Below are 57,671 nucleotides of genomic sequence, written 5' to 3' on the forward strand. Positions count from 1 at the left end.
TAGAGTACAGCATTGGCATCCATCGTGAAATAGAGCCTTTGTGCAAAGTACTGTAAATCGCGTTGACTCCCTTTTCGGCATCCTCGCCGGTCTCCCAAAACAGTCCTACATTGGGTTCGTTGGGGTTCTCAATGTCCAACTTGTCTTCACAGCCGAAACATCCCCCTCCTATAATTGCTATATAAATGAATATTTTTTTCATGATCGTGCTGGTTTAAAATTGAAATTGAAGTCCTAAAGAATAAACCCTGCTCGATGGCCAGTTGCCTGCATCAAAGCCGCGCTCAAGAATTCCATTGCCCACCACGTCTGGATCCAGTCCTGAATATTTGGTGAATGTGAGCAGGTTTTGCCCACTCAGGTAGAGTCTTGCATTTTGAATACCAGACTCCCCAAATAAATGATCTGAGAAATTATAACCCAATTCCAGGTTTCTGATCCTCAAATAAGAGCCATCTTCCAGCCACCTGGTACTGTTGGTGGCATTTTGCGAGAGCGCCACATCATCTGTAGCCACTCCAATCCTCGGGTCACTGGTGTTCGGGTTGTCCTCAGTCCAGGGCTGGATATCCCTTCTGAAGTTGGTATTCTGATACCCATCTAACACCTGTCTTACGCCATTGTAAATGGTGTTGCCGAATACCCCGATGAGTTGGATATTCAGGGTGAAGTTTTGGTAGGAGGCATTGAACTGACCTCCAGCCTGAAGTGTAGGCCATGGTGACTTTCCACTGTAGTCTCTGTCGTCTTCGGTGATTTGTCCATCACCATTTACATCCACAAAACGAATGTCACCAGGCTGGGCCGCTGGCTGTATGACCGTACCATCTGCCGTGGTGTGATCCAGCACTTCCTGAGCACTCTGGAAAATTCCGGCTGTTTTCAAGAGGTACCACTCTGAGATAGGTCTTCCTATCTTGGACCTGGTCAGACCTGTTGGGATATAGTCAATTCCCTCACCCTGATTTCCCACATCTTCCACTTTGTTTTTGATGGTGGTAAAGTTGACTGAGGCATCCCATTTGAAGGCGCCCTCACGTTTGCGATAAGCGGCACTCACTTCTAATCCCTGGTTGCGGATGGATCCGGCATTTACGAAAGGATTGCCCCCTAAGTTGCCAAGGTACTGAGGCAATGGAATCTGCAGAATGGCATCCTGCGAGAGGGAGTTGTACCACTCTGCTGTAAACAAAATTCGGTCATCCAATAGCCCTGCTTCTACCCCTACGTTTTGCGAAATTCTTGTTTCCCACTTCAGTTGTGTATTGGCAATCCGCGCTTGATAAGCGCCTACATTGGCCGCCTGATCGGGACCAAAAATGGCCCTGGGATTGCTGTTGAGGTTACCCAGGTAATCCCATGAGCCTACCTGACCAGGGATCACTCCCAGTCGACCATAAGAGCCGGTAAGTTTCAGGTTGGAAATAAAAGGTACATTGAAAAATCCTTCTTCACTGATTCTCCATCCGGCAGCAATAGAAGGAAATACACCGGTACGATAGTCCTCTGCAAACCTCGAGTTTTTATCAATTCTTCCAGTAAGTGTGAGCAGGTATCGGTCATCATATACATAGTTGATCCGGCCCATATAGCCCATAATGAAATTATCCAACGTTCTGGATCCGCTGGCTGTGGGATCTCCGGTAGCTGAGTTGATGGTGTTGAGGTACTGACCGTTGAACTGCTGTAGCTCGCTTCGCTGAGCGAAGGTTTCTTCCCTCTGGGAGGACTGCTGCGAGATACCTACCACCGCATTCAGCGAATGCTTTCCAATCTCTTTGTTGATATTAAGCGTGTGTTCAAAAAGCTTGCTGACCCAGGTAGATCGGGTGTCCGCCACAGAACTTGGATAGACCGCTGCATTGAACGACCACACCCCATCTTTTCTCAAGTACTTGGAGTAATCAAAGCTGGCTTCCAGCCCGGCATTGAACTTATAGCTGATCCAGTCAGTAATTTTCACATTGATATAAGCATTCCCAACCAGTTTGGAATACTGACTATTACGCTGGCTCAAATCCACAATGGCTACAGGGTTCCAGGCATAAGAGGGTGCATTGACTGACCCAATTCCCCAACCTGAAGGGTTACCTTCTGAGACGTAGTCCTCACCCTGAACAGGGATCACCGGCAGGAGCTGCGGCATATCATAAAATGGATTTCCGGCATCAGGGGTATTGGTAATTGAATGAGAAAGAAGAAGGTTCTCTCCAAAGGTCACCCGACCTATTTTGCTGGTACTATTTACCCTGAAGCTGTATCTTTCGAAATCTCTTCCCTTGAGCACCCCTTCGTTTTCAAAGAAACTTCCGGAAATCATATAAGTACCACTGCCAGAACCTCCTGAAAGACTCACGTTGTAGTCTTGTAAAGTCCCCATTCGGATGATTTCATCCTGCCAGTCGGTATTCACATTGGGATCAAAGTCGGTGCCCACCAGTGCTGGCGGTGTTAATCCCGAGTTTTCATATTGTGCAGTTTGCATGGCTGCAAATTCTGTGCTGTTCATCACATCCCATCTGTTGGGCAGTTGTTGCACACCCTTTTTACCAGAAAAACTCACTTTCATAGGGCCGGCCTTGCCTTGCTTGGTGGTGATGATGATCACCCCATTGGCCGCTCTGGAGCCATAGATGGCAGCAGCAGAGGCATCTTTTAAAATCTGAATGGATTCAATGTCGTTGGTGTTGATGGTAGGATTGGCATCTGCAAGCATCCCATCTATGACATAAAGGGGATTGATGTCCGCAAAACTACCCACACCCCTGATTTCAATGACTGAAGACTGACCTGGCGCTCCTCCGTTTCTAACGGTGATACCCGGTGCCAGACCCTGAATGGATTCTGCCAATGAGTTGGCGGTAACCCGTGCTGAGGATTCCGGACTAATAATGGCAGTGGACCCCGTAAGGTCTTTCTTCTGCACTGTCTGATAACCAATGACCACTACTTCCTGCAGACCCTGAAAATCAGGCTCCATGGAGACATTCACCTCAGTGGCCCCGGCAATACTCACCTCCTGGGTGACATAACCCACAAAAGAAATCACCAAGACCTGTGCAGTTTCCTCAACAGAGAGGGTGAAGTTTCCTTCCACGTCAGTAATGGTTCCCTGTGAAGAACCTTTGATAGTAATGGTGGCCCCGGGAAGTCCTTCACCATTTTCATCAGTCACCCTTCCCTTGATGGTAACTTCCCCAATGATCACTTCCACTTCATCTCTGGTAAAAGGGGCTTTCTTTTTCTGTGTGCTGATCACATTATTGACCTGGCGAAATGTGAGCCCGTATTCTTTGGATAAAAAGAGTAAAAACTCCTCTACGGTAGCTCCCTTACTGGCATAAGTCAGACGTTTCTGATTTTTATCCAACACTCGGTGGTCATAAGAGAAGGTCAAGTCTGTCAGCTGCTCCACGGTAGAAAAACTCTCGATCAATTCCGTATCATTGAATGAAAGGTTCACATGGATATCTTTGACGCTCTTGTACTGAGCATTTCCATTATTGGCAAACAGCACGGTGGCAAAAACCGCCTGTATCATAAAAATTCTAAGCATCCAGTTCATTAAATACAGGGATTGCTGTATAAATATTTTCATATATTTACATGTTTAATAATGTCCAATTGTTAAACTATTTTGTGATTACGTCACGCCAATGGGTAATCACATCTGAAGGTTTTCGGCTTCCGAAAGCCTTCTTTTTTTAGCCGTCATTCATCTCATAATGTCTTGGGTTTGATCACAACTTCTTTATTCTTTATCTGAAAAGTAAAGTCTTCTGCATATCCGATGCTCGTAAGCACTGCATGTAAGGTCTGGCCATCAAAACTCCCCGAGTAGTTCCATCCTCCACTTAGCTTTCCTTCGATTCGAAAGTTTACCCCGTACCACTTTTCCAGTTTCTCAAATACCTCACCCTGATCGCATCTGAGGAAAAAGAGCACATCATCCTTCCAGGCTATTTCACCATATTCATAAGTAGCTACAGGACCCAGGGTACCGGACAGGGCCTTTACCATCTGCCCCGGCCTGAGAAGTACCTGTTCCTGAGTACTGGTGGAGGTCACAGAAACTTTCCCCGTGACCAGTGATACTTTGGTGGGGTCACCCATCTCCGAGTAGATATTGAAAGAGGTACCGAGTGCTTCGGTGACCGTACCTCCAGCCACTACCCTGAATGGCCTCAGTGAATCCCTGGCCACTTCAAAGAAGGCCTCACCCTGCAGCTCAATGACCCTGCTGGTATCACTGAAGTATTTCTGATATTTGATGGTACTTCCTGAATTGAGCTTCACCTTGGAGCCATCGTTGAGATGAACCATCAGTTTCTGACCATTGCGGGTATTTCGCACCTCTACTTCCTGAGATAGGTTTTTCTCCACCACAGGATTCTGATTGGCGAGGTAGTACCCAATAGACCCCATCAGGAGTAGTGCAAGACAAGCAGCAGCCAGAAGTCTGTACCAATTGGATGAGGCTGGCTTCTCCAGATAAGTGCCAAACTCATCCCTTACATCAGACGCTCTTATCCTAATATCAATTCTATCTTTGAGGTTTTCAATTCGTTTATTGTCTCCTTGAAACTCGCGCCATTGGAGTTGTCCGATAATCTCCTCAGCCTTAGCAGCTTCTTCACTGAGTTTCTGACTCTCCAGCAAACGGGACTTCCAGGGACTCGACGCTTCTTTCCCTCCCTGAACCCAGGAAATGAAAGACTCGTCCAGGAGCAAGTCCTCCAGGTTATAATCATCGTATTTTTTCTTCCAGGTCTTCACGTAGGTATTTTGAGCTTTTATACCCTACAGATACAGAGCATGTTCAAATTACTCCCCGAAAAGAAGAAATTTTTGAATATTTACAACAGACCTAATGAATTGGTGATAATTTGATGATTCACACAGAATTATGTTTCATCTATTAGTTATTTTTCAATAAACAAGCAAAATCATTAGCACTACCAATTTCAGCATTCCTCTGAGGTTGTGCATGGCCTTGGAAAGGGCGTTGTAGAGCTGTTTTTTGTCCAACTCAAGGATATCGCCAATTTCATCAAAGCTCAGTCCATTGAAATATTTCAGATAGACGATCTCCTTTTGGAGAGGTGAGAGCTTATTCAGGCACTCCACTACAGCGGATGTTGGCTGATACTGGCCGGCAGAAAAAAATGGATTGGGATCTTCCAGTTCCTCAAAAGCACCCTCTGATTCGGTCAGACTCCTACGCTTCTTCTGGTTTTGTAGTTCTCTGACTATTCTGTGCTTAAGGGATTTCATCAGGTAAAATCGGATGGTGCGAACTGGTCCCAGACGATCCCGCTTCACCCACAAATCCACAAAAAGGTCCTGAATACAATCATCCACGAGTGTGGAATCGGGTGTTAAGTAGCGACCATAAGACAAAAGCGCCGGCACCTGAGAATAGTAAATATAATCCAGAGCGTTTCTATCGCCAGCGCAAAGGTCTTGCCAGAGATCGTGGTCCCTTCGCACACTGTAAGCAATATAGAGTTCTCTAGACTTCATTAGACCTATTGTAATTCAAATGGTAAATAACCATCAGATTTTACACATCAAAAAATTAAGTTAAAGATATTTTCAAAATTTTCAATTTTGAAGGAAACGGGAGGATAGGAAAGAAATGAGCGCGTACATGGAAAAAAATCAACGCTCAGTCCTGTGGCTGAGCCACCTCAGTGGGTTGTCAGGCTTTTTCCTTACCCAGAAACTTCTCGAAAGAGGATCGCAACACCTCAAGGCTAAAGGGCTTGCTGATGAAGTCCCTCATTCCGGCCTCAAAGCAGTCCTGCATTTCGTGTTTGGTGACATTGGCCGTCACAGCTACAATCACAGGAGGTCTGGAGCTTGCGGATTTGAGAATTTCGCGAGTAGCCTCTATTCCGCTCATGATGGGCATCCGCACATCCATCAGTATAAAATCATAGGCTTTCAATGCAGCCATTTCCACTACCCTCTTCCCATTCTCAGCAATTTCCACATTGCTCACGCCCAATGTTCGGAGCATTTTTCTGGTAACGAGCTGGTTCACCTGCTGATCTTCAGCTACCAGTACATTCAGGTGAGAATACTTGTTGATGGTAGGTTCTTCAATTTCACGATCCTCCCACTTAGACCCTTCTATTTTAAACGGGAGAATGAAATAAAAACACGACCCTTTCTCCTTAGATTTCTCCAATCCAATCTCCCCACCAATGGTCTCCACCACCTTTTTACAAACACTCAAACCAAGACCTATGCCTTCCATTGAAGGATTGTTATCATCCCGATGAAATCTATTAAAAATATGAGCTCGCTGATCCTCAGGAATTCCAATACCCGTGTCGGCAACACTTATTTTAATCTCGGCCTGTCGCGAAGTTTTGGATAAAAGTACCGAGCGGATATTGATTTCTCCTTCATCGGTAAACTTCACTGCGTTGTTTACGAGATTGATCAGTACCTGACGTACCCGGGTTAGGTCACCTCTCAGGTACTTAGGGATTCGCTTGTCCGAATGATAATTGATAGAAACATTTCCAGTCTTTAAAGCCACTTTCGGAATAAAAAACTGTATCACATTAGACACCACCATGTGCAGATCTATTCTGTCTTCCTGTAAGACCATCCCCTCTTCTTCTATCATGGTGATGTCCAGTAGATCCGAAATAAGTCCATGCAGAATATCGCTACAATGGCTCATGTCCTTAAGTAGAAGGGCCTGTTCTGGAGAAAGTTTGGTCCTTTTCAGAAGATCGAGATTGCCAAGCACTCCATTGAGTGGTGTTCTGATCTCATGACTTATATTAGTCAAAAAGCTGGTCTTAATGCGATCAGCCGACTCGGCACGCAACTTCTCTCTACTTAGGGAGATGTTAGATGCTTTTAATCTTTCCCTGTCCTTTTCATATTCCTTTTTATAGAAGAATAGGGTAAATGACAGAATGGTCAACATCAAAGCATTGGATGCAGCCAGGTCAATCATATGCTCCGTATGATCCAGAAAGGGTTTTGCATAATCAGGGTTGAGAATCTCATAAAAAGTATATCCCATAGCAAACGTCATAGAAAGACCGATAAACAACCGGTATTGCTTTGGTTTGAGGACAAGCATTCCTGACAAAAAGACCAGGACAAACATATTATGGATGGATCCTGTCACTCCACCGGATGGGAGCCAGGCAATACCAAGCAATGAATAGACGATGATGTAATAGATCAAAGTCATCCATTTATGGAAGGACCAATTTCTACGAACAAGATAAAACCCTGTGAAAATCAGGGATCCTGCCGTGTACAACCATAAGAAATCACTTTCATACTTGGAAAAGTAGCTAAAAATGAACCAGAAGGCGAGCCAGAAATACAAGACCAGAGTGGTCAATACCAGAATGACATCAAAGAGTTTGACCTCCATGGGTGCGCTGGTGCCTAATGATGGTATAAGTTTTTTGAGTGTCAATTTCCTTAGCTCTGAGAATCAATAAATGTAGGAAATTGCACTCATCAAGGGTTAAGGTTTTAGATGAGTCGGGTATTCATATCGATATAATCCAACTTTTGGCATGCATTCTCTCTCAAAAATCGCATCCATGGATCACCTCAAAGGACGCTGCTATTTTGGGAAAAGCGATGCGTCGAGCCCCGGAATGATTCTGAGGGCATTTTTGTAATATACCTTTTTCAACACCTCATCAGATAAATCCAGCCCATACATACGCCAGAAAGCATGGTACTTTTTGTAGTACGGAAAATACTCGTCGGCAGTCTCCAGTACCCGAAAATAGGTGTAGTACTCCTCTGGGTTATAGGCATCCTTCGCAAACAAAATTCTATCTGAATATTGTTCAAAAAAAGCTTTGGCGGCTCGTGGCTGTCTCCCCAACTCAGCAATCACAGCCCCTATACCCACATTCACATTGGCATATTGATCCAGATGGTCTCCCAAAGCCTGTAGATCATTGGCCATCCATCCCATGTGTGCATTGATAAATGTTGTCCCTGGGTGTTTGGCGAAAATATGATGCTGCTCGGCTATGATTTGCTCCCAGGGAGCCGGGTCAGTAGCGCTCCTCTTTCTGCCTGGCCGCAGTTTCAACTCCAGCCAGCGCTCGTTATTCTCGTCATGATCGTCCCAAAAAGGTTTAGGGTCTGCCGCATGAATGATCACTGGAATCCCCAACTCACCACATTTGGCCCAAACAGGGTCAATTCTGGGGTCATCTATGGCCACCCGGTTTCCATCCACATCGTTGATTCCCATCCCGAGGCTCTTGTAAATTTTCAGCCCCTTGGCACCGTTTTTCACATCTTCTTCCAACTGGCGAACGGTCTCTTCAGACCATCCCGGATTACCTATTTCTTTGAAGGAAACATTGGTGAAAACCACAATTCTACCCGGAGCTTCGCCCGCTATACGACTGGTCATACCGGCCAGATACTCCTGACTACCAATATCGCCCGCTTCCCTGTCATATCCCCTGCCACTCAGGTTCACCATGATCCCCATGTTCAGCGTATCCATTTCCCCAACAATCTTGGCGATCCTGTCCTTTGTGAGGTTCCACTGGTGACTGTGCACATCAATAAAAGGGAACCTGGCCCGGGTAACCGGATGCTCCGGCACCACAAGGGTGGAAATGGGATCATAGCGCTCAAAATCCATAGCTGGTTCAGAGTCAGACTCCTGACCAAATACTGTAAGACTAAAAGCAAGGGAAAAGGCCAGAGTAAATATTTTGTTCATAAGGATGAAAGTAAAGTGACAATGTAGGTAACGTACACCTTTCCAGTAAAGATTTGAATTATCCGATATTAGACCAAGTGAAACAGACATCTTTTGTCATTATTGAGACAAAAGCGAGGTACGCTCATACGTAGGTAGCCTTTGTCTTCAATAAAATGGATCAACCCGAAAATCTGTGGGGTGATTGTATTAAAGATGGATAGTGATCCGTACTCTGGCACCTCATATGACTCAATCCAACTGATCGGCTACTTACCCTTCATTTTCTTTGCTTGCCCAAAGAAAACGAAGCAAAAGAAAAGGCACCAACGCAAAAAATCATTTCGACTCATCGTTTTTTGCTTTTTTTAAAAATTTTCTGGAGTCTAAATGATTCACACTTGCCTTGGATGCCCCACCCGCCTTTGTGCCCTTACTTTTCTGGATCTACAATGGATTTTTTTCAGTTTTGCAAAATATAAACTCTGAAGTGATACCCACACAAATATTGCTTGATCCAATAAAATCAATACACCGGCACATGTTCAATACAAAAAAGCCATTCCGAAATTCGGAATGGCTTTTCACTTTCTACTATTAGTTCCTAAATCTTAGGAGTTACTGAACTTTTCTTTAATCTTTTGGCCAAAGTCCTTAAGTGAACTCTTCACATCCTCTGAGGTCTCAGCGGCAAATTCCCTGGTATCATTCCATGCCTGCTTGGTAGAGTTTTCCACCTTATCTATGGCACGGTCAAGGTCATCGGCCTTTTCATTGAGATCTGCCTTCATTTTCTCCAAAAGTGTCTTATTTTGATCTGTGGCCTCAGCGATCTTGTCATCCAGATTGTCCAACTCTTTCTCCACATCCAGCTTGATCTCTTCCAACTCGTACTTCAGATCCTTTTTCTCTTGTTCAAAAGAATCCTTTAGTTCAGTCATAGCATCCTCAGGAGTTTCCTTCTCCTTTTTACCAGAACAAGCCACGACCAGTAAGGCCATAACAACCACTCCAAAAAGTTTCAAAAATGTATTCATAATGGGCTTAGTAGGTTTCATCTTTTTCGATTTTTTAATTCAACAATGCTCACCCTTAAGAAATAATCGCACCGAAATCATAAATCACTGTCTACCAATTGGTTATAATTTTTAGGGATCTATTAATTTTCCCATTTTGAGAATATGGCTCTCCAAATGAAAATGATCGATCCTCCCTCGCCAGTGACTGATACCGAACACATACCATTTCTATTTTGTCCGAACACGTACAGTCTGCGAGTGGCAGCTCCACAAAGAAACAGCGCAAGTAGCTTATTTACAGATGTTTACATTTTTTGGCACAACCATTGCCAATAGGACAATGTCATGTTAGGAAAAAATACAAATATCAAAAGGGGGCAAGCGAAAACACTACTCATTATTCTGGGAGTGATCATTGCATTGATAATGACGATGAATAGCCCGATTTTCACAGCAGACAATATCAACATGCCAGCTCCCGAACATCAGGAACAAGTGGCTGAAGTGGATGCTAATGAAGCGGAATCACAACCAACCAGTGGCTCATCTTCCAGCGCAAAATTCAATTCCGGAACCAGATTACTGCACATTTTTACCAGAAATCTCCCATATTTAAACAACAAATAAAATGGAAATGACCAAAAGACTATATCGATCCAAGAAAGACTCAATGCTTGCTGGTGTTTGTGGGGGAATCGCTGAATATTTCGACCTGGATCCTACTCTGGTGAGAATAGGATACCTCGTATTGTCTGCTTTGAGCGTGGGTTTCCCGGGGATTCTGGTGTACATAATCCTTTGGATTGTGGTACCCGAGCAGTACTAAATCATCTTAGAGTAGGTGGTAATCCATCTGTGGGGCACTTCACCGCTCTGAGCCATCTGGTAATCTGAATAGCTACAGGGGACCATTCTGCTTCGCAGAAAACCTGAAGTCTCCTCCGGATGGGGTACCTCCATCCACCATTTCTCAGAAATCTTACTTTTATAAAACCTGATGGTGGAAGGCTCCCCGCCAAGGGCTACCTCATAGATCAAATAATCATTTGACCTGAAGTTTTTATCGCCTTTGCGATTATAAAAGCCTTCAATGAAATACCAGATCATGGTGGCCAGAACAAAAGCTGTCTTTCGGTCCTCGGTATCCCTGGCTACATCGTATTCATAAAACCCAATAGAGCTTAACTTATCGTTGAGCCCGGCATACCAGCAGATCTGACAGGCCTCCTCGCCAGTGAGCCCATAAACCTTGGCATCTGTAGCTCCAGGGCAGTAATGCGCCTGTATGGCCGAGATATCAAAGCTCACCATATCCGCATCTCTCACGATGGGCTCTAGCTCTTTAATGTTCTCCTTCACCATTCCCAGTCGGACTACCTCAAAATAGAGCTTCTCAAGTAGTTCGGTTTCCTTTTCTTCCACCAGATAAGACTGATGCCCCAGCTGGTAATAGTTGAATAAGAAATTAGGGTCGTGCTTGAAAATCCGGTGAACGTGTGACTGGCTGGGGATACCTGTTTTCGGGTCCGTCAGGTCCAGCTTATTGTCAATATTGAGCAGGGTGATAATCTTGTCTTGATTTTCGTAAGCCATATACTGGCCAATATCAAGGTCGTGACTTCCGCCTATGATCAGTGGAAGAATATTTTGCTCCATGAGATGAGCACATACCTCCTGTAAGCGCTGGTAGGTATCTTCCAATTCAGGTCCATTTCTGAAATTTCCCAGGTCCACCACCCTGAAGTTACCTGACCCTTTCTTGAGCTGATAAAGACTTTTGCGAATTTCGGTGGCCGAGCGAGAAATTCCGTCCTGATTTTCTGACTCAGCGCCCCTGGACTCCTGTAACCCAATGATGGCTATGTCTTTATCATCTATCTCGGGCATCTTTTCCTGGTTGATATAAATAGAGTGTGCCAGTGCTGAAGTGGGTAACTTGGAGAGGTCTATTTCCCTGGAAATAGGATCAAAAAACAGTTTCAGGTCCATTGAATGAGGGCTATATTCAAAACAAATCTACTAAAAAATCCGAGGCTATTTGCCACGGAGGATCAGGCACAAAAAAAGGGAAAACTTTCGCTTTCCCTTTCCATTTTCTTCATCGGATTACCCTCCGAAATCATCGAATCGGATGTTCTCATCAGGGATTCCATAGTCTTCTCCCATTTTCTGAACAGCGGCATTCATCAATGGAGGTCCACAGAAATACAATTCAATTTCTTCTGGCTGATCGTGCTTGCTCAGGTACTGATCGATCACCGCCTGGTGAACGAAGCCTAAGAAACCATCACCTTCTTTATCATGAATATCTTTTTTCACTTTCCAGTTATCTTCAGGAAGTGGCTCAGAGAGCACAAGGAAAAAACTGAAGTTAGGGAAGTCTTTTTCCAACTGAAAGAAGTGATCCAGATAGAACAATTCTCTTTTGGATCGACCTCCGTACCAGTACGTCACTTTTCTGCCGGTCTTCAAGGTCTTGAAGAGGTGATATAAGTGAGACCTCATAGGAGCCATACCAGCACCACCACCTACATAAAGCATCTCTGCGTCAGATGGATTGATGAAGAACTCACCATAAGGACCTGATATAGTTACTTTGTCTCCTTTTTTCCTAGAGAAAATATAAGAGGAAGCAATCCCTGGATTTACTTTCATCCAGCCATTGGCTGCTCTGTCAAACGGAGGTGTAGCGATCCTCACATTCAGCATGATCTCTCTTCCCTCTGCAGGATATGAGGCCATAGAATAGGCACGCTCGATGGTCTCCGTGTTTTTCATTTTCAGATCCCAAAGCCCAAACTTGTCCCACTCCAGCTGGAATTTATCCGGCTGATCGTGCTCCTCAGGGTGAGCCTCAATGTCCATGTCTTTGAAGTCCACTTCGCACTCAGGTACCTCTATCTGAATATAGCCACCCGCCTGATAGTCCATGTCTTCAGGAATTTCTACAACAAATTCTTTGATAAATGACGCCACGTTGTAGTTTCTCACTACGGTCGCTTCCCATTTCTTGATACCGAAAATCTCCTCTGGTATCTCTATTCTCATATCCTGCTTCACTTTCACCTGACATGAAAGTCGGACTTTTTCCTTCTGCTCTGTGCGACTCAAATGCCCTACCTCTGTTGGCAGCACATCACCACCCCCTTCTTCCACTTTACACTTACACATGGCACAGGTACCACCCCCACCACATGCAGATGGTAAGAATATTTTCTGACCAGAAAGTGTAGAAAGCAGCGTAGATCCGGCTGAAGTGGTGATCGGATTAGCCTCATCACCATTGATGATAATATTGACCGGGCCAGATTGCACCAGCTTGGACTGAGCAAAAAGCAGGATAAACACTAACAGAAGAATTACCGCGGTAAAGGCAATAATTGACGTAATTATGACTGATGACATAGGGCTGAAGCCTTTTGATTGAACTTAAATTGAAGCAAATATAAGTGATAAACTATTCTGAATAAAGGCAGAATAAGTCTATTTAGTTCTGGTTTTGGTAACAGTATGTTTGACCAAATGTTCACCTGGTCAATAGATTATTTTTAGCAGGGAGGTCAGCTTGCTTTTGAGCTGCCGCCGATCCACAATGAAGTCCAAAAAGCCATGATCTTTTACAAATTCAGCGCTTTGGAAACCTTTCGGTAAATCCTTGCCTATGGTCTCCCGGATCACACGCGGGCCGGCAAAGCCAATCAGTGCACCAGGTTCAGCGATGTTGAAATCCCCCAGCATGGCATATGATGCCGTCACCCCGCCAGTGGTGGGGTCGGTAAGCAGTGAGATATAAGGTATTTTGGCCTCCGAAAGCAATGCCAGTCTTGCAGAAGTCTTGGCCATCTGCATGAGGGAAAATCCCGCTTCCATCATTCTGGCACCTCCAGACTTGGAAATCATCAGAAAAGGGATCTTCTTTTTTAAAGAATGATTGATCCCTCTTGCGATTTTCTCACCTACCACTGATCCCATAGACCCACCAATAAAGGCAAAATCCATACAACAAATGGTGATTTCACGACCGTTCATTTTGCCATAGGCCGTCCTTACGGCATCTTTCAGCACCGTCTTTTTTTGTGTGGCTGCGATACGCTCAGGATACTTTTTGGTATCTGTAAATTTGAGTGGGTCACCCGAGGTTAGCTCAGCGTCCAGCTCTGTGAATTGATTGTCATCAAACAAAATTTCGAAGTACTCTTTGGAGCCGATCCTTACATGATAATCATCATCAGGACATACGTAAGCATTGTTTTTAAGCTCGCGCATGTGAATGATGTTGCCACTTGGGGTTTTATACCAGAGTCCGTCAGGGGCCTCTTTCTTTTTCTCCGTAGGAGTATTGATTCCTTTGTCTTGTCTTTTAAACCAAGCCATATGCCGATTTTAAGTGAACTGCAAAACTAAGTGATGTTGGGTAATTTGAGAGGAAGTCATTCGCTTTTCTAAATCATGCCGCAGCATTGATCTATTCAGAAAAAGTCAGATTTCACTTAACTTCTTCATAATCAACATAATCCCCACCTCTGAAATCTTTTTTCTCATTCTTTCGATCGCCAGGGACATAGTCGATATCCAGGTTACTTCCAGCAGCACGCCTTCTGGCATGCTGCTGATGAGTTTGTCCTGTACTTTGGTATTGTTGACGCTGCTGCTGGGCGCCCAAAAAGAGTATTTTGAAAAGAAACCCTCCTACTCGATAGATCAAATAAGATATGAGGGCTATTATCAACAAGAATTTTAACATAGTACTCTATTAACTTATCTACTGAGGTAGAGGTTTCGTTCAGCGTAAATTTCAAGAAAGTAATCATCCATCAAATCATCGATGAAGTAGATGGCTTCACCCGTAGATTTCATCTCAGGTCCCAGTTCCTTATTTACATTAGGGAACTTATGGAAAGAGAACACAGGCTCTTTGATGGCATATCCGTGCTTATAAGGCTTGAAATCAAAGTCTTTTACCTTCTTGGCTCCCAGCATCACCTTGGTGGCGTAGTTCACATAAGGTTCCCGGTAGGCCTTGCAAATGAAAGGCACCGTACGGGAAGCCCTTGGATTGGCCTCAATGATATAGACTTTGTCATCCTTGATGGCAAACTGAATATTGATAAGTCCAACGGTCTCCAGCGCTTTGGCGATTTTAATCGTGTACTCTTCGATCTGCCTAATCACAAAATCCCCCAGGTTGTAAGGTGGTAGCACTGCATAAGAATCTCCCGAATGGATCCCTGCGGGCTCTATGTGCTGCATGATCCCGATGATGTACACATCCGTACCATCACAAATGGCATCAGCTTCAGCTTCAATGGCTCCTTCCAGAAAGTGATCCAGCAAAATCTTGCCATCGGTTTTCTCCTTCAGCAGGTTCACCACGTGCTCTTCCATCTCCTGCTCGTTGATCACGATCTTCATGCTCTGGCCTCCCAGTACATAACTTGGTCTGACCAGCAATGGAAAACCAATCTCCTTGGAGAGTTCAATGGCTTCCTCAGCATCTTCTATCGTGCCATACTGCGGGTAAGGGATGCCTTGTTCTTTCAGCAAATCCGAAAAACGTCCCCGGTCCTCAGCCAGGTCCAGTGCTTCATAGCTGGTACCAATGACCTTGATCCCGTACCTACTGAGTTTCTCGGCCAGCTTCAAAGCAGTCTGCCCTCCCAGCTGAACGATCACACCCTCAGGTTTTTCATGAAGGATAATGTCATAAATATGCTCCCAAAAGACTGGCTCAAAGTAGAGTTTATCAGCCACATCAAAATCAGTGGAAACAGTCTCCGGGTTACAGTTGATCATGATGGTCTCATACCCGCACTCCTTGGCAGCAAGCACTCCGTGCACACAGGAGTAATCAAACTCAATTCCCTGTCCAATCCTGTTCGGACCGGAACCCAGCACTACTATTTTCTTTCTGTCGCTGGAGATGGACTCGTTCTCCTGATCAAAAGATGAGTAATAATATGGGGTCTGGGCCTCAAACTCCGCAGCACAGGTGTCCACAAGTTTGTACACCCGTTTGATACCCTCGTCATTCCTTTTTTGATAAACCTCACTCTCCAAGCACTTGAGAAGGTGCGCTATCTGACGGTCGGCATAGCCTTTTTCCTTGGCTTCTTTTAATAAATGTCTTGGCAAGCTATCCAGGGTGAATGCACTGATCTTGTTTTCCAGATAGATCAGTTCCTCAATCTGGTGCAAAAACCAGGGGTCAATTTTGGTCAGCTTCTGGATGGTCTTGAAAGGTATACCCAACTTGAACGCATCATAAATATGAAAAAGACGATTCCAGCTTGGATTCTCAAGGCTGTACAGGATTTCCTGCTGGTCTTTTAACTCGCGACCGTCAGCACCCAGACCGTTCCGCTTGATCTCCAGGGACTGGCAAGCCTTCTGTAGGGCTTCCTGGAAATTCCTTCCGATACCCATGGCCTCACCTACAGACTTCATCTGAAGTCCCAGCTTTCTGTCCGATCCGGGGAATTTATCAAAATTCCAGCGTGGTATTTTCACAATCACATAATCCAGTGCCGGCTCAAAAAAGGCTGACGTGGTTTTCGTGATTTGGTTTTTAAGTTCATCCAGGTTGTACCCGATGGCCAGCTTGGCGGCAATCTTAGCAATAGGATATCCTGTAGCTTTTGAAGCCAGTGCTGAAGACCTGGAAACCCTCGGGTTGATCTCAATACCGACAATCTCATCAGTCTCAGGGTGTACAGAAAACTGAACGTTACATCCCCCTGCAAACTGGCCAATGGCATTCATCATGCGCTTGGCCAAATCCCGCATCTGCTGATAGACAGTATCTGGCAATGTCATGGCTGGTGCCACCGTGATGGAATCCCCCGTATGGACACCCATCGGATCAAAATTTTCGATGCTACAGATGATGATGATGTTGCCGATGTTGTCACGGAGTAACTCAAGCTCATACTCTTTCCAGCCCATGATACTCTGCTCCACGAGCACCTCATGGATCGGTGAGGCCTGAAGGCCTGCATTGAGGGCTTTGTCAAAATCTTCCGGCTTATCCACAAACCCGCCACCAAAACCACCAAGGGTATAGGATGGTCTGATTACCAAAGGAAATCCAATTTCCTGAGCGATCTCTTTTCCTTTCAGAAAGGAGGTGGCTGTTTCACCCTTGCAGGTATTTACGCCGATCTCTGCCATCTTCAGTCGGAATTTTTCCCGGTCTTCAGTGGTCTCGATGGCATTGATATCCACCCCAATGATTTTTACACCGTATTTTTCCCAAATCCCGGATTTATCACATTCGATGGCGAGGTTGAGTGCTGTCTGGCCCCCTTGCGTAGGGAGTACAGCATCAATATCGTGTTTTTCCAGAACCTCCTTAATGGATTTTTTGGTCAGTGGGAGGAGATACACGTTATCAGCAGTAACCGGGTCTGTCATAATGGTGGCCGGGTTGCTATTGATAAGGGTGACCTCAATACCTTCTTCTCTCAGCGATTTAGCCGCTTGAGAGCCTGAATAATCAAACTCGCAGGCCTGACCAATGATGATGGGACCGCTTCCGATGATGAGTACTGACTTAATACTGGAGTCTTTTGGCATAAGTAATGGAGGTTACATAGGTACAAATTGGGGCAAATTTAAGTCAGGGAACCTCCACGGGAAAACCGATTAAAACTAAATTTGAGAAAGTGGCCGATTAATTTTCATATTTACAAATTCCCAAAGCAAAAAAGGCCACCTCTTCATTTTCAAGTATGTATTATTGCAAATTGCATTTTTTCAGATGAATCGTATTGACCGACTAACTGCCATCCTTATTCAACTTCAGGGAAAACCACGGATCCCGATGGAAGATTTTGAGGAGCGCTTTGGGGTAAGCCGCCGGACAATCTTCAGAGACCTCAAGTCACTCATGGAAGCAGGGGTGCCGATTGGTGGAGATGCCGGAGAAGGATACTTCATTGTGGATGGTTATCACCTGCCACCGGTGGTTTTCAATAAGGAAGAAGCCGCTGCGCTCCTACTGGGCGCAAAGTTGATCGAACAAAATGCCGATAGTCAGATTGCCAAAAATTTTCAGGAGGCGATGTACAAGATCAAGGCCGTCCTCAAATGTCACGACCGGGAGTTTTTGGACACCCTGGAGCAAAGTATTTCGGTAATCGCCTCACCGACAGTTACCAATTTTGGATTTCCTGACTCACACATCGCAGAAATCCAGATGGCACTGGCCGCCCGAAAAATTATTCAAATACGCTATCACTCTAACTATAAAGACCAGACGACCGACAGAAAGGTGGCCCCTTTGGGGCTGGTGTACTATTCTTCAAGATGGCACCTGATCGGCTACTGTCACCTGAGAACAGACCTTCGCGATTTTCGAACCGACAGAATTCAAAGTCTCAACATTCTATCCGACAACTACCACCCGGAGGACCATCCGAATTATCTGGAGTTCCTGCAGAGAATGATCGGAGGGACAGATGCCAATGAAGCAACCATCCGGTTTTCCAAAAAAGTCACCCGATTCATTCAGGACCAAAAGTATCACTATGGTTTTGTCGAGGAGCATGCTGAGGGTGATGTGGTAGAAATGAAATTCATCACTCCCCATTACGAATACCTTGCTCGGTGGCTGCTCATGTTTATAGAAGAAGCCACTGTAGTATCTCCCCCTAAGCTCCAGGGGCTTGTAGCCAGCTATTCCCAAGGTTTAATCACCCATCACCAAAAATATTTCACCTCCTGAAAATCAAGTGACATAGGGTTGTCACTACGGGTCATTTCTTTGTCTCACAAACCAAAATCAAAGAAAAAATGACCAATCAAAACGTCAAAGAAGTGGTGGTTTACACCCTAAATGAGAAAGTAGACCCTGCAAATGCCTTCGCTTTTGTACGGGAAATCCTGGCGGGATACCATGGAGTTGTTTCCATGGAAACTGAGCAGATGCTAAATGACCCGCTCACCTACATGGATATCATCGTTTGGGAAAATGCAAAACAAGCACAGGAGGCCCAGCAAAACTTCGAAAAGCACCCAAGAGCTTCTGAGTTTGGACACTATTTTAAGGAAACCAAGTTTTTCGCTCATTTTCAACCCCTTCAATCCAACTGACATGGAAACATTAGAAAGCAAACTGGATCTGACCAAAGCCGATCCGCTCTACTACAAAGCCAAAGTAACTCCCGACCTGGTACACCTCGGAGATTACTACTACCTGACCATTGCTGGCCAGTCTGCACCGGAAGACCCTCAGTTTCTTCAGGCCATAGAGGCCATTTACGCCGTGGCCTATGGCATCAAATTCATAAATAAGGCTGAAGACAACGATTTTGTGGTTCCAAAAATGGAATGTAACTGGTGGATAGCAGGCGGACTAGCGCAGCAACACCTTTTCACTCAGGCACCCAGATCAGAATGGTACTGGAAAATTTCCATCAGAATGCCAGACATGGTGGCATCTGATCACTTCTTTAGGGCTGTCCACCTGGCCAAAACTAAAAAGGCACATATAAAGAGCCTTGAGGATGTCAAATTTGAATCTTTCGAAGAAGGTCTGTGCGTGCAAATACTGCACAAAGGATCCTGGGAGGATGAGCAACCTTCCATCGGTCAACTGATGGATTATGTGAAAGCCAATCAGTTGGAAATCACTTCTTATCACAAGGAGATTTACCTCACTGACCCAAAGCGGGTGACACCTGAAAAGCTTAAAACTATCCTACGCTATCAGGTGAAAAGATCCGGACTTCATTTAAATCCTATCCAAGCAAATCTGAAAAATGGGCATTAACTCACAAGGACTGAGAACCACGATCTACAAGGTAGATGATCTCGCAGAAGCCAGAAGCTGGTACGAGCGTGCCTTTGGTGTTTCTCCATACTTTGACCAGCCATTCTATGTTGGCTTTGACATTGGGGGGTATGAGCTTGGCCTCCTTCCCGAAAAGGTAGAGGGCATAAGGACCGAAAATGTACTAACCTACTGGGCTGTAGAGGATATTACGGATGCCTATGACAAGATGGTGAGCCATGGAGCCAAAGAACTGGAAACTCCCAACGATGTGGGAGAAGGAATCAAAGTGGCGCTGGTCAAGGATCCATGGCTAAATGTCATCGGCTTGATTTACAACCCTTTTTTCAAGCAAAAGTCGTCTTAGCTCATGATGTGGGTTCACCGCCATTTTTAAATGCCCGTTTTTTATTAAGTTGTCCTGTGAAACCAAACTATAAATTCATGAAAAGCGGAATGATCAGAGGTATTTTATTCATTGCGGTGGGATTATTTATGATCTACTGGGCCCAAACCCATTCACCCAGAGATCTGGGGAACGTAGTTGGGAATGCCATATCAGGGTCTTACACCATGTCCGAACCATGGTACTATGCATGTCTGGGCCTGGGCATCCTGGTAGGTGTAGTGGGAGTCCTCCGAACGTATAAATCTATGAAATAACAAAAACCCCGGCGAGACATCTCGCCGGGTTTTTTGTTTCTATTTAATGTGGAAGGTCACCTCTTTGACAGCTTCATTATTGAGGAAATCTTTGGCCTTCACCACCAGTGTATGCTTGCCTTTCTTCATACCTGAAATCAGCCCTGCGTAGGGCTTGAATGGAGCGTCATCCAAACTATAGGTCACAGAATTCACCCCGGAGGTTTTGTCCGTAGCAGACAGGAATATTCCCGATGTGATAGGATAGACAAGCTTCCCTTCCCTACTATCGGTATTCCCTGTGTTAAATTGAATGAAGATGTTAGGTGCCGTAGCATCTAGATAGAATGTGAACTTGGCAATGTTTCGGTTGTTTACATTGTCATAACCATAATAATTGAGGGTGTTGAATCCTTCTCTGGTCAGTGTGAAAGGCTCGGTGTAAAGCTCCTCTCCTACATCACTCCCCAGGCTATAGGCAATGCTTTTAAAACCTGATTCAGGGTCTGTACCAGTCAGTTTGATTTTCGAATACGGCCCTATGAAAAGCGTATCACTTCTGGTGAAAGTATAATTACCGATGCTGTGATTAATCACTGGGCCTGTAAGGTCAACATAAAATTTGTTGACATTGTGTTTGAACTCTTCAAACCCACCCTGACCAATGTAGCGGCTGTTTTTACTGTCTGCTGTAGAATTATCAAGATTATCTACGGAGTAGTACTTGATCAGGTGAACCCCGGAAACACTTGGAAGATAAAACGGCTTTTCATATTTCTTGAACTCCTCATTATCTACCGAATACATCACTTCTTTCACCCCTACTTTGTTGTCCACGGCCGTTAACTTCAGCTTGGTTCTGCCAGAAAAATAAACCTCATCCATCACAATAAACCGGTCTCCCAATACATCTGCAACCATGAGCGGAGCGGATTTATCAAGGAAGAAAGTGAAACTCTTGTGCTCCTCTACATTTTTGACCTTATCCTCAGCATAGTAGGTAATGGTGTGTTCGCCCTCTTCCAGCTGGGCAGTTGGTAATTGCAAGCCATTGTACTTTTTGAAGGGCTGATCGTCAAACTTATAGTAAACAGAAGCGACCCCTGAAATAGAGTCCAAAGCCAGAATATATAGTTTTGAACCGGTGGAGATCACCTCATCCTCAGTAATCCCATTGATGGTAAGGTCAGAGTATGGCGGTGTGGGATCCACGACAAAGCTTATGCTTTTCTTGTCTTCCACATTGCCTACCTCATCCTCGCTGTAGTACTCTACTTTATATATACCGGGATCCTGAAAGGTTAGCGGCTTTTGGTAAGGAGTATATTTTCCATCATTGATGGCATATTCCAATTTTCTGACACCAGATAGCTGATCTTTTGCTTCCAGGGATACGTTGACTCCAGCCTTGTAGTAAAGGAGATCGCCCTGAAATTTATTCACATTTTCATAAGACACGGAAGTCACCGGAGCAATGCCATCCGCGTATATTTCAAACATCACTTCACTGTCCGGAATCACCCGCTTGGTTTCAGGGTCCACGGCATTCCTCGATCTGATGTAGTTAACACCTTCGGTATCCAGATAAAATGGATCGGCGTATTGGGCCGTTGCCTTGCTCTTCAAGCGCTCCTTGTCTCCATCTGGTGCATCTGACACAAAAAGGTAAACGGGTGTGGACTTCCGCCAATACAGCGCGCCGGTCGAATCTGTGAAGTGTGTGGGACGGTTCTGGGCAAGACATACTGCTCCCGTCAGGAAAACAATTAAATAAATAAAGAATCTCATTTAAAGCTAGGTTTGGTATTCGGTTTTAGTAAATCTTAAGGAAAATTCGGTTCCATTTCCGGGTTGGCTGGAGACTTCAATGAGCCCCCCAACCTTTTCTATAAGTTCTTTACAAAGGATAAGTCCCAAACCTGAGCCCATTTCATGTTCGGTACCAAGTGTACTGTGGTTCGTAGAAATATTAAAAAGAGAGGCAATTTTCTGTTCATCCATTCCGATGCCATTATCAAAGATTTTGAGGCAATCACCTTTTTGGTCGGTTTCAAAATCTACTACCACGGTGCCTCCTTTTGGGGTAAATTTGATAGCGTTTTGGACCAGGTTTCTCACCACAATATTGACCATTTGGGTGTCGGATTTTAACCTGTCTGTAGGGGATAGGTTAGAAATCAATTCGATTTGCTTGGTTGTGGCCTGATGACGAAGCAACCTGAAGGTTTCTTCCACCAGCTTGGCTACCTCCACCTCTTCTATATGTGGTTCTTCCTTCTTGATCTGAGAGCGTGACCAGTTGAGTAAATTATCCACCAGACTTGCGCTGTTGGTGAGCTGATTCTGAACACTATTGAGTGCTTTTCTCAGATCATCTGACATCTCAAAGTCATCGATAACATAAAAGAAAAAACCCTCCAGGGAGCCAATCGGGCTTCGAAGGTCATGTGAGATGATCGAAAAAATTCGGTCTTTGGTTTCGTTGGCAATTTCCAACTCCCGTCGTTGGACTTCTATAGATTCGTTCTTGAGAAGTAGCTCCTTGTTATACTTTCTGGACCTGAAAATATTGATCAAAATCAGTATGCCAATGACCACTACGGCCAGTATGGTGATGATGAGCGAATTCCTTAGGTAAGCCTTCTGACTCTGAAGCTTTTTGTTTTCGGCCTCCCTGGCTGCTGCGGCCATGGCTGTAAGTTCTTTATCGCGTTCCAACAGTTCTATCTCTACTTCCTTTCTACTCAGATTAGAGTAAAGACTTTGGTTGATAGAGTCCTTTGCCTGAAGCTGCGCTTCTTTCTCGTATATTTCCAACTGCTGTTTTAGCAATTCTATTTCCTTCTTGGCCTTGTCTGCCTCTAGCACCTGCTTTTCGAGTCTTTCCTCCGCCAGTTCACGGTTCATCCCCTTGATCTCCGCTCGCTGTATGTCTTCATGAAAGGATTTGTAGAGTTCAAAATACTGGAGCGACTTTTCCACCTCACCCATTTTCTCATAGGTTTCGGAGAGCATCCCATAGACACTCCGCATCTGGTGCTTATCATACAGCTCGCGGGCGATATCGATGGCCTCAGAGAGGTGTTTGATGGATTCTGAATACTTGTGGAGGTTATTGAGAACGACGGATATATTCACCAGAGCAGATATGACTCCTGCCGGCTCATTGGAGGCTCTTCGTGCTGCGAGTGTTTTGGTAAATGCCGCCAAAGATTCTTCGTAGCGACCAATATCCGCATAGAGCATCCCAAGGTTATTGTTGATCATGGCAATGCCATTTTCATTGGAAACACGCTCATTGAGCACCAGCGACTTCTCATAGTAGGTAGCCGCTTCAGCATAGTGATTGTTGTTCCAGTAGACGAAAGCCACATCGTTCAGTGCCCCTGAGGCTCCCCGAAAGTCATCCTTGGCGATGAGGGCTTCGTATTTCTCCAAGCTCTTGAATACAATGCCTGAATCACTTTTCGATAGAGGGTATTCCTGAGCATGGCCCGACCAAAAAATCAGGATAAAGAAAAATGCAAGTAATACTCTCAGCATAGGGTATCGAAAATAATAAAAAGGATATTGATACTACTATCCTTTTCGATAGAGGCCATCTTTCAACCAACAACCATTGGTTTTCACTCGAAGAATGACACTCAAACACACAAAGGATTGAGTGCAACCACGAATGCCTTCACCCTAATATAACGAAAAAACCCCTTAAGACATACTTACTCAAACATGAATTGGACGGTTATCAGTAGCCGCCAGACAAGCTTCCTTCACTGCTTCCATATATGTAGGATGCGCATGGGACATTCTGGCTACGTCCTCAGCTGAAGCTCTAAACTCCATAGCGGTAACTCCGGCAGCAATCATATCAGCTGCACGTGCTCCTATAATGTGAATACCGAGTATCTCATCGGTCTCTTTATCCGCCAAGACCTTCACCAGCCCATCCAGGTCCATAGAGGCGCGTGCACGCCCCAGGGCTTTATAAGGAAATTTTCCTGTTTTGTACTTTCGCCCCTGATCTTTCAACTGTTCCTCGGTGTATCCTACACTGGCTACCTCTGGCCACGTGTATACCACACCCGGTATCAGGTTATAGTTGATGTGTGGCTTCTGACCGGCCATCTGCTCTGCCACAAAAACACCCTCTTCTTCTGCCTTGTGAGCCAGCATGGCGCCTTTCACTACATCTCCAATCGCCCATATATTGTCTACATTAGTCTTGAGGTGCTCATCCACCTCTATCTGTCCACGGTCGGTCATCTTCACTCCGGCATTCTCCAAACTCAGGCCATCGGTATATGGTCTCCTGCCTATGGACACCAGACAATAGTCACCCTTCAGCTCCAAATTCTCCCCTTTTGAGTTCTCCGCAGTGATGGTCACTTCTTTGCCTTTAGCTGCTACTGCAGTCACTTTATGACTCAGGTAGATATCAAACCCAAGCTTCTTCAATGACTTCTGCAACTCCTTGCCCATAGTGCCATCCATGGAAGGGATGAGGTTATCCAGAAACTCTACCACAGATATTTTCGCTCCAAGACGCGCATATACGGAACCCAACTCCATACCAATGACGCCACCTCCTATGATGATCATGTGCTTAGGCACTTCTTTGAGCTCCAATGCTTCCGTACTAGTAATCACTCTTTTCTTGTCCAACTTGATAAAGGGAAGTGATGAGGGCTTAGAACCTGTAGCAATTATAATTTTGTCAGAGGTGATCTCCTTCTCCTCCTTTTGTGATTTGATCAGAATGGTGTGCTTATCTTTAAAGGAGCCAACACCCTCATAAACATCGATTTTATTCTTGTTCATCAGGTATGAAATCCCCTCTACGTTTTGTTTCACCACATCAGCCTTGCGGGCAATCATCTGCTTTAGGTTAACCTTGGGCTGGCTGATGTCTATACCATGCTCTTTAAAAGTAGTTTCGGCATTATGAAAATGCTCAGAGGAGTCCAGCAATGCCTTGGATGGAATACATCCCACATTCAGGCAAGTACCACCCAGAGTAGGGTACTTTTCAATAATGGCTGTTTTGAAGCCGAGCTGTGCAGCTCTGATGGCTGCTACATAACCTCCTGGTCCTGATCCGATTACCGTTACATCGTATTGCATAGTATTTAATATTTGGGTACCCAGCAGCTAGTCATTAACTAAGCCACATGACACAATGGCTCAACGCTATCTGCATTATTTCATTTTTAGATCAATAGGACAAAAGGCTCACTTTATACTCCCAACAAAAGTCTTGTTGGATCTTCCAACAACTGCTTCACTCGCACCAGGAAGCTCACGGACTCACGTCCATCAATGATTCTGTGGTCATAAGATAAAGCTACATACATGATAGGCCTTACCACCACTGCTCCATTTTCTACCACGGGGCGCTCCACGATGTTATGCATCCCCAAAATAGCAGACTGAGGGGCATTGATTATAGGCGTAGACAGCATAGATCCAAATATCCCACCGTTGGTAATCGTAAAGGTACCACCTTGCATTTCGTCAATACTCAGCTTACCATCACGTGCCTTGGAGGCCAATCTCACCACTTCCTTTTCGATCTGGTCAAAGCTCAGTGACTCTGCATTTCGAATCACAGGCACCACCAATCCCTTAGGAGCCGATACGGCAATGGACACATCACAGTAGTCACTGTAGACAATCTCTTCACCATCGATCATGGCATTCACTGCCGGCCAATCCTGAAGGGCCATTGTACATGCTTTGGTGAAAAAGGACATGAAGCCCAATCCTACCTCGTACTTCTCTTTGAAGGACTCCTTGTATTTTTTTCTAAGCTCCATGATAGGCCCCATGTTCACTTCATTGAATGTAGTGAGCATGGCGGTCTCATTCTTCACGGAGACTAGTCTTCTGGAAACCGTCTTTCTCAGAGAAGTCATTTTCTGCCGATTCTGCCCGCGACTTACGCCAGATTTTATTTCCGGGGCCTCGAAAGCAGGCTTAGACTCAGGTTTTGCGGGAGCCTTATCTTTGATGACCTCCTGCTTAGGAGCTGATTTTTCAGCATTCATCGCATCTTCCTTGGTAATACGCCCGTCTTTTCCACTACCCGTCACCGCGTCGGCGGATATTCCTTTTTCCTGTAGGATCTTTGCTGCGGCTGGTGATGCGTGTCCCGTAGCATAAGTCTCCTTAGACTCGGAGGAGCTACTGGCTGCGCTCCCTGAAGAGGATGAAGATGCCGGTGCGCTGGCTCCACCCCCATCTGTAACTTCTATCTTACAAATCAGGGCGCCTATTTCCAGGGTAGTACCTTCCTCCGCTATGATCTCCAGCTTGCCATTGGCCTCAGCAGTCAATTCGAAAGTAGCCTTGTCAGACTCGATCTCGGCGATTACCTCATCCAACTCCACCATTTCACCACTCTTTTTAGTCCAGGACGAAATGGTCACCTCATTGATGGACTCTCCTACAGCCGGTACTTTCATTTCAACGGTCTCCCCGGTAGCCTTGCCTTCCTTAGCAGCACCTGCTGATGCTGGTTCGCTTGCTTTAGGGGCATCCTCTCCGGCCGGAGCCTTCGACTCATCTATAGTGCAGAGTACTGCACCTATATCCAAAGTATCTCCTTCCTGAGCTTTGATACTCAGCTGCCCAGCCGCTTCTGCTGTCACTTCAAAGGTGGCTTTGTCTGATTCCAGTTCGCAAATCACCTCATCCATCTCCACAATATCTCCGTCCTTTTTGGTCCATTGTGCTACCGTGACTTCCGTGATTGATTCACCTACTGCCGGTACTTTCATTTCAAGGCTCATAATTGTCTTATTATATTTCAAATGCTTTATTCACTATTTCTGCTTGTTCACGCTTGTGAACTTTGGAGTACCCTGTAGCGGGTGAAGCCATTGGCTTACGAGCCACTAGTTTCAGTGCTAACCCGGATATTCTTAACATAAATCCCCAGGCACCCATATTTTCAGGTTCCTCTTGTACCCACACCAGTTGCGGGTTATTGTATTTCTTCAACACAGCCTCCAATTGCTTCTTTGGGAACGGGTACAGCTGCTCCAACCTCACGATGGCTACATCCTTTACCTTCTTCTTTTGCTGCTCTTCCTGCAGGTCAAAATAGACTTTCCCTGTACAAAGGAGCACTTTCTTCACGCTCTTGTTGGTCACATAGTCATCACCGATCACTTCCTGGAAGTTCCCTTTGGTAAACTCCTCTAACGGAGAAACTACCTTAGGGTGTCTCAAAAGTGACTTTGGTGAGAACACCACACATGGCTTTCTGAATTCCCAGGTAAGCTGTCGCCGTACCAAATGGAACAAGTTGGCCGGAGTGGTCACATCGGCAACAATCATATTTTCCTGAGCAGTCATCTGAAGGAATCGCTCCATCCTTGCACTAGAGTGCTCCGGACCCTGGCCTTCATAGCCGTGTGGTAAGAGCATTACCAGCCCGTTCATTCGCTGCCACTTAGTCTCGGCACTGGTGATAAACTGATCGATCATCACCTGGGCACCATTGGAAAAATCCCCAAACTGCGCTTCCCATATCACCAATGCATTGGGTGTGGCCATGGCATAGCCATACTCAAAGCCCAACACTGCGTACTCCGAAAGGAGTGAATTGAAGATTCTGAATGGCTCCTGCTTTTCCTGAATATGATCCAGGTTACAGTAAGGCTCATTGGTATTGGAGTCAAACAGATAGGAATGTCTGTGAGAAAAGGTACCACGCTTCACATCCTGACCTGACATTCGCACAATATTGCCTTCTGCCAGCAAAGATCCGTAGGCCAGCAATTCGGCATCCGCCCAGTTGAGCATTTTCTCTTCAAAAAAGTGACTCTTACGCTCCTTTAATAATTTATCAATCTGTCGGAGGGGTTTGAAACCTTTCGGAATGGTCGTAAGGGCTTTTGAGACTTTCTTTAATACCTCATCGCTAATGCCTGTCTCAGGTGACTTGTCAAAATCCTCTGGTTTAGATCTCCTTAAGAAATGCCACTCTTCCTCTATTTTCTGAGGCTTGTATGGCAGTGGCTTTTGTTTTACCTCATCCAGCCTATCCTGTAGCTGTTGCTTAAACTCCTTATCCAGGGTTTCCGCACGGTCAGGACTGATGTCTTTCCTCTCAATCAATTGCTTCACATAGACTTCCCTTGGATTAGGGTGCTTGGCAATCAGGTTATACAGCTTGGGCTGAGTAAATTTTGGTTCATCACTCTCATTGTGCCCATGTCTCCTATAGCACAGCAGATCTATGAAAAAGTCTTTGTTGAACTTTTGGCGGTACTCCACGGCCAGATTGGCTGCAAAGTTGACGGCCTCAGGGTCATCACCATTGACGTGGATGACCGGTGCATCTATGATTTTGGCAAGGTCAGTACAGTATATACTGGAGCGGGCATCATCATAATCCGTGGTGAATCCCACCTGGTTGTTGATGACAAAGTGAATGGTCCCTCCAGATCTATACCCATCCAGCAAGGACATCTGAATACATTCATATACGAGCCCCTGTCCGGCAATGGCCGCATCTCCGTGAATGAGGATGGGAACCACCTTTTTCATTTCTCCACGGTACTCATCATCAATCTGAGCTCTGGAGTAACCCAGTACTACAGGATCTACTGCCTCCAGGTGTGATGGGTTGGGTGCCAGTTTCACATAGATCTTCTTGCCGTTGGCCTGAAGGTGACTGGAATACCCAAGGTGATATTTTACGTCACCATCACCCATGGTCAGGTCAGGGTCGGTGCTTCCTTCAAACTCCGCAAAAATCTCTTCGTAGGTCTTGCCCATGATATTAGCCAGCACATTAAGCCTGCCCCGGTGGGCCATCCCGATCACCACTTCTTCTGCACCCAACTCAGAAGATCGTCTGATGATCTTATCCAGTGCAGGAATGGTGTTTTCGCCTCCCTCCAATGAAAACCGCTTCTGTCCCAAAAATTTGGTATGCAGGAAGTTTTCAAAGACCACCGCCTCATTGAGCTTCGAAAGAATGCGGGTCTTCTCCTCGTTGCTTGGATTTACATCTACGCCCTCAGTCTCCACCTTGGTCTTCATCCAATCGAAAATATCCGAGTTTCTCAGGTGATTGTATTCATAACCAATGTGGCCGAGGTAAATCCTTGCCAACCTGTCGCGAATCTCCTTCAAGGTGGCATTGGGCAACCCAATCTCTGATCCCACTTCAAAGGTTTCATTCAAATCCGCCTCTGAAAGGTCAAAATTGGACAACTCCAGTCGCACATTATGTGTACGGCGCTGACGAACAGGGTTTGTATCTGATTTCAGATGTGCCCTTGACCGGTGGGCATAAATGAAGTTTCGAACCTTTATTTCCTTAGATCCGGCGATGATCTCCTCAGAGGGGCCACCATCACCATATCTTTGCTGTGAAAACTCGAACCCTTCAAAAAACTTCCGCCAGGATTCGTCTACGTTTTCAGGGTTCTCCTTATATGACTTATAGAGTTCGTCGATGTAGCCCACATCGGCATTGGAGATGTATGAGTATTTGTCCATTGTATGGGCGTTGTTTATTTTTTAGTGGAACAAATATATGGACTGGATGTTTAAGATTAAAATCGCTAACCCGCTTACGCGAATATCGACTGATTTTCAGGTACTTTAGACCGTTCCTTTTATAAACAGAAATTTACAGTTATCTTTGCGGTCCTTTTTAATATAAACTTTGAATGGACGAGTTCCATAAACAAAACAAATTATGCCTGTAAAAATCAGACTATCGCGTCGAGGACGCAAAAAACAAGCCATGTACGATGTAGTAGTGGCAGACTCAAGAGCACCACGAGATGGTAAATTCATTGAGAAGATAGGGACGTACAACCCTAACACTGATCCAGCTTCTATCTCATTGAACGATGAGAAAGCCTTTGACTGGGTGATGAAAGGTGCGCAACCTACAGATACTGTAAAAGCGATGCTTTCATACCGAGGGATCATGATGAAAAAACACCTTCAGATTGGCGTATTGAAAGGAGCTATTACTCAGGAAGATGCAGACAAGAAGTTTGAAATCTGGCTTGCTGAGAAAGAAGCTAAGATTCAGGGTAAAGTTGAGAAACTTTCTGCAACCAAAGCTTCTGAGGCCAAAGCACGACTTGCAGCTGAGAAGAAAGTATCTGACGCCAGAGCAGAAGCCATTGCTGCTAAGAAAAAAGTAGCTGATGACACGCTTGTAGCGGAAATCGCTGAGGCAGGTGCTGACGAAGCTGAAAAAGCATTGGAAGAAGAGGGTAACGAAGCAGTAGCAGCAGTAGAAACTCCTGCCGCTGAGGAAGCACCGGCTGCTGAAGCTCCTGCAGAGGAAGCTCCAGCTGAAGAAGCACCTAAAGCTGAAGAGCCTAAGGCAGAAGCTCCGGAAGAAGCAGCTCCAGCTGCTGACGAAGAGAAAAAAGAGGATTAATCTGGCATCATGGGTTTTGAGGAGTGCTACCAACTGGGTAATGTGACCAAAACTCATGGATTGAGAGGAGAGGTAGTGCTCTTTCTCGATGTAGACAATCCACAGGAATATCAGGAATTGGAATCAGTTTTCATTGACCTCAATGGAAAACTGGTTCCTTTTTTTATGGAGTCATTCCATCTCCAGGGCGACCGGGCCATCGTGGCTTTCGAGGAAATAGAATCCATAGAAGACGCCAGTGAGCTCATCGGCAGAGACCTGTACCTCCCACTCAACAGACTACCCAAACTCCCAAAAGGCAAATACTATTACCACGAACTTCCAGGTCTACAGGTATTTGACGGAGACCAACTCCTGGGACAAGTAACTCAGGTGTATCAGATGCCCAATAACAACCTCCTGGCCGTGGATCATCAGAGCATTGAAATTCTTATTCCGCTGGAGGAAGCGATCGTTCACACCGTAGATATTGCCGCTGGCAAGATCCTGTGCACCCTCCCCGATGGACTTTTGGATGTATATCTGGATCAGAAACCATGAGACTGGACATCATCACTTGCCTGCCCGAACTATTTGACGGGCCCATCAACCAGAGCATTGTAAAGCGGGCCCAGCAAAAAGGCCTGGTGGAAATCGTCATTCACAACCTGCGAGACTACACCACCGACAAGCACAACCATGTGGATGATTACGCTTTTGGTGGTGGGGCTGGTATGGTACTGATGATAGAGCCTATCGACAAGTGTATCTCTGGCCTTCAGTCCAAAAACACCTACGATGAGGTGATCTACCTCACCCCTGACGGCCAAACCCTCAATCAGGGCATGGCCAACCAACTCTCTCTCAACGAAAACATGATCCTCCTCTGTGGACACTACAAAGGCGTAGACCAGAGGGTACGTGATCACTTCGTGACCAAAGAAATCAGCATTGGTGACTATGTGCTCTCCGGCGGAGAGCTGGCGGCCATGGTGCTGGCCGATTCACTGATCCGACTCGTACCAGGTGTACTCAATGACGAGTCTTCTGCCCTCACAGACTCCTTCCAGGATAACCTCTTAGCTCCGCCAGTCTATACCCGCCCGGCAGACTACAAAGGCTGGAAAGTGCCCGAAATACTTACCTCCGGCCATGAGGCCAAAATAGAGCAATGGCGCCACGACGAGGCAGTCAAACGCACGCAGGAGCGCCGACCAGATTTGTTGGGGTAACCCATTATATCCCTGTTCAGAAAACTTTCATTCTATATTTTTCGAGGGCATACCTTTATCCTTTTACCTCTTTATAGGTATTTACAATCCCCCCATTACCCACCACTTTTGATATACTGAAAGAATCTCCGTATTTTCAGTAAAACCAAATCCTAACCTTAAAACTTTAAGAAAATGAAAACAGTAATCACACTCCTCATCGGCCTGATAATTGGTGCTGGAATTATGTTCCTATACAATCAATCATCAGAGCAGTCATTGTTAGAAACGCAACTCAGCCTTCAGAATCAACTTAATGCAGTCGCCTTAACGTCCCAAGAATTTGAGGAAACCCAAGAAGCCAGAGAAAAATTCAAAAAACTCATTAAGGACAGCGATAGAATCTTATTGAGAACCAGAGGCTCTAGAATATCGAAAGGTGTGGCTTTGGGCAGAATTAAGAACTACAGCACTATGAGAGATTCACTCCACCGAACCAAACCGAGTCAGGGAAAAGAACTTGGTGGAGGTGTAGGATTCGGCATTGACGCAATTCAAACCCTATTAGATGATATAGTAAAAGAGAACGCCTATATAGATTCGAATACAGATCCAAAGGATAGTCTTAAGATCACCGGAATAAGGGCTCACTTCTCCTTAAAAAATGGAATCAGCGATGGACACTATGTCGATTACTTAGATGTTATTCTGACTCCATCAACCATAAAAGGAGAGGCTGTTTATGAATGGGTCTCTCAACTCAAGGATTTAGGAAACCCACCTCCTTTGGATGACTCAAACCCTTGCCCAGATACATGTCCATAATGCAGCAATGGAACAGACACTAATATTCAGTTCGATGTTCTCGGCACTTATTCCGATTTCAATTGGCTTAAGTTCACTTCGAAGGACATCGAACTTTAACTACAGAATCATATTATTAATCTGCTCATGTTCCTTTCTTGTTGATATCAGCGCAAGCATTTATGGACGATTTTATGGACAGAGTAACTACTGGATTATTAATATCTACTACACCACCGATTTAATTCTACTTCTAATATTTTTCTACAAAAACCTTACCTACAAGGCTTTGGTCATAATTATTTCCATAACACTAATTGCCATTTACATCTGGTCCGTTACATTTCTGGGTTTTCATACCAGACCCACAACATTTCGATTGGTTCATAACCTTGCCCAAATACTTTTGTCATTGGTTCTATATTACCAGTTCTTCCTAATTGGTGATGACATTTTCCTAGAAGAGCTCCCAATATTTTGGTTCAATACAGCAATCCTGGTCTATTTCTCAGGAAGCTTCTTTACCTATCTACTAAGCTCAGAAATTCTTACCAACACCTCCCTAACCTGGACTCTTCATAATATTTCTAACATTCTCAAAAATCTTTTATTCGCAATTGGATTATGGAAGGCCAGACTAGTTTAGATAGTTACTATGTACTTATAATAGGCACCAGCGGCATGCTACTCCTCACAGCAGCCATTGCCATTTTCATCTACCTCTATCAGCGGAAGCTGATCAAGCGGAAGCTGGAATACCAAAAAATCGAAGACCTCCTGAAAAAACAGGAACTCCGCTCCGCCTATGCCATGCTGGCAGGCCAGGAGAAAGCCTATAAACATATCGCTGAAGAACTGCACGACAACCTCGGCAGCATCCTGGTCACTCTGAATATGTTTGCGGATACGCTCCAGAAAAAAACAGACCCTGAGTCTCAACGAAAACTGGCCCAGAAAATCAGTGAAGTGGCACAAATCGCCAACGAGTCCACCCGCAAAATCTCCCACAGCCTCGACTCAGGCGTGCTCAAGCACTTTGGACTGGCCAAGGCCGCTCAGGAGCTGGTGGATGCCATCAATGAATCTCAAACCATCACCGTGGCCAGCCACATTCAGATCGGCAATACGCTCGATGCAGAGGTAAGCAAAAACGTCTATCGCATTTTGCAGGAGCTGATCAACAACACCCTTAAACATGCCCAGGCCACTAGGATCAATATTGACCTCAACCAGATTGAGGACAACCTCAATTTGATCTTTCAGGATAATGGCGTAGGTTTTGACCTGGATAAGACCCCACCACAAAAGGGCATGGGACTGAGAAACCTGGAATCACGTGTGGAACGAATAGGTGGCCACATGACCATAGACAGCAATAAGAATAAAGGAACCACCACCATCATAGATATACCATTATGAGAAACATCAAAATACTCCTGGCAGATGATCACGCCATAGTCATGGAAGGCCTGAAAGAGGTGCTGAGTGCCGATGAAGAGATTTCGGTAGTCGGATGCGTGCAAAATGGTGAAGAAGTCCTTCGGTTCATCAAAAACAACGAGGTGGACATTGTCATACTGGACATCAACATGCCCGTGATGGATGGCATCACCTGCGCCCGGCATTTAAAAAAGGAATTTCCGAAAGTCAAAATCATCATCCTGACCATGTATGCCCAGCGCTCTTTTGTGGAAGAGATTGTGAAAATCGGGATCGATGGGTGCCTCCTCAAGAACAATACCGGCAAGGAGCTGATCGATGCGGTGCTGCGGGTTATGGGCGGCCGACAATATTACGACCGCATCGGCACCTTCAACTCGCAGGAAGAAGAAGTGACCCAATACAAACTCAGCGAACGGGAGATTGACGTCATCCGGCTCATGTCACAGGGGCTTACCAGCATTGAGATTGCCGAAAAGCTCTTTATCTCCGACCACACAGTCAAAACACACCGGAAAAACATCCTGAAAAAACTCAATGTGAGCAACAGCTCACAGGCTGTACAGTATTGTCTGAGCAATCAGCTGATTTAAAATAGCTTATGCAGATTGGGTACCAATAAATTATTCAATCACCTTTACCAATTATCAATTATTTATCTATATTTGCACTCCTTTTTGAGAAACACTCGATAGCGTAAAGACATGAGCGATTTAATTAAATTCGTAGAAGAAGAAAATAAAGCAGCTAAAGCAAATCATCCTGCTTTCAGTGCTGGAGATACAGTAAACGTACACTACAAGATCAAGGAAGGTAACAAAGAGCGTATCCAGCAGTTTCAGGGTACTGTACTTCAGATCAGAAATGTAGGATCTACAGGTGAAACTTTCACCGTTAGAAAAATTTCAAGCGGTATCGGTGTGGAGAGAATTTTCCCTATCCTTTCTCCCAATATTGACAAGATCGAATTGGTAAGAAAAGGAAAAGTAAGAAGAGCTCGTTTGTTCTACCTGAGAGGCAGAAAAGGAAAAGCTGCAAGAATCAAAGAGAAACTTTAATTTCTCATTCAAAATATTCATGAAGCCAACTTTACTCGTAAAGTTGGCTTTTTGTTTTTACACCTGTCGGTTTTCTGCTTCGCACCACTGACGATTTGGCAGAATATTGATTTAATTTGCCCCGCTATCAGGTAAGCGTATGGTTTTTGTCTATCATTCCTGACTATGAAGATTTCATTTCATAAATACCAAGGCACCGGCAACGATTTCGTGATGATCGACGATCGCAATGAAACCTTCCCGGCAGAGAACACCGCTTTGATCTCCTTTCTTTGCGACAGGAGAATGGGCGTGGGTGCCGATGGCGTTATTCTCATCCAAAACCATCCCGAGCACGACTTTCGGATGATTTATTTCAACCCGGATGGCAGCAAAAGCCTCTGCGGCAATGGCAGCAGGTGTGCCATTGCCTTTGCCAAAACCCTGGGCATCATTGGGAACCAAACCGTCTTTGAGACCACTGATGGTGTTCACGATGCTTTCATCGAAGGAGAAATCGTTCATTTTCACCTGCATGACGTAGGTCACGCCACCAAACAGGATAGTGACTGGTTCATCAATACGGGATCTCCACACCATGTTCGGTTGGTTACAGACCTGGACCAAATGGATATCATCCAGCCTGGACGGGAAATACGATACAGCAAACACTACGAGCCTGCTGGCACCAATGTCAATTTTGTGGAAACAACCCCTGAGGGCATCAGGGTACGCACTTATGAGCGGGGTGTGGAAAATGAAACCTTGTCGTGTGGCACTGGCGTCACTGCCTGTGCGCTGGTGGCCGGAATGATCGATTACCAAAGTCCTGTGAAAATTGAAACAAAAGGTGGAAGTCTTACCGTTTCATTCACAAAAACGGAAGCCAAATCCTTTCAGGATATTTATCTTGCCGGACCCGCCAAAAAAGTATTTGAAGGCATCGTGGAAGTGCCTATTTGATTGAATTCCGCTTAACTTTAGACCCAATATTAAGAATATACATACATGTTAGATTTAGTCACTAAGGGATTAACGAAGGTTTTTGGAACCAAAGCCGATAAGGACATAAAAGCTGTGACTCCATACGTTGAGAAAATCAACAAGGAATTCGAGCAACTCAGAGATATTTCCGATGATGCACTCAGAGGCAGAACAGCCGAGCTGAAGGGCATTATCGCTGAAAAACTAAAGCACGTGGATGACGAACTCAAGTCATTACACGATAAAGTAGAGTCTGATCCTCAGTTGGACATACTGGAAAAAGAACAAATCTTCGAGCAGATCGACAACCTGGAATCCAAAAGGGATGAAGAATTAGAAGACATCCTTTTGGAAATCCTTCCACAAGCCTTTGCGGTGGTGAAAGAGACCGCTCGGAGGCTGACGGAGAACAAACAACTGGTGGTGACCGCCACCATGATGGATAAAGAACTGGCGGCCAATAAAGAGCACATCAAAATAGATGGAGACAAAGCCATCTGGGCCAATAAATGGAAAGCCGCAGGTACAGACGTGGAGTGGAACATGATTCACTACAATGTGCAGCTGATTGGTGGTATTGTATTGCATCAGGGCAAAGTAGCCGAAATGGCCACTGGTGAGGGTAAGACCCTTGTTGCTACCCTTCCCGCCTACCTCAACGCCCTGGCAGGTCGTGGAGTGCATGTGGTAACGGTGAATGACTACCTGGCCAAACGAGATGCGGAGTGGAACGCGCCACTTTTCCAGTTTCACGGCTTGAAAATTGACTGCATCGACAGACATCAGCCTAACTCTCCTGAGCGTAGACAGGCCTACCAGGCAGACATCATCTACGGTACAAATAACGAATTTGGCTTTGACTATCTCCGTGACAACATGGCCCGCAGCCCCGAGGAGCTCGTGCAGGGTAAGCATCATTTTGCCATGGTGGATGAAGTGGATTCTGTCCTGATCGATGAAGCAAGAACCCCATTGATCATTTCGGGACCTATCCCTAAAGGAGACGAACACGAGTTTTATGAACTAAAACCACGGATCAATAAGCTCGTGGAAGCTCAAAAGAAACTGGTCTCTGAGTATTTCAATCAGGCCAAAAAACTCATCAAAGAAGGCAAAGAATCGGAAGGTGGATTGCCACTTTTCAGAGCCTACAGAGGATTGCCCAAGTACAAGCCGTTGATCAAATTCCTCAGCGAAACCGGTATCAGGGCCATTCTTCAGAAAACAGAAAACTTCTACCTTCAGGACAATCAGAAAATGATGCCCGAGGCAGATGAGCCTTTGTACTTCACCATTGATGAGAAGCACAATAGCATAGACCTTACAGAAAACGGAATCGACCTGATCACGGGATCAGGTGAGGACCCTACTTTCTTCATTCTACCGGATATTGGAGATGAAGTAGCCAAGCTGGAAAATGATACCGAGCTGGATGAGAGCGAAAAGCTGAAGCGTAAAGAAGTGGTCATACAGGACTACAGCGTCAAAGCACAGCGTATACACAGTATCAATCAGCTCCTGAGGGCTTACTGCCTGTACGAAAAAGATACCGAATACATCGTGGTAGATGGCAAGGTGAAGATCGTGGATGAGCAGACTGGTCGTGTAATGGATGGCCGCCGGTATTCTGACGGGCTCCACATGGCCATAGAGGCCAAGGAAAACGTGAAGGTGGAAGACGCCACCCAGACCTACGCCACCATTACTCTGCAAAATTACTTCAGGATGTACCACAAGCTGGCTGGTATGACCGGTACAGCGGAAACTGAGGCCGGAGAGCTTTGGGACATCTACAAGCTGGACGTAATTGTGATCCCTACCAACAGACCGATTGTCCGCGATGACCGGAATGATAAGGTTTATAAGTCTATCCGTGAGAAGTTCAATGCCGTGGTAGACGAAATAGTAGAGCTGAGAGGAATGGGCAGACCGATACTGGTCGGTACCACATCCGTGGAAATTTCCGAAGTACTCAGCCGGATGCTCAAGATCAAAAACATTGATCATCAGGTACTAAACGCCAAGCAGCATGCCCGCGAGGCGGACATTGTGGCGGAAGCAGGAAAGCCCGGAACGGTGACCATTGCTACCAACATGGCCGGTAGAGGTACGGACATTAAGCTTACCCCGGAAGCCAAAGCCGCAGGTGGACTGGCCATTATCGGTACAGAGAGACATGAGTCTCGCCGTGTGGACAGGCAGTTGCGCGGTAGAGCTGGCCGACAGGGTGATCCCGGATCTTCCCAGTTTTACGTCAGTCTGGAAGACAACCTCATGCGATTGTTTATGAGTGACAGAGTGGCTAAAATCATGGACCGGTTAGGCCTGCAGGAAGGCGAAGTGATTCAGCACAGTATGATCACCAAGTCCATTGAGCGGGCGCAAAAAAAGGTGGAGGAAAACAACTTTGCCACCAGAAAGCGACTGCTGGAATATGATGATGTAATGAACTCTCAGCGTGAGGTCATTTATAAGCGCAGAAAAAATGCACTCTATGGTGAGCGACTGGAGCTGGACATCAACAACATGCTCTTTGATACCTGTGAGGATATCGCACTCAATGCTAAAGCTGACAACAACCTGGATGGATTGAAACTCAATGCCATCAGCGTATTGGGACTGGACTTTCACATCACACAGGAAGAGCTCACCAAGTACATGGAGCATGAGTTGACCGATAAGCTTTACACAGCGGCCAAAGAGCACTACAAGAATAAAAATGCTTTCACTGCTTCGAGAGCCTTCCCGCTGCTGAAGCAGATTCATAAGGAAAAGGGAGCTACCGTTCAGAACATTCTCGTGCCTTTCTCCGATGGAAAAAAACAAATAGGTGTCACCGCACATCTGGAAAAATCTGTGGAGACCGAAGGCGTGGAGATGATCCGGGCCATGGAAAAAATGATTACCCTGGCCATCATTGATCAGACCTGGAAGGAGCACCTGAGAGAAATGGACGATCTGAAACAGTCGGTTCAAAATGCCGTCTACGAGCAGAAAGACCCATTGATCATTTACAAGTTTGAAGGCTTCGAGCTTTTCAAATCGTTTCTTGGGAAAGTAAATGAAGAGTGTACTTCCTTCCTGATGAAGGCGCAGATTCCGATTCAGGACCCTAATCAGGTACAGGAAGCGAGAGATCAGCGTGCCACCCGCAACTACAAGGAGTCCAAAGAAGAAAGCGGGTCACTGCTCAACAGAGGACAGGCCAACCGACCTCCAGCGGAGAAGGTGGAACCGGCCAAATCCGTGAAAATAGCGGGACGAAATGACCGGGTCACTGTACAATATGGAGATGGCTCAGTAAAAAAGGACGTCAAATACAAGACAGTAGAAGAAGATCTAAAAAACAACAAATGCATACTCATCGAGTCGTAATCGGTCTGTTGTTGATAGGCCTGATCGGATGTAAAACTTCCTCTGTTCCCTCATCGTCAGAGGAAGTGTACAAAGAAGATCTGGCTTATCTGCGCCCTTCGCTCAGTGAAGAAATAGCTGAAGTACCCGAACCGGAAACACCCAAGCTCAATGCCACCTTGCCTACCGGGCATCTGAAAACCGAGCTGGACAGTGTGAATCAAATCATTATCAGCAATAATCGCGCTCAGCGCTACGTGGATGGGTACACCATCCAGATATATACCGGAAACGACCGGGAAGCGGCTACGGAGGCTATGAACAAGGCTATGTCCATCGATCCGCAATTGGACCCGCAAATACAGTACTACCAGCCCAGTTACAAGGTAAAGGCCGGTCAATACATCAACAGGCTGGAAGCCCATGAAGTCTTCGAAAGACTCAAAGTCGAATTTCCCCTTGCATTGCTCATCCCAGAAAGAATCCGTGTAGACTATGACTGAGACCATTGCCAAAATCAAATCCCTTTCCGAAGCGTACTTTTCTGACATCCAGGCCATTCGGCATCACCTTCACAGTCATCCGGAGCTCTCTTTTCAGGAGTTTGAGACTGCTGACTTTATAGAGGCAGAATTAAGGAAAATGGGTATTACGGACTTTGAACGCAAAGCCGAAACCGGTATCACCTTCATGCTGAAAGGGCGTGAAGACAATGGCAAAGTGGTAGCGATGAGGGCGGACATAGACGCCCTGCCTATCATAGAGGCCAATGAAGTGTCTTACAAATCTCAAAATGAAGGAGTCATGCATGCCTGTGGACATGATGTTCACACTTCCTCCTTATTGGGAGCTGTTCGCATCCTGAAAGAACTGAAGGACCACTACAGTGGTACGGTCAAGGTAATCTTCCAACCCGGAGAAGAAAAACTGCCCGGGGGAGCCTCTGTCCTGATCAAAGAGGGAATCCTGGAAAACCCAAAGCCCGACAGAATACTTGGACAGCATGTAATGCCGCTCATTCCTGCCGGTAAGGTAGGTTTCAGAAAGGGCATGTACATGGCCAGTGCTGACGAGATCTACTTCACCGTAACCGGAAAAGGCGGGCATGCAGCCATGCCGGAAAACACCGTAGACCCGGTACTTATCACCAGTCACATCATTGTGGCGCTCCAGCAGATTATCAGCAGAAACTGTAGCCCAAAAATCCCAAGTGTCCTTTCCTTCGGGAGGGTGGAAGCACTGGGCGCTACCAATGTGATCCCAAACGAAGTAAAGGTGGAAGGAACTTTCCGCACTTATGATGAGGAATGGAGAGCTGAGGCGCATGTGCGAATGAAAAGAATGGCTGAAGGTATCGCAGAATCTATGGGTGCCCAATGTGACTTTCAGGTCATGAAAGGCTACCCACACCTCAAGAATCACCCTGAGTATACTCAGGCCAACATAGAGGCTGCTAAAGCTTATATGGGGGATGAAAATGTGGAAGAGATTGATCTCTGGCTGGCAGGAGAAGACTTTGCTTTTTACTCACACCATGTAGATGCCTGCTTTTACCGGCTGGGTACCCGCAATGAAGCCAAAGGGATCACCTCAGGAGTACATACCCCCACGTTCGATATTGATGAATCCGCACTCAAAACAGGCATGGGCCTGTTTGCCTGGCTCACTATCGCTGAGCTGAATGCTTGAGTCCGGGGTACGCTAGAGTGCCAGCTCCATTTGAACCCTAAAGCGAATATAGTCATTGGTGGTATCCATGTAAGAAACGTCACTTTGAATCTTTAGGGAGTGGCCCACGATGTATTTAGAAAATCCCAAAGTATACTCTTCTGCCGCGCCAATGGAAGAATTAACACCTATTGGCTCCACGGTGGTATATCTACCGGCGATCTCATAATTCGATTTAAACACATACCCTAAAGCCGTCACGAAACCCTTTCCATAACCAAATCCGGCCACCTCATCCGAGGAAGATCGATGAGCATATTCTGCGTTCCATGACAAACCCTGGTACTTGAATACCGCATCTACCAACCATGTAGAGAGATCTGAATAGATGAAATTATTGTCAGTATCCATCAAAAATGAGCCCAGGTTGCCGCGTGACCTTGGTGTATTTTTGTTGTAATCATAGGTCACTCCAATCGCCAGCTTTGGGCTTGGCTGTCTCTCTATATCCGCGCCTACGTAATCACCTTTTGACTTGAACAAGCCCATAGGCAAAACCTCAAAACGAGTGGTATACTGACGACCATTGTCCGGGTTATCCACGACTACACCTCTACCCTCACCCATTGATATGGCGAACGCCTCCCTGAATACCACACCAGAACCCTGAACCGCGCGCAGTTGCAACCCTATATCCCGGTCCAGGTTGAACCTTGAGTTGACCAAACTACGATCCACAAACTGCATATTTTGAGAAGATACCACACGCTCTCTGTTTCCTGGTAGCTTGGTTTGGCCTACCCATAACTCAACACCAGGCGTAAACTCCCACTTTACCACTGCGTCAAGGACGATATTAGCCGTGTGCCCTATTTCATCTACACCACCCGAACGAGTATCGCGATTGGAAATCCCTAACTCCATTTTGTATTTGATATTGGGTTTGAAGGCATAACCATCAAACTTCAGTCTGTATCTGCGGATCAGCAACTGCTCATTCCAATTCCCGCTTTCCAGATACTTTTCACCCTCATAGAGGGTTTGGAATCTCAAGCCCAGTTTTAAAGAAAAAGAAGAATCCTTAGCCTCTACCCTAATGCCCTTACCCCAACTGGCATCAATAGGGATCTGAGCCTGTACATACTCCGAATAAAACAAACAAACCGAAAAAAATACAATCGTAAAAACACCGCGCATACTATACTTCTCTTTCAAATCAGGTAAAAATAATTGGCAATATTAAAAAATCGTTAAATCAAACTTACCAAGAACATCCCGATAAGTTAATATTTGGTTAACATAGGAGTTGTACTTTTGCAGTGTTTTTTACCCCAAACACAAAAACTATGGAATTCGGATTAATGGATGGACTGAACCTCTTGGGTTCCCTTGCCTTTTTTATCTACGGCATGAAGATCATGAGTGAAGCCATCCAAAGAGTGGCTGGCTCCAAAATGCGTCAAATTTTGAACTCGATGACGTCCAATCGCTTTAAAGGCGTCCTCACTGGCTTTCTCATCACCGGATTGGTGCAATCCTCCTCTGCCACCACAGTGCTGGTGGTCAGTTTTGTAAATGCCGGGTTACTTTCACTGGTAGAGTCTATCGGTGTGATCATGGGCGCCAATATCGGAACCACCGTTACTGCCTGGCTCATTTCCATTGTGGGTTTCAAGGTGAAAATCTCAGCCTACGCCCTGGTGATTATCGGTTTGGCCTTCCCGTTGCTCTTTTTCAGCAAAGACCGAATCAAATCGTGGGGCGAAGTTTTCATTGGTTTTTCGCTGCTCTTCCTGGGACTGGCCTATCTCAAAGATGCTGTTCCGGATTTGAAATCAAACCCAGAAATTCTGGCTTTTCTCAGTCAGTATTCTGATCTGGGATTTCTCTCTATCATTTTATTTGTAGGAATAGGTACGCTACTGACTGTCATCGTTCAGTCTTCCAGTGCTGCCATGGCACTCACCCTGGTGATGGCCAACAATGGCTGGATTCCGCTGGAACTTGCAGCAGCCATGGTATTAGGTGAAAACATCGGGACAACCATCACCGCTAACCTGGCAGCCATTGTAGGAAATGTACACGCCAAGCGAGCCGCATTTGCTCATTTTATTTTCAACGTCTTCGGAGTTACCTGGATCATCCTCGTGATGGGACCATTTTTGGGACTCATATCCAGCTACATGCTTTATCAGACCGGTCTTTCTCCAGAGACCAATCCAGAGTCAGTGCCTATCGCACTCTCACTTTTCCATACCTGTTTCAACGTATTAAATACTATTTTCCTGTTGGGATTTGTGAAGAGCATTGCAAAAATCTGTACCCGAGTGATTAAGCCAAAAGGAGATGATGCAGACGAGTTCCGATTGGAGTACATCGGCACAGGGCTGCTCAATACGGCGGAGCTTTCACTGGAAGAAGCACAAAAAGAGACCGTAGCCTTCGGTAAAGTCATTGTGAAAATGTCGAATACCGCGAAGGATTTGCTCTCTGAGCCAAAAGAGAAAAAGCAGAAAAAGCTCATCAAAAAGATGAGAAAATTCGAAGAAATCACCGACCAGTTGGAAGAAGAGATTTCAAAATACCTGGCCCGTGTATCTGACGGAAGTCTGAGTTCTGCCACCTCTACCAGAGTGGTGAGCCTCCTGAGTATCATCAACGACATGGAAAGAATAGGCGATGTGTTCTTCCAGATGTCCAAGGATTTCGAAAACAAGCAAAATGACAAAGTTGGTTTTACTAAAAAGCAAAAAGCCAATCTCTTTGAAATGTTTGCCCTGGTGGATGAGGCGATACACAATATGGTTGCCAACCTCAGCAGTAACTACTCACACGTCACACTTGATAAAGCCCTGGAGCTGGAGCTTGCTATCGATAGTTTTAGGAATAAACTCAGAAAAGAGCATATCCATCAAATGGAAAGTAAAAAGTATGACATCCAGGTAGGCGCCCTATATAAGGACCTCTTCCAGTCTATGGAGAAGGTGGGTGATCACGTCATCAACGTATCTGAGGCCATTACAGGAGAGTCTGAACGCAGCTTAAAAAGGCAGGAAGAATTTGTCAACTAAGTTCTATAATCTTTCTAAAAGCACACCATATCGTCCTCAGGACATGAAGACCTCCCAATCAATGAAGGGGATCACCGGTATATTACTGGCCATTTTCGGATTTTTCGTTTCCATTCACCTGCTGGGGCTTAGCTTTCAGGTGATTGGAAACGGCTTTTCGGAGTTCTTCGACATGGCCTTTGCCAATCCTGCCATTGGCTTGTTCATAGGCTTGCTGGGTACGGCTATCCTCCAAAGTAGCTCCACCACCACATCCATGGCAGTGGCAGCAGTGGCAGCAGGCTCCGTGTCCCTGGAGAATGCCATACCCGTGGTAATGGGCGCCAACATAGGCACCACACTCACCAGCACCATCGTCTCCATGAGCTATATGACCAAGACTGCCGAATTCAGAAAGGCGGTTTCGGCGGGTACAGTACACGATATATTCAATGTGCTCACCTGTGTCCTCCTCTTTCCGCTGGAGCTCCGCTATGGGCTTCTAAGCAGGCTCAGCACAGGCATTGCCTCTATGGTTCACACCCCCACGGCGGTGGACACGCTCCCGAGTAAATTATCCATTTATCACTGGCTCGACCTTGGAGGCAATCTCTTGATCAATTGGTTTGGCCCCTTTGTACTGTTGATTGCGTCCGTGGTACTGCTGTTTTATATCGTCAAGAAAATTTCGAATATCCTTTACGATAAGCTCATTGGCAATGCCCAAAGTAAGTTTGAGTCTATTGCCTTTCAAAACACTTTCAAATCGTTTGGGTGGGGATTTCTGCTCACCTCCGTGATACAAAGCAGCTCACTCACTACTTCGCTCATTGTGCCACTGGCTGCCACCGGCAAAGTGAAGCTGAAGCGAGCCTTTCAGTTCATCATGGGAGCCAACCTGGGCACCACCATCACCGCCCTGCTAGCTGCCCTATTCAAAAGTGAAGCAGCCATCAGCTTAGCCATCGCTCATTTTCTGTTCAATAGTATCGGGGTGCTGATATTTCTGACTATTCCACTTTTCAGCAGGATCCCGCTCTATTTGTCGGACAAGCTGGGTGCTATCTCCCTCAAATATAAGGTGACGGCATTTGCGTATATTCTGGTTGTCTTTTTCCTGCTTCCGTTTACGCTCATTTATTTTAGTAAAAGCAGAAACATGGCGGCTTACGAGCATAAGGTGCCGACCATAGAACTCACCTCAAATAAATAGTTCTTTAAACATTTAGGTGTAAAGCGATATTATATATTTGTCTTACGCATCCAAAATCACCTACGACATGTCTGTAATCAATAAGCTGGTGGATAAATTGTCTGAGTATATCCGGCTCAAGGGAGAAAAGCTGAAGCTGGAAATCATCGCTCAGGTGGCCAAGCTGTTAGCACATTTTGTGGCCTTTCTTACCATAGCTATCATCGGACTATTCCTGTTAGTTTTTCTTTCCATGGCCCTCAGCGCCTATCTCAATATGATTCTGGACAGCCCACACCTTGGCTATCTGATCGTGGCAGGTTTTTACCTGGTCATGTTGCTGATCATTTTCTTCCTGCTCAGGTCCAACAATATTCAGAAATGGCTGGAAGCCCTATTTGTCAATTTGAGTGAAACCATCGCCGAACAAAATGAAGAATAAACGATCCGGAATCTGGATGAAGAAAAAATCATCGCTGGAAGCCAAAGAATCACGGCTAAAGGATGAGTTGGAGGAAGCTTCCGAAAACTTTGAATCACAGGTGAAGAAGGTAGTGATCATCTCCTTAATCTCCGGTGGTGTAGTACTTGCCGGATACACCCTGTTCAGGGCCCTTACTAAAGAGGAAAAACCAGCTGCCCCTCCGATACCAGCCAAAAAAGCTGTGGCCAAACCTCAACAGATCAAGGTAGACCAAGGGTTTAGTGTGAAAAAGCTGTTGATGGAAAAAGTCACTCTGGCTGCCATACAATTTGTAGGCACCCAACTGGCGATGATACTCTCTAAAAAAATGGGAGGTGAAACCGAAGTGAAAAAAAATTCTAAACGTTAATCAGAGATTCTCTTCTTCTCATCTTACCGGCAGGTATGCCAAACATCATTTTGAAGCGGCGACAAAAATAGGCAGTGTCTTTATAACCCACTTCCTTACCGATCTCCCTGATACTCATTTTAGAGGTACGGAGCAGGTTCACGGCCTCCTCCATCCGTTGGTACTCTATGTAGTCCTGTGGATTGATGCCAGTTAGCATTTTAAAATACTGACCTACATAATCTTCAGACACATTGGCCACATTGGCCAGTACCTTATTGGAAAGATCCTCTCCAAGGTTTTCTTTGATGAAGGTAAAAATATCGATGAGACGCGGATCCTTGAAGTAAGTACTGTTGGTGGCAAACTGCTCCACGAAGAGTCCCTGCTTCAGAATGTAGCGAATCAGCTCCACTACCAACTGCTCGGTCATCACCTTCACTATCCGGCCTTTGCCGGGTGAGTTGGAGGTTACCTCGGCGTTGATCCCTTTGATGAGCGACCTGATCTTGCCTGAGTCTACAATTTTGAAGGGGGGTATATCCAGAGAGGCAAAGAAGTTAACCGAATCAAATGCTTTGGCCTCAAATGACACATAGCTATAACTGTCAGATGCCTCCGCTTTGTCTATGTAGCTTTGGAAATAAAGCTCCTTATTGTTCAAAAAATCGTCTTTTGAAAGGCTAATGGGGTTATTGATGCCATAAGAAACAGTCACCTGCCGGCCTCCGGGTACAAAAAATACTTCGCCCTCTCCGCAAACCTCTTTTTCCTTCCCAAATCTGAGATGACCGGTGTTTACCAATACCAATGAGTTCTCTATGTCATAGTTATTCTCAATGGTCACTGGCTTCAAAATATTAATATTCTTAGCTTTAATAAAGCGAACCCCCAGTGATTCTATAATCTTATTGTAGTCTTCCACCAATCTTTATAATATAATTAAATGCGGATAATAGACGTTTATTATCTCAAATAATTGTATAAATCTAATATTAAAAATTGGAATAAGCCAAATTCCCGGTGAGGAACCACCGGGAATCAAATTATATTATTTCAATACATTTCTGGAAATGACAATTTTTTGAATTTCTGAGGTGCCTTCATAGATCTGCGTGATTTTGGCATCCCGCATGAAACGCTCCACATGATACTCCTTCACAAAGCCATACCCACCGTGTATTTGCACAGCTTCCACAGCATTCTCCATGGCTACCTGAGAGGCATATAACTTGGCCATGGCACTGGCCTGAGAATAGTCTTCTTTTCGGTCTTTCAGCATGGCAGCTTTCAGGCAGAGCAGACGAGCTGCCTCTACTTTTGTGGCCATGTCTGCTATTTTGAACTGGATGGCCTGGTGCTGCGCGATCTCTTTACCAAAGGCCTTTCGCTCCTTGGCATAGGCAATGGATCGCTCCAGAGAGCCCGCTGCTATGCCCAGGGCCTGAGAGGCAATCCCTATCCGGCCTCCATTGAGCGACTTCATGGCCAGGGTAAAGCCAAAGCCATCCTCACCAATCCTATTTTCTTTTGGCACCTTCACATCCGTAAACATGAGTGAGTGCGTATCTGAGCCCCTGATGCCCAGTTTATCTTCTTTTTTGCCCACCACAAAGCCTTCATAATCCCGCTCCACAATCAGGCAATTGATCCCTTTGTGCTTCTTCTCAGGATCAGTCTGGGCCATCACCAGATAGACTGAAGCCGAATTGCCATTGGTAATCCAGTTTTTAGTCCCATTCAGCAGGTAGTGATCTCCCTTATCTTCAGCGGTCGTTCGCTGCGAAGTGGCATCTGATCCGGCCTCTGGTTCCGATAGACAAAATGCTCCGATCTGCTGCCCGCTGGCCAGCTTGGGCAGGTACTTCTGTTTTTGCTCTTCTGACCCAAAATGCTCCAGCCCCCAGCACACCAGGCTGTTATTCACTGACATCACCACGGATGCCGAAGCATCCACCTTGGAGATCTCCTCCATGGCCAGCACATAGGACACGGTGTCCATACCGCCACCGCCATACTTTGGGTCCACCATCATCCCCATGAATCCCAACTCACCCATCATCTTGATCTGCTCTGCCGGAAACTGCTGGGCATTGTCCCGTTCTATGACGCCTGGCAAAAGTTCTTTCTCTGCAAAATCTCTGGCAGCCGCCCGAACTGCTAGTTGCTCTTCAGTTAGGTTAAAATTCATGGTCTGTTGTTTTTTAAGTATTTGAGGTTAATGTTGTTTCTATAGGTTCGACAAAAATAAGAAATTTTGTTATGCATGCATAACATTTGGAATCAAAAAAAGCCTCTGTAAATGAGGCTTTTTTGCAAATTTTATTCTGTTGTCAGTTAATCTCTACTGCCACCTAAGTAGATCATTACCCAGTAGAGCAAAGTGGCCAGTGCTGAAAGTGCCGCGATCACATAGGTTTTTGCTGCTGTGTCCAGTGCGTCTTTGGCCATTTTGTGCTCACCTGTATTCACGATGTTCCGATCCTGAATCCAGGCCAGGGCACGTTTACTCGCATCAAATTCCACTGGCAGGGTGATGAAGGCGAAAAGGGTAAACACCCCATAACAGGCTATAATCACCAGAATGGCCAGATTGAAAGGAATGATGGATGGCAAAAGGAATGCACCAAAGAACATCATCATGAAGACCACATTGATGATCTGTCCACTGATGTTTTGAATGGGCACCATTGCCGACCTGAACTCCAAAAAGCTATAAGCTGTGGCATGCTGCACAGCGTGTCCACACTCGTGAGAAGCCACGGCAGCCGCAGCAGCTGACCTGCCGCTGTAAACGTCCGGGCTCAGGTTTACCGTCTTGTTGGTCGGGTTATAATGATCCGTGAGTTGTCCCTGGACAGACATCACTTTCACATCGTGAATCCCGTGATCCGCCAGCATCAGCTCAGCAATTTCACGACCCGTGAGTCCCGTGGACAGCGGAATCTTAGAGTACTTCTTAAACTTATTCTTCAGCCGGGTACTTACCACCAGGCTGGCAATCATAAATCCGATAATGATAATAAATAACATCTTCTTCTATTCGTTTATACGCTTTATTTGTTCAATTATGCTCGTGGTAGAAAAGCCTTTCGTTAATTCAATCAGCTCCACTCTACCTCCTGTTCTCAATACGATATCTGACCCTGCGATGTTGCCTGTCTGATAGTCACTGCCCTTCACCAGAACGTCTGGTAGTACCTCGCCGATCAGGGAGGCCGGCGTATCTTCATCAAAGATCACCACTGCATCCACAAATTCCAATGCTGCCAGCATTCTGGAGCGGATATTTTCATTATTCAATGGTCTGTCGGGTCCCTTGATTTTTTTCACGGAGGTGTCCGAATTAAGGCCCACAATGAGCCGATCCCCAAAGCGACGAGCCTTCTCCAGGCCATCGATGTGCCCCAGGTGGAGCAGATCAAAACACCCATTAGTGAAAACTATCTGCTGCCGATCCGCACGCCACTGCTCCACAAGGGCAGACAGCTTACTTCTGCTGACGATCTTCCGTGCTGTCGCGTTCATGGCTCTTTTTGATAAAAACCGATACCAGAAGGGCTATACCACCAAAAATGGCGATCGCTACGATCTGCGAAGTATGCAGGAGCGTAGCCAGAAAAACCCCAGTAGTCTTTTCTACAGAATACAGCACCAGCATGGCACTGATGAAGGCGTGATAGGTACCAATACCGCCCTGCACCGGCACTGCCAGCGCGATACCCCCTGTCACCAAAAGCATAATCCCGGCTACCCAGGATAAGTGGGCCGTTTCAGGAATGGAAAACACGATGATATAGGACATGAAGTAATAAGTGACCCAAAGGACAATGGTCGATAGCGCAAAACCCCATCTGTTTTTCACATCTTTCAGGGAAAGAATGCCCCGGATCAGGTCATTGATAAAGGAACGGACCTTTTCATTTTTTACATACAGCACATAGCCCAGTATGAACACCAAAGCTCCTCCAATGACGATTATCATCCCCGCCTTCCACATTAATCCCTCTACGTCCTGAAGTCCGGAAAAAATGTGTGTAAGAAACTCGATGAGCCGATCGTACTCCAGTACGAGTGCCAGTAAAATCAATGCGATCAACGTGAACAGGTCGATGATCCGCTCTGTAATCACCGTACCCAGCGAGGTGGATACAGGCACATCATCGCTCCGCTTCATCATTCCACAGCGGGTCACTTCACCCAGTCTGGGAAAAGCCAGATTGGCGAGATAGCCCACCAACACTGCCAGATTCGTTTTATGGACATTTAGATTGGGGTATCCCAAAGGTTTTAGGAGGATATTCCATCTATAAGCTCTGGCATAATAGGCCACCAGAGAGAGCAGAATGGAGATGATCACCCAGGTGTAATTGACCTGCTTTGATTTCTCTATGAATTCGGAGAAATCTACATTTCTGAACGCCAGATAAAGTAGCGCCAGTGCCAGCCCCAATGAAAATGTATACTTGAATACCGAAGTGGCTTTTTTAATCATTCAACAGCGCTTTCAGCTTGTGAGTCTGTTTTTTTCGTCCGGGAAAATGACGACCGGTGTATGCGCTTTAGCTTTTTCCTTTTCCACTGAGCAGTATGAAATGATGATGACAATGTCCCCTACCTGAGCTTTGCGGGCGGCGGGACCGTTCAGGCAAATTTGGCCGCTGCCACGCTCCCCCTTTATCACATAGGTCTCCAATCGTTCTCCATTGTTGATGTTCACGATTTGCACCTTCTCGTTCTCCACCAGATCAGCGGCATCCATGAGGTCCTCATCTATGGTAATAGAGCCAACATAATGGAGTTCAGCCTGGGTGATTTTCACCCTGTGTATCTTGGATTTTAATACTTCTATTGTCATCTCAGCTTCAATCTTGCCGCAAATATAGGTTATCAATTAATCTTATGCCTTCTACGTAGCCAGCAACACATAACGCCACCGGCTGAGAATGGTTTTCAGTGATCTCCGAAAGGTCATCGGGATCTACGAGCTCTACGTATTCGGCTTCCAAACCCTTTTGTCCCTTATAGAAATCATTTATGGCCGTTTTAGTTTCATTTGGAGATCTCCCCTGCTCCCAAAGGCTCTTGCCCATCACCAAACCTTCGTGGAGTTTGCTGGCAATTTCCAACCCCTGAGGGGTGAGTCGTTTGTTTCGGGAAGACATGGCCAGGCCGGATGGCTCCCGAACTATGGGCAGACCAATGACCTCCACAGGGAAAGACAAATCCGCCACCATTCTTCTGATGAGCAAAAACTGCTGCAAGTCCTTCAGTCCGAAGTAGGCACGGTGGGCATTGGTATGGTGAAAAAGCTTGGATACGACCACTCCCACTCCTGAAAAATGTCCGGGGCGAAAGGCGCCTTCCATTACATGGGCCATTCGGCCAAAATCTACCTGCACCTCAGGGGAAGTGGGATACATGTGCTCCACCTCCGGGGTGTAGACCAGGTCCACACCCAGTTTTTCAAGCTGCCCCAGATCGTCAGTGAGGGTTCGGGGATAATTGGTAAGATCCTGAGAATTGTTAAACTGAAGGGGGTTGACAAATATGCTCACCACCAAAAAATCATTGGCCGCTCTGGCCTGCCGAACCAGTGAGAAATGACCCTGATGGAGTGCCCCCATGGTGGGAACCAAACCGATTTTTTTACCGTTGGATTTTAAATCTTCCGTGTATCTAAAAATGTCATTGGGGTGCTTAATGACCTCCATCAAACCAAGAATTAATGTTGCCTAACTTATTGAAAACGTTGATAATATGGCAAATTTATGGTAATTTTGAGGTCATTTTAGATAATCCTCAATAAAATAGCACATCGTATGTCGAATTTAAGAATCCTTTATGTGGCAAGTGAAATTAATCCTTTCCTGAAAACTACAGAAGTTGCTGATTTTGTCAGAAGACTTCCGCAGGCTATGCAGGAAAGGGGTATGGAGATCAGGATTTTAGTTCCAAGATTCGGATTAATCAATGAGCGGAAAAACAGGCTTCATGAAGTGGTAAGGCTCTCTGGCATCAACATCTCTGTGGGTGATGAAGAAAAGCCTCTGATCATCAAGGTAGCATCGATTCCAAATGCCAAGTTACAGGTTTACTTCATTGATAATGAAGATTACTTTCACAGAAAATCAGTCTTCTTCGACAAGGAGGATAATTTCTATGAAGACAATGATGAGCGCGCAATATTTTTCTGTAAAGGCGTTTTAGAGACAGTGAAAAAACTGGGCTGGTCACCGGACATTATTCATTGCAATGACTGGATGACAAGTTTGATCCCACTTTACGTAAAAACCACCTACAAGAACGATCCTATTTTTAAAGAATCTAAAACGGTCTTTACTATCTATGATAACAATTTCAGTCATAAATTTGGGGCTGATCTGCTGGAGAAGGTGAAGATGATCGACATAGACGACAGCATGCTGGGACCACTCAAAACAGCCGATTATGAAGGTTTTGTGAAAATGGGCGTGGAATATGCAGATGCCGTGAACATAGCCAATCAGGAAACCACAGAAAGTTTCAAGAAGCTGATGAACGATCTGGCAGACAAAAGAATTGATACCATTGAGAAGGATGAAAATTTCGAAGATTCTTACTTTAACTTATACAATGAACTTGTTGGATAAACTAACATACTGGATTACATCGGGACTGGCCATTGTGCTGGTCCCGTTTTTTTTTGCCTGTGATGACCCCAGTAGGCTGGGATTGGAGTTAGAATCTGAGGACAATCCGATTGTTACTCAAAAAATGGAATTCGTTCTTCCTGCTTCCACCATTTACATAGACAGTCTTCGGACCGATCAGTTTACGCACAGTATCTTCGGACAGTATGAAGACTCCATTGCCGGCAAGGCCACGGTGGTTTCTTACAACCAGTACAATATTTATGGGGGTGTGCTCCCTGGAGGAGATTCTCTGGAATATGTATCCACCATCCTCTCCTTAAAGGTGGCCGGACAGCGTGCGCAGCGTGGACTGGCAGGTGAGCAGATCATCATTCATGAAGTGAATGACACCCTGTATAATCAGCCTGTATATCTGGCTGACCGAAAGCTGGATCATCGGCCTGAAACCATCGCTGATTATACCTTTGACTACAATCCGTTGACGGATTCCATTATTCAGATCCCGCTCACGGACACCTTCGGGCAGTTTCTTTACAAAAGGCTGGAGAAAGCTACCCTGGGTGGTGTCAATCAGGACTCTCTGCTACTGGGGATGTATCACTACCCGCCGCTGGCATTGATCCCAGGTGCAGGTAATAAGGGCCTGTTTTCATTTGACCTAAAGGACGATACTACCAGGATCTATGTAAACATGAAAAATGCTGCAGGAAAGCTCTACCATTTTTCGTTTGATTTTTCAGATGCACACTATTCACAAATAGACAGAGACCGAAGCTCCGGTAAGTTTAGCGATATTGTCTCCGAATATGAGGAAAGCAACGCCATCACGGGCAGAACTCATCTGGATATGGTGAATGGGATCCATACCAAACTTGACCTGAGTCCCTACTTAGATTTTGTGAAAAGTCACGAAGACTTCATCATCAACAGAGCCACCATTAGCATGGAAGTGGTTCCCCAGGATGAATTTTCCTACATAGAAACGGTACCTTTTATTCGGAACTACTTTATCAAAAGTAATGGCAAGATCAATGGATCGGGTGTCAGCAGAGGAGATGGCTTTAACAATGCGATCCTGACAGAAGCTGATTATGCCTCTTCTGGCAACTCCACCAACATCCTGACGATGGCTTACAACAAAGATAACTCCGAGTACCTGGCCAACGTGACGCTGTTTACCCAGGTACTGGCAGATGACTATACCCTTAGCGACGAGTTTTTAACAGAGCACCTGGTCATCACCAGCCCGGAAACGATCAGCCTGGGTCAGACCTCATTTAATAAGTCAGGCATGAAACTGACCATTTTCTACACCACGTTAAAAGACTAAAACATTCATGTGCGGAATCGTAGCTTACATTGGAGATAAACCAGCTTTCCCCATCCTGATTAATGGACTGAAGAGATTAGAATACAGGGGATATGACAGTGCCGGAGTGGCACTAATGGAGGAAGGAAACCTACAAATCTACAAGAAGCAAGGCAAGGTAAAGCAGCTGGAAAATCTGACCAACGGTCACTCCTTTGACAGCACTGTGGGGATTGGCCATACCAGATGGGCCACTCATGGCGAGCCCAATGACAGAAATGCTCACCCCCATTACTCCAGTAACCACAGGCTCGCGATTATTCACAATGGGATCATTGAGAATTATGGGGCCTTGAAAACAGAGCTGGAGGAAGAGGGATATTCTTTTGAGAGCGATACAGACACGGAAGTGTTTATCACCTTCATTGAAGACATTCAAAAAACACTGGGTGTAAGCCTGGAAGAGGCGGTACGTGTGGCGCTTACGAAAGTGGTGGGCGCGTATGCCATCGTCATTATGTCTCAGGACGATCCGGACAAACTCATTGCCGCCCGAAAGGGCAGCCCATTGGTCATTGGCCTGGGCAAAGGGGAGTACTATGTGGCCTCCGACGCTACCCCCATAATAGAATTCACCAATGAGGTGGTTTATCTCAATGATGAAGAAATAGCCGTCATCACGAGAGCTGGTTTTGAGATTGTGAACACAAAAGACATCCCTCAGAAACCCTACATTCATACGCTGGACCTCAAGCTGGAGGCGATAGAGAAAGGCGGATATGAGCACTTTATGCTCAAGGAAATCTTTGAGCAGCCCAGGTCCATCGCCGACTGCATGCGTGGCAGGATCAATGCCACAGAAGGCAGGCTGATGCTTGGCGGCATTAGAAACTACAGCGGTGCGCTGACGAATGCACAACGTATTGTCATTATCGCCTGTGGTACTTCATGGCATGCCGGTCTGGTAGCCGAGTACCTTTTTGAAGATATCTGTCGCATTCCGATAGAGGTAGAGTATGCTTCCGAGTTCAGATACCGCAACCCGGTGATCAGAGAAGGAGATATTGTGATTGCTATTTCCCAGTCGGGAGAAACGGCTGATACCCTGGCGGCCATTGAGCTGGCCAAGTCTAAAGGCGCTATTGTCTTTGGTGTGGTGAATACCGTGGGGTCTTCCATCTCCCGGGCGACCCATGAAGGTGCCTACCTGCATGCTGGACCAGAGATAGGTGTGGCCTCTACCAAGGCCTTCACTGCACAGCTCACTGTGCTCACGATGATCGCCCTGAGTGTGGCACAGCAGAAGGGTACGATTTCGGATGTGAAATTCCGTGAACTGCTGGTGGAGCTGGAAAGCATTCCTAAAAAGGTTGCAAAGGCACTGGAAAGTGATGGCAAGATCAAAGAGATCTCGGCGCTTTTCAAAGACGTCCATAACTTCCTGTACCTGGGTCGGGGCTACAATTTCCCTGTGGCGCTGGAGGGCGCGCTGAAGCTCAAGGAAATCTCCTACATCCATGCGGAAGGCTATCCAGCTGCAGAAATGAAGCATGGTCCTATCGCGCTGATCGATGAAAACATGCCTGTGGTTTTTATTGCGACGAGAGACAGCTCCTATGACAAAATAGTGTCCAACATCCAGGAGGTAAAATCAAGGAAAGGAAAGGTGATCGCTATCGTGACAGAAGGAGATGTGCTGATCCCCAAGATGGCGGACTTCACCATAGAAGTACCAGCCACTCATGAGGCCCTGATGCCCCTGGTGTCCGTGATCCCTCTGCAGCTCTTGTCTTATCACATCGCTGTGATGCGCGGCAGCAATGTGGACCAGCCAAGAAACCTGGCTAAGAGTGTGACGGTGGAGTAGTTACCGTGTGTAAACCAAATGGTCGCCAGACATCAAAAAAGTTTGAGTGGCCACTCGATGTTTATTCGGATAATCACCTTCTTTCGCATTGCTGATGCTCCATTGTTTTAAGCTCACCTATTTTTTTAAATCCTGGACCGCAAGGTTCTTGTATGGGAATGGACAAACAGCACAACGGATTGGTTGGCTATTTCGCGTCAATCATCCGATTTTCAAAGAGCAATTTTATCGGTTATATTTAAATGTATAACATCAAAAAAGCAGGGCTATGAAAACATGGTACCTGGTGATTTCCAGATGGCAATGGGAATTGATGAAACTTCGGGGATAAGAAGGTTGATTAAAGGAGGCTGGCTTTCGATGAATGTTGTAGCACGCTCCAATCGCTGGTGATATCACATGAGTTTCAAACTACGTCGTTTGATGCTGTAAGGACAATTAAAATAGTGAAAATGGAGTGGAAGTTTAGTTTAGGACAAAGAATCAGAACGGGAGTAGCGCTATTGGTGGTGTTCCTGCTCGTATTGGCCACTAATATGATGGATAGCAACCACTTCAGGATTGTTCAAAGTAATCTTACCACGATATACGAAGATCGATTACTCGCTAAAGACTATCTATATAAGATCTCTCGTCAGATTCAGGTAAAAAGGGAGCTTATTCAGCGTTCGGACATTGAACAATGGAGCGACTTAAACACTGCGCTCAATGACTCCATTCAGACATTGAACGATCGTTTTGCATCTACCCAACTCACTGAGAATGAAGCCTTGGTTTTTGAGTCGCTGAAGCGGAATATTCGATCTTTGAGGGAATATGAGTTGAAGCTACAAAGAAACGATCCTTTGAATACTGAGCTGACTACTTCGGGAAGTGAACGGTACTTTACTGCTGTTTACGACGATTTGGATGCACTCTTCAAAATTCAACTTGAGGAAAGCGACAAGGTGATCAGCAATGCCAATAGAGCTATTGATACAAGTAATCTTATCTCAAGAATTGAAATTGGTGTGTTAATCGCTATCGGACTTTTGATACAACTGTTGGTTTTCATGCGGCCGCTCAAATAAATTTATTTGCCCACGGTGTAATGAATAATCCTGAGTATCTGTCTTATAAAGATGTCTGGGTTTAACCAAGATCAGATGAGTTTTAGGGCATTTGATCCTTTTCAGGCAATTCTAATTCCTGCTGATATTTAAGCTATCTTCCAGGGGTCGAATTTCCCTACTCAGTGCGGCCAGACCGCAAAGTTGCGCCTTCTGAATGTTCAGCTCTTTCAGCATCTTTCGTGCTTCTGGACTTGATCCTCTAACCGCAGTTTTTCATAAGAAACAGTTGTGCGAGTGGCGCAGCTTTACTAGCTTAGTTTTCCATCAGCAAAGTTCGGGACATACGCCCGATAGCTGAGCGTTACCCACAACACCCGCTTCGTAGAGAATATGCCGAACATCGAAATTGCGTCGATAAACGCCAAAAAAATTGACATTGCTCAAGACAGTTTCGAACTAACTGTAAGAACTGGTCAAGGTTTAGAATATGATCGTTGGCTTTTCCATGAGTTTTTAAGTAAGGAAGATGGAATTATGATTCACATTGGCAACCCTGAATTCAAAACTGCCGACCATGACTCTGTCTTTGGGGGCATGCTCATTGACTGGGATTACGAACCAACCGAGATTGCAATTCCAGACTTTGAAGATCCCAATAATGGTGCAAACCAACAATTTCGATTTCAGTTCTTACCTGAATTCAGAGATCAA

52 protein-coding genes (2 of these 52 running past the window's edge) are annotated in these 57,671 nt (G+C 45.6%); 27 read left to right on the forward strand and 25 right to left on the reverse strand.

Annotated elements, in window-relative coordinates; translation table 11 throughout:
* From ACHKAR_RS15860 to ACHKAR_RS15890, 7 genes are all read right to left on the reverse strand, one after another.
* Positions 1-202 carry the start of a RagB/SusD family nutrient uptake outer membrane protein gene (locus tag ACHKAR_RS15860; protein WP_395418363.1) on the reverse strand. It extends 1,328 nt beyond the left edge of the window, so only the first 202 of its 1,530 coding nucleotides appear in the window; it begins with the start codon at positions 200-202; its stop codon lies off the left edge, out of view.
* 12 nt (positions 203-214) lie between these two features.
* Positions 215-3,598 (reverse strand): SusC/RagA family TonB-linked outer membrane protein, encoded by a 3,384-nt coding sequence (locus ACHKAR_RS15865; protein WP_395418365.1) that lies wholly within the window; start codon positions 3,596-3,598, stop codon positions 215-217.
* 122 nt (positions 3,599-3,720) lie between these two features.
* On the reverse strand, positions 3,721-4,776 hold the full coding sequence (locus ACHKAR_RS15870) for a FecR family protein (RefSeq protein WP_395418367.1): 1,056 nt from the start codon (positions 4,774-4,776) through the stop codon (positions 3,721-3,723).
* Between the two features lie 153 nt (positions 4,777-4,929).
* On the reverse strand, positions 4,930-5,523 hold the full coding sequence (locus ACHKAR_RS15875; RefSeq protein ID WP_395418368.1) for an RNA polymerase sigma factor: 594 nt from the start codon (positions 5,521-5,523) through the stop codon (positions 4,930-4,932).
* A gap of 178 nt (positions 5,524-5,701) precedes the next feature.
* Positions 5,702-7,411 (reverse strand): ATP-binding protein, encoded by a 1,710-nt coding sequence (locus ACHKAR_RS15880; RefSeq protein WP_395418370.1) that lies wholly within the window; start codon positions 7,409-7,411, stop codon positions 5,702-5,704.
* Positions 7,412-7,609: 198 nt separating this feature from the next.
* Positions 7,610-8,740 carry an amidohydrolase family protein gene (locus ACHKAR_RS15885; RefSeq protein WP_395418372.1) on the reverse strand — a complete coding sequence of 377 codons (1,131 nt, stop codon included), beginning with the start codon at positions 8,738-8,740 and terminating at the stop codon, positions 7,610-7,612.
* 590 nt (positions 8,741-9,330) lie between these two features.
* A complete protein-coding gene (locus tag ACHKAR_RS15890; protein ID WP_395418373.1) occupies positions 9,331-9,777 on the reverse strand; it encodes a hypothetical protein in 447 nt (148 codons plus the stop codon).
* 306 nt (positions 9,778-10,083) lie between these two features.
* Here ACHKAR_RS15890 and ACHKAR_RS15895 point away from each other — a divergent pair, with 306 nt between their 5' ends.
* Together ACHKAR_RS15895 and ACHKAR_RS15900 are read left to right on the forward strand one after the other, a co-directional pair.
* Positions 10,084-10,365 (forward strand): hypothetical protein, encoded by a 282-nt coding sequence (locus ACHKAR_RS15895; RefSeq protein ID WP_395418374.1) that lies wholly within the window; start codon positions 10,084-10,086, stop codon positions 10,363-10,365.
* Positions 10,366-10,372: 7 nt separating this feature from the next.
* Positions 10,373-10,564 (forward strand): PspC domain-containing protein, encoded by a 192-nt coding sequence (locus ACHKAR_RS15900; RefSeq protein ID WP_221413347.1) that lies wholly within the window; start codon positions 10,373-10,375, stop codon positions 10,562-10,564.
* On the opposite strand, the gene ACHKAR_RS15905 is transcribed toward ACHKAR_RS15900, so the two are convergent.
* The 5 genes from ACHKAR_RS15905 to carB form a co-directional block, all read right to left on the reverse strand.
* Positions 10,561-11,727: a formimidoylglutamase gene (locus tag ACHKAR_RS15905; RefSeq protein WP_395418375.1), complete on the reverse strand. Its 1,167-nt coding sequence runs from the start codon at positions 11,725-11,727 to the stop codon at positions 10,561-10,563. The genes ACHKAR_RS15900 and ACHKAR_RS15905 overlap by 4 nt on opposite strands.
* A 117-nt stretch (positions 11,728-11,844) precedes the next feature.
* The gene (nqrF, locus tag ACHKAR_RS15910; RefSeq protein WP_159583226.1) at positions 11,845-13,143 is read right to left on the reverse strand and encodes an NADH:ubiquinone reductase (Na(+)-transporting) subunit F; all 1,299 of its coding nucleotides are present in this window, start codon (positions 13,141-13,143) and stop codon (positions 11,845-11,847) included.
* Between the two features lie 129 nt (positions 13,144-13,272).
* The gene (gene accD / locus ACHKAR_RS15915) at positions 13,273-14,112 is read right to left on the reverse strand and encodes an acetyl-CoA carboxylase, carboxyltransferase subunit beta (protein WP_395418376.1); all 840 of its coding nucleotides are present in this window, start codon (positions 14,110-14,112) and stop codon (positions 13,273-13,275) included.
* Between the two features lie 112 nt (positions 14,113-14,224).
* The gene (locus ACHKAR_RS15920) at positions 14,225-14,482 is read right to left on the reverse strand and encodes a DUF4834 family protein (protein ID WP_159583222.1); all 258 of its coding nucleotides are present in this window, start codon (positions 14,480-14,482) and stop codon (positions 14,225-14,227) included.
* A gap of 14 nt (positions 14,483-14,496) precedes the next feature.
* Positions 14,497-17,310 (reverse strand): carbamoyl-phosphate synthase large subunit, encoded by a 2,814-nt coding sequence (gene carB / locus ACHKAR_RS15925; protein WP_395418377.1) that lies wholly within the window; start codon positions 17,308-17,310, stop codon positions 14,497-14,499.
* Between the two features lie 184 nt (positions 17,311-17,494).
* Here carB and ACHKAR_RS15930 point away from each other — a divergent pair, with 184 nt between their 5' ends.
* From ACHKAR_RS15930 to ACHKAR_RS15950, 5 genes are all read left to right on the forward strand, one after another.
* A complete protein-coding gene (locus ACHKAR_RS15930; protein ID WP_395418379.1) occupies positions 17,495-18,460 on the forward strand; it encodes a helix-turn-helix transcriptional regulator in 966 nt (321 codons plus the stop codon).
* A gap of 68 nt (positions 18,461-18,528) precedes the next feature.
* A complete protein-coding gene (locus ACHKAR_RS15935; protein ID WP_395418380.1) occupies positions 18,529-18,828 on the forward strand; it encodes a hypothetical protein in 300 nt (99 codons plus the stop codon).
* Between the two features lies 1 nt (position 18,829).
* Positions 18,830-19,507 (forward strand): GyrI-like domain-containing protein, encoded by a 678-nt coding sequence (locus ACHKAR_RS15940; protein ID WP_395418381.1) that lies wholly within the window; start codon positions 18,830-18,832, stop codon positions 19,505-19,507.
* Entirely contained in the window at positions 19,497-19,874 is a 378-nt protein-coding gene (locus ACHKAR_RS15945; RefSeq protein WP_159583212.1) for a VOC family protein, read from the forward strand. The genes ACHKAR_RS15940 and ACHKAR_RS15945 overlap by 11 nt, the downstream gene beginning before the upstream one ends.
* A gap of 77 nt (positions 19,875-19,951) precedes the next feature.
* Entirely contained in the window at positions 19,952-20,170 is a 219-nt protein-coding gene (locus ACHKAR_RS15950; RefSeq protein WP_395418382.1) for a hypothetical protein, read from the forward strand.
* Between the two features lie 39 nt (positions 20,171-20,209).
* Here ACHKAR_RS15950 and ACHKAR_RS15955 read toward each other — a convergent pair whose 3' ends face one another.
* The 5 genes from ACHKAR_RS15955 to ACHKAR_RS15975 all read right to left on the reverse strand — a co-directional run bounded on the left by ACHKAR_RS15955 (position 20,210) and on the right by ACHKAR_RS15975 (position 29,662).
* On the reverse strand, positions 20,210-21,937 hold the full coding sequence (locus ACHKAR_RS15955; RefSeq protein ID WP_395418383.1) for an OmpL47-type beta-barrel domain-containing protein: 1,728 nt from the start codon (positions 21,935-21,937) through the stop codon (positions 20,210-20,212).
* A 6-nt stretch (positions 21,938-21,943) separates the two neighbouring features.
* Positions 21,944-23,692 (reverse strand): ATP-binding protein, encoded by a 1,749-nt coding sequence (locus ACHKAR_RS15960; RefSeq protein WP_395418384.1) that lies wholly within the window; start codon positions 23,690-23,692, stop codon positions 21,944-21,946.
* A gap of 180 nt (positions 23,693-23,872) precedes the next feature.
* A complete protein-coding gene (gene lpdA / locus ACHKAR_RS15965) occupies positions 23,873-25,270 on the reverse strand; it encodes a dihydrolipoyl dehydrogenase (RefSeq protein ID WP_395418385.1) in 1,398 nt (465 codons plus the stop codon).
* A 113-nt stretch (positions 25,271-25,383) separates the two neighbouring features.
* Complete coding sequence (gene odhB, locus ACHKAR_RS15970) at positions 25,384-26,937, reverse strand: 2-oxoglutarate dehydrogenase complex dihydrolipoyllysine-residue succinyltransferase (RefSeq protein ID WP_395418386.1); 1,554 nt, start codon at positions 26,935-26,937, stop codon at positions 25,384-25,386.
* Between the two features lie 10 nt (positions 26,938-26,947).
* The gene (locus tag ACHKAR_RS15975; protein WP_395418388.1) at positions 26,948-29,662 is read right to left on the reverse strand and encodes a 2-oxoglutarate dehydrogenase E1 component; all 2,715 of its coding nucleotides are present in this window, start codon (positions 29,660-29,662) and stop codon (positions 26,948-26,950) included.
* A 202-nt stretch (positions 29,663-29,864) separates the two neighbouring features.
* On the opposite strand from ACHKAR_RS15975, the gene ACHKAR_RS15980 reads away from it, so the two are divergent.
* The 11 genes from ACHKAR_RS15980 (at position 29,865) to ACHKAR_RS16030 (ending at position 41,064) form a co-directional block, all read left to right on the forward strand.
* Positions 29,865-30,566, forward strand: a complete 702-nt coding sequence (locus ACHKAR_RS15980) for a 30S ribosomal protein S16 (RefSeq protein WP_395418390.1) — start codon at positions 29,865-29,867, stop codon at positions 30,564-30,566.
* A gap of 9 nt (positions 30,567-30,575) precedes the next feature.
* Positions 30,576-31,106, forward strand: coding sequence for a ribosome maturation factor RimM (gene rimM / locus ACHKAR_RS15985; RefSeq protein WP_395418392.1), 531 nt, complete (start codon positions 30,576-30,578; stop codon positions 31,104-31,106).
* A complete protein-coding gene (trmD, locus tag ACHKAR_RS15990; protein ID WP_159583194.1) occupies positions 31,103-31,777 on the forward strand; it encodes a tRNA (guanosine(37)-N1)-methyltransferase TrmD in 675 nt (224 codons plus the stop codon). Before rimM ends, trmD begins: the two co-directional genes overlap by 4 nt.
* A 174-nt stretch (positions 31,778-31,951) precedes the next feature.
* On the forward strand, positions 31,952-32,581 hold the full coding sequence (locus ACHKAR_RS15995; RefSeq protein WP_395418393.1) for a hypothetical protein: 630 nt from the start codon (positions 31,952-31,954) through the stop codon (positions 32,579-32,581).
* 603 nt (positions 32,582-33,184) lie between these two features.
* The gene (locus ACHKAR_RS16000) at positions 33,185-33,979 is read left to right on the forward strand and encodes a sensor histidine kinase (protein WP_395418394.1); all 795 of its coding nucleotides are present in this window, start codon (positions 33,185-33,187) and stop codon (positions 33,977-33,979) included.
* Positions 33,976-34,593: a response regulator transcription factor gene (locus ACHKAR_RS16005; protein WP_159583188.1), complete on the forward strand. Its 618-nt coding sequence runs from the start codon at positions 33,976-33,978 to the stop codon at positions 34,591-34,593. Before ACHKAR_RS16000 ends, ACHKAR_RS16005 begins: the two co-directional genes overlap by 4 nt.
* Before the next feature lie 111 nt (positions 34,594-34,704).
* A complete protein-coding gene (gene rplS / locus ACHKAR_RS16010; protein WP_159583186.1) occupies positions 34,705-35,058 on the forward strand; it encodes a 50S ribosomal protein L19 in 354 nt (117 codons plus the stop codon).
* 165 nt (positions 35,059-35,223) lie between these two features.
* On the forward strand, positions 35,224-36,000 hold the full coding sequence (dapF, locus tag ACHKAR_RS16015) for a diaminopimelate epimerase (protein WP_395418395.1): 777 nt from the start codon (positions 35,224-35,226) through the stop codon (positions 35,998-36,000).
* A 45-nt stretch (positions 36,001-36,045) separates the two neighbouring features.
* The gene (secA, locus tag ACHKAR_RS16020) at positions 36,046-39,396 is read left to right on the forward strand and encodes a preprotein translocase subunit SecA (protein ID WP_395418396.1); all 3,351 of its coding nucleotides are present in this window, start codon (positions 36,046-36,048) and stop codon (positions 39,394-39,396) included.
* Complete coding sequence (locus tag ACHKAR_RS16025; RefSeq protein WP_395418397.1) at positions 39,375-39,878, forward strand: SPOR domain-containing protein; 504 nt, start codon at positions 39,375-39,377, stop codon at positions 39,876-39,878. Before secA ends, ACHKAR_RS16025 begins: the two co-directional genes overlap by 22 nt.
* Positions 39,871-41,064 carry a M20 metallopeptidase family protein gene (locus ACHKAR_RS16030; RefSeq protein ID WP_395418398.1) on the forward strand — a complete coding sequence of 398 codons (1,194 nt, stop codon included), beginning with the start codon at positions 39,871-39,873 and terminating at the stop codon, positions 41,062-41,064. Before ACHKAR_RS16025 ends, ACHKAR_RS16030 begins: the two co-directional genes overlap by 8 nt.
* A 12-nt stretch (positions 41,065-41,076) precedes the next feature.
* Here ACHKAR_RS16030 and ACHKAR_RS16035 read toward each other — a convergent pair whose 3' ends face one another.
* The gene (locus tag ACHKAR_RS16035; RefSeq protein WP_395418399.1) at positions 41,077-42,258 is read right to left on the reverse strand and encodes a porin; all 1,182 of its coding nucleotides are present in this window, start codon (positions 42,256-42,258) and stop codon (positions 41,077-41,079) included.
* Between the two features lie 131 nt (positions 42,259-42,389).
* Here ACHKAR_RS16035 and ACHKAR_RS16040 point away from each other — a divergent pair, with 131 nt between their 5' ends.
* The 4 genes from ACHKAR_RS16040 (at position 42,390) to ACHKAR_RS16055 (ending at position 46,118) form a co-directional block, all read left to right on the forward strand.
* Positions 42,390-44,114, forward strand: coding sequence for a Na/Pi cotransporter family protein (locus tag ACHKAR_RS16040; RefSeq protein ID WP_159583174.1), 1,725 nt, complete (start codon positions 42,390-42,392; stop codon positions 44,112-44,114).
* Positions 44,115-44,157: 43 nt separating this feature from the next.
* Complete coding sequence (locus tag ACHKAR_RS16045) at positions 44,158-45,306, forward strand: Na/Pi symporter (protein ID WP_395418400.1); 1,149 nt, start codon at positions 44,158-44,160, stop codon at positions 45,304-45,306.
* 67 nt (positions 45,307-45,373) lie between these two features.
* Positions 45,374-45,727, forward strand: coding sequence for a phage holin family protein (locus tag ACHKAR_RS16050; protein ID WP_395418402.1), 354 nt, complete (start codon positions 45,374-45,376; stop codon positions 45,725-45,727).
* Positions 45,717-46,118, forward strand: coding sequence for a hypothetical protein (locus ACHKAR_RS16055; protein ID WP_395418404.1), 402 nt, complete (start codon positions 45,717-45,719; stop codon positions 46,116-46,118). Before ACHKAR_RS16050 ends, ACHKAR_RS16055 begins: the two co-directional genes overlap by 11 nt.
* On the opposite strand, the gene ACHKAR_RS16060 is transcribed toward ACHKAR_RS16055, so the two are convergent.
* The 7 genes from ACHKAR_RS16060 to panC all read right to left on the reverse strand — a co-directional run bounded on the left by ACHKAR_RS16060 (position 46,108) and on the right by panC (position 51,811).
* Positions 46,108-47,022, reverse strand: a complete 915-nt coding sequence (locus ACHKAR_RS16060; RefSeq protein WP_395418405.1) for an AraC family transcriptional regulator — start codon at positions 47,020-47,022, stop codon at positions 46,108-46,110. The two genes, ACHKAR_RS16055 and ACHKAR_RS16060, sit on opposite strands and share 11 nt — an antisense overlap.
* 126 nt (positions 47,023-47,148) lie before the next feature.
* A complete protein-coding gene (locus ACHKAR_RS16065; RefSeq protein WP_159583164.1) occupies positions 47,149-48,288 on the reverse strand; it encodes an acyl-CoA dehydrogenase in 1,140 nt (379 codons plus the stop codon).
* Between the two features lie 146 nt (positions 48,289-48,434).
* The gene (locus ACHKAR_RS16070) at positions 48,435-49,130 is read right to left on the reverse strand and encodes a zinc metallopeptidase (protein WP_395418407.1); all 696 of its coding nucleotides are present in this window, start codon (positions 49,128-49,130) and stop codon (positions 48,435-48,437) included.
* A gap of 6 nt (positions 49,131-49,136) precedes the next feature.
* Positions 49,137-49,625 (reverse strand): D-glycero-beta-D-manno-heptose 1-phosphate adenylyltransferase, encoded by a 489-nt coding sequence (rfaE2, locus tag ACHKAR_RS16075; RefSeq protein ID WP_395418409.1) that lies wholly within the window; start codon positions 49,623-49,625, stop codon positions 49,137-49,139.
* The gene (locus tag ACHKAR_RS16080) at positions 49,588-50,592 is read right to left on the reverse strand and encodes a lysylphosphatidylglycerol synthase transmembrane domain-containing protein (protein ID WP_395418411.1); all 1,005 of its coding nucleotides are present in this window, start codon (positions 50,590-50,592) and stop codon (positions 49,588-49,590) included. Before ACHKAR_RS16080 ends, rfaE2 begins: the two co-directional genes overlap by 38 nt.
* Positions 50,593-50,604: 12 nt before the next feature.
* A complete protein-coding gene (gene panD / locus ACHKAR_RS16085; RefSeq protein WP_159583156.1) occupies positions 50,605-50,955 on the reverse strand; it encodes an aspartate 1-decarboxylase in 351 nt (116 codons plus the stop codon).
* A gap of 7 nt (positions 50,956-50,962) precedes the next feature.
* Complete coding sequence (gene panC, locus ACHKAR_RS16090; RefSeq protein WP_395418413.1) at positions 50,963-51,811, reverse strand: pantoate--beta-alanine ligase; 849 nt, start codon at positions 51,809-51,811, stop codon at positions 50,963-50,965.
* A gap of 108 nt (positions 51,812-51,919) precedes the next feature.
* Between panC and ACHKAR_RS16095 the strand changes: the two genes are divergently transcribed.
* From ACHKAR_RS16095 to ACHKAR_RS16115, 5 genes are all read left to right on the forward strand, one after another.
* A complete protein-coding gene (locus ACHKAR_RS16095; RefSeq protein WP_159583154.1) occupies positions 51,920-52,729 on the forward strand; it encodes a glycogen/starch synthase in 810 nt (269 codons plus the stop codon).
* Positions 52,722-54,062 carry a hypothetical protein gene (locus tag ACHKAR_RS16100; protein WP_395418415.1) on the forward strand — a complete coding sequence of 447 codons (1,341 nt, stop codon included), beginning with the start codon at positions 52,722-52,724 and terminating at the stop codon, positions 54,060-54,062. Before ACHKAR_RS16095 ends, ACHKAR_RS16100 begins: the two co-directional genes overlap by 8 nt.
* Positions 54,063-54,069: 7 nt before the next feature.
* Positions 54,070-55,908, forward strand: a complete 1,839-nt coding sequence (glmS, locus tag ACHKAR_RS16105; RefSeq protein WP_395418417.1) for a glutamine--fructose-6-phosphate transaminase (isomerizing) — start codon at positions 54,070-54,072, stop codon at positions 55,906-55,908.
* 452 nt (positions 55,909-56,360) lie between these two features.
* Positions 56,361-56,978 carry an MCP four helix bundle domain-containing protein gene (locus ACHKAR_RS16110; RefSeq protein ID WP_395418418.1) on the forward strand — a complete coding sequence of 206 codons (618 nt, stop codon included), beginning with the start codon at positions 56,361-56,363 and terminating at the stop codon, positions 56,976-56,978.
* Between the two features lie 372 nt (positions 56,979-57,350).
* A protein-coding gene (locus ACHKAR_RS16115) for a hypothetical protein (protein ID WP_395418420.1) crosses the window boundary here: on the forward strand, positions 57,351-57,671 show its 5' portion. The gene runs 186 nt beyond the window's last position; only the first 321 of its 507 coding nucleotides appear in the window; it begins with the start codon at positions 57,351-57,353; the stop codon falls past the right edge of the window.

Origin of the sequence: Marinoscillum luteum, from assembly GCF_044005705.1 — a bacterium.
GTDB classification, from domain to species: Bacteria; Bacteroidota; Bacteroidia; order Cytophagales; family Cyclobacteriaceae; genus Marinoscillum; species Marinoscillum luteum.

Excerpts from the sequence above, each read along its gene's own strand:
- trmD (WP_159583194.1), top strand. The coding sequence starts at position 31,103 with ATGAGACTGGACATCATCACTTGCCTGCCCGAACTATTTGACGGGCCC.
- panC (WP_395418413.1), bottom strand. The coding sequence starts at position 51,811 with ATGGAGGTCATTAAGCACCCCAATGACATTTTTAGATACACGGAAGAT.
- ACHKAR_RS16080 (WP_395418411.1), bottom strand. The coding sequence starts at position 50,592 with ATGATTAAAAAAGCCACTTCGGTATTCAAGTATACATTTTCATTGGGG.
- accD (WP_395418376.1), bottom strand. The coding sequence starts at position 14,112 with ATGGCTTGGTTTAAAAGACAAGACAAAGGAATCAATACTCCTACGGAG.
- ACHKAR_RS16110 (WP_395418418.1), top strand. The coding sequence starts at position 56,361 with ATGGAGTGGAAGTTTAGTTTAGGACAAAGAATCAGAACGGGAGTAGCG.
- nqrF (WP_159583226.1), bottom strand. The coding sequence starts at position 13,143 with ATGTCATCAGTCATAATTACGTCAATTATTGCCTTTACCGCGGTAATT.
- ACHKAR_RS15865 (WP_395418365.1), bottom strand. The coding sequence starts at position 3,598 with ATGAAAATATTTATACAGCAATCCCTGTATTTAATGAACTGGATGCTT.
- ACHKAR_RS15955 (WP_395418383.1), bottom strand. The coding sequence starts at position 21,937 with ATGAGATTCTTTATTTATTTAATTGTTTTCCTGACGGGAGCAGTATGT.
- panD (WP_159583156.1), bottom strand. The coding sequence starts at position 50,955 with ATGACAATAGAAGTATTAAAATCCAAGATACACAGGGTGAAAATCACC.
- ACHKAR_RS15875 (WP_395418368.1), bottom strand. The coding sequence starts at position 5,523 with ATGAAGTCTAGAGAACTCTATATTGCTTACAGTGTGCGAAGGGACCAC.
- ACHKAR_RS16070 (WP_395418407.1), bottom strand. The coding sequence starts at position 49,130 with ATGTTATTTATTATCATTATCGGATTTATGATTGCCAGCCTGGTGGTA.
- rfaE2 (WP_395418409.1), bottom strand. The coding sequence starts at position 49,625 with ATGAACGCGACAGCACGGAAGATCGTCAGCAGAAGTAAGCTGTCTGCC.
- ACHKAR_RS15950 (WP_395418382.1), top strand. The coding sequence starts at position 19,952 with ATGAAAAGCGGAATGATCAGAGGTATTTTATTCATTGCGGTGGGATTA.
- ACHKAR_RS16095 (WP_159583154.1), top strand. The coding sequence starts at position 51,920 with ATGTCGAATTTAAGAATCCTTTATGTGGCAAGTGAAATTAATCCTTTC.
- ACHKAR_RS15980 (WP_395418390.1), top strand. The coding sequence starts at position 29,865 with ATGCCTGTAAAAATCAGACTATCGCGTCGAGGACGCAAAAAACAAGCC.
- ACHKAR_RS15890 (WP_395418373.1), bottom strand. The coding sequence starts at position 9,777 with ATGAAACCTACTAAGCCCATTATGAATACATTTTTGAAACTTTTTGGA.
- secA (WP_395418396.1), top strand. The coding sequence starts at position 36,046 with ATGTTAGATTTAGTCACTAAGGGATTAACGAAGGTTTTTGGAACCAAA.
- carB (WP_395418377.1), bottom strand. The coding sequence starts at position 17,310 with ATGCCAAAAGACTCCAGTATTAAGTCAGTACTCATCATCGGAAGCGGT.
- ACHKAR_RS16025 (WP_395418397.1), top strand. The coding sequence starts at position 39,375 with ATGCATACTCATCGAGTCGTAATCGGTCTGTTGTTGATAGGCCTGATC.
- ACHKAR_RS15920 (WP_159583222.1), bottom strand. The coding sequence starts at position 14,482 with ATGTTAAAATTCTTGTTGATAATAGCCCTCATATCTTATTTGATCTAT.
- ACHKAR_RS15880 (WP_395418370.1), bottom strand. The coding sequence starts at position 7,411 with ATGGAGGTCAAACTCTTTGATGTCATTCTGGTATTGACCACTCTGGTC.
- ACHKAR_RS16040 (WP_159583174.1), top strand. The coding sequence starts at position 42,390 with ATGGAATTCGGATTAATGGATGGACTGAACCTCTTGGGTTCCCTTGCC.
- ACHKAR_RS15995 (WP_395418393.1), top strand. The coding sequence starts at position 31,952 with ATGAAAACAGTAATCACACTCCTCATCGGCCTGATAATTGGTGCTGGA.
- ACHKAR_RS15975 (WP_395418388.1), bottom strand. The coding sequence starts at position 29,662 with ATGGACAAATACTCATACATCTCCAATGCCGATGTGGGCTACATCGAC.
- ACHKAR_RS15900 (WP_221413347.1), top strand. The coding sequence starts at position 10,373 with ATGACCAAAAGACTATATCGATCCAAGAAAGACTCAATGCTTGCTGGT.
- ACHKAR_RS15935 (WP_395418380.1), top strand. The coding sequence starts at position 18,529 with ATGACCAATCAAAACGTCAAAGAAGTGGTGGTTTACACCCTAAATGAG.
- odhB (WP_395418386.1), bottom strand. The coding sequence starts at position 26,937 with ATGAGCCTTGAAATGAAAGTACCGGCAGTAGGTGAATCAATCACGGAA.
- dapF (WP_395418395.1), top strand. The coding sequence starts at position 35,224 with ATGAAGATTTCATTTCATAAATACCAAGGCACCGGCAACGATTTCGTG.
- ACHKAR_RS16050 (WP_395418402.1), top strand. The coding sequence starts at position 45,374 with ATGTCTGTAATCAATAAGCTGGTGGATAAATTGTCTGAGTATATCCGG.
- ACHKAR_RS15930 (WP_395418379.1), top strand. The coding sequence starts at position 17,495 with ATGAATCGTATTGACCGACTAACTGCCATCCTTATTCAACTTCAGGGA.
- ACHKAR_RS16055 (WP_395418404.1), top strand. The coding sequence starts at position 45,717 with ATGAAGAATAAACGATCCGGAATCTGGATGAAGAAAAAATCATCGCTG.
- ACHKAR_RS16045 (WP_395418400.1), top strand. The coding sequence starts at position 44,158 with ATGAAGACCTCCCAATCAATGAAGGGGATCACCGGTATATTACTGGCC.
- ACHKAR_RS15885 (WP_395418372.1), bottom strand. The coding sequence starts at position 8,740 with ATGAACAAAATATTTACTCTGGCCTTTTCCCTTGCTTTTAGTCTTACA.
- lpdA (WP_395418385.1), bottom strand. The coding sequence starts at position 25,270 with ATGCAATACGATGTAACGGTAATCGGATCAGGACCAGGAGGTTATGTA.
- ACHKAR_RS16065 (WP_159583164.1), bottom strand. The coding sequence starts at position 48,288 with ATGAATTTTAACCTAACTGAAGAGCAACTAGCAGTTCGGGCGGCTGCC.
- ACHKAR_RS16000 (WP_395418394.1), top strand. The coding sequence starts at position 33,185 with ATGGAAGGCCAGACTAGTTTAGATAGTTACTATGTACTTATAATAGGC.
- ACHKAR_RS15905 (WP_395418375.1), bottom strand. The coding sequence starts at position 11,727 with ATGGACCTGAAACTGTTTTTTGATCCTATTTCCAGGGAAATAGACCTC.
- rplS (WP_159583186.1), top strand. The coding sequence starts at position 34,705 with ATGAGCGATTTAATTAAATTCGTAGAAGAAGAAAATAAAGCAGCTAAA.
- ACHKAR_RS16030 (WP_395418398.1), top strand. The coding sequence starts at position 39,871 with ATGACTGAGACCATTGCCAAAATCAAATCCCTTTCCGAAGCGTACTTT.
- ACHKAR_RS16005 (WP_159583188.1), top strand. The coding sequence starts at position 33,976 with ATGAGAAACATCAAAATACTCCTGGCAGATGATCACGCCATAGTCATG.
- rimM (WP_395418392.1), top strand. The coding sequence starts at position 30,576 with ATGGGTTTTGAGGAGTGCTACCAACTGGGTAATGTGACCAAAACTCAT.
- ACHKAR_RS15945 (WP_159583212.1), top strand. The coding sequence starts at position 19,497 with ATGGGCATTAACTCACAAGGACTGAGAACCACGATCTACAAGGTAGAT.
- ACHKAR_RS15895 (WP_395418374.1), top strand. The coding sequence starts at position 10,084 with ATGTTAGGAAAAAATACAAATATCAAAAGGGGGCAAGCGAAAACACTA.
- ACHKAR_RS15940 (WP_395418381.1), top strand. The coding sequence starts at position 18,830 with ATGGAAACATTAGAAAGCAAACTGGATCTGACCAAAGCCGATCCGCTC.
- ACHKAR_RS15960 (WP_395418384.1), bottom strand. The coding sequence starts at position 23,692 with ATGCTGAGAGTATTACTTGCATTTTTCTTTATCCTGATTTTTTGGTCG.
- glmS (WP_395418417.1), top strand. The coding sequence starts at position 54,070 with ATGTGCGGAATCGTAGCTTACATTGGAGATAAACCAGCTTTCCCCATC.